Here is a 57671-nt window from a genome sequence, read left to right as displayed (position 1 = left end):
CAGGTGGTCCCTTTCATTTAGAAACAGGCGAATATATTTCTGCTGGCGGCAATCAAGTAACCTACAACAGCTTAACGACGGATTATTTATTAGAAAAAATGGCGACAGATCCTAAAGTCGTGGCAGTAAATGCTGGTACACCGATGCTGCTTTTTTCTCCAGAACAACGAGAAAAAGCAGGTAAACAATTTGTAGATGTGGGTATTGCAGAAGAACATGCGGTATCGATGGTTGCTGGGTTAGCAAAAAATGGAGCGAAACCTGTCTGGGCCGTTTTTTCTACCTTTATGCAACGTAGTTTTGATCAAATTTCCCATGATTTGGCCTTAAATCATCTGCCTGGAACGATTCTGGTATACGGTGCATCGATTCATGGAATGAATGACGAGAGCCATCTGGGAATTTTTGATATTCCATTTTTGGCACATATTCCCAACCTTGTTTATCTTGCGCCAACCTCTAAAGAAGAATATCTAGCAATGTTGGATTGGTCGCTGGAACAAACCAACGCTCCAGTTGCGATCCGAGTACCGGTTGGACCTGTCAACGAAACGGTAAGAGCAGCCTCTACTGACTACAGCGATCAAAAAAATGAGGTGACTCAAGCTGGCACGCAGGTAGCCATCGTCGGTGTCGGAAACTTTTATGCGCTAGCAGAAGAGATCGCAGAACAATTGGAAATGCAACATGGAATTACCCCAACGGTGATCAATCCTAAGTTTATTTCAGGGGTCGACAAAGAGTTGCTGGATGCTGTGGCACGAGCGCATAAACTCGTTGTCACGTTGGAAGACGGCATACGAGAGGGCGGCTATGGACAAATGATTGCCAGCTATCTTGGTGATCGTGAGATTGCCGTCAAAAACTATGGCTTAGAAAAGAAATTTTATGATAATTACCGAGCAGCGGACGTTTTATCCGAACTTGGTATCACTGCTGAGGCAATTACGAAAGATGTCATAGAACAGCTGCAGAAATAAGTTCTCTTAGGGTGTCTTGTGTAGCTGATAGGATTGTTAAAAAATGAATGATCGAAGAAAACCTTGCAGAAAAACAGACTGCAAGGTTTTTTCGCAGACTATCGGTGATGATCTCCAGCAAATGCAGAAGACCAATGCTTTTCAAGCATAAAGCCTCAGCGTAGGAAGCATTGGTCAAAAGCTGGCGATCCAGCAAATAATAAAGAGGTAGGAAAAGATTGCTTTGGTGTCTTATCCGGTTGAGCTCAGAGAAACAAAAAAAGTATTTTGTAAAAAGAAAAGGGGTAACTATGAAATTTTTTTCAATGAAGTTGCTGGCACTGTTGTCGGTGGCAATGGTCGTCTATTCGGCACCGGCGATTTCTGCCAATGTTCCAGCGATTGCGGCAAGCTTTCCAGAAGTAGATGCGGTCTACGTCGGGTTACTGACCACGATTCCGTCATTGTTTCTTTTGCTAGGGATTTTTACTACCAGCATGATCGAAAAAAGGATCGGCAAAAAATACACGATGGTCACCGGCTTGGTCATTGTGGCGATTTTTGGCACGCTGCCGGCATGGTATCAGGGGAGCTTTCCTGTCTTGTTTCTTTCGCGCGCGATTCTTGGCTTCGGGATCGGTTTATTCAATCGTTTGGCGATTCAAATGATTAGTTTGTTGTTTCAAAATGAGCCGCAAAAGAAAGCCAAGGCCCTTGGGTTAGAAAGTGCCGTCGGTGGTTTAGGCGGTATCTTTATGACTTTGCTGGTAGGGCAGCTAGTGAAGATCAGTTGGGAGATCTCTTTCTTCGTTTATGGCTTTGCCTTGATCAGTCTCTTTTTTGTTCAGGTGTTTATTCCCAATGAAACAAAAGCGACCACCGATGCGGCTCTGATAGCGAACGTCACGGTTTCAAAAGAACGGAAACAAAAGTCATTTGTTTTGGGGGTGCTCTTGTTTCTGATCGTTGTCTTGTTTATCAACTACAATCTGCAGATCACCCCGTTGTTGTTGGAAAAAGGAATTGGTGATGCGACCGATGGCAGTAACATGATCGCCGCCATTGCGACGGGGGCATTTATCGCAGGCAATGCCTTTGGCTTGATATATAGACGCCTACATCGCTGGTTGCTGCCCATTGCGGCATTGCTTGCAGGAAGCAGCATCTATTTGACCTATCCCTTGCAGACGGTGGGGCTGCTCTTGGGTTGTTCTCTACTACTAGGCTTTGCCTTTCGCAGCATCATGCCTTTTTTCACCCACTTGCTGACGACTGGTGGTGAAGCAGAAGCTAAGTTTGGCACGATCGTCTCGATCGTTGCTTACAATTTAGGGGTCACGTTAGCACCTTATGCATCACGCTTGCTGATACTAGTCAGCGGCAATGAAACAGCAGGGATGCAGATGATTCTATCTGGGGGCTTGTTGTGCTTGATTGGTGTCCTAGCTTTTTTGGGAAATAAATACTTTCTGTATTTTGAACGAGGATAGGCGAAAGCTAGCTTGATCCTCGTTTTCCGTCTTCATTTCATCCTTCTCATCGCTTATAATAAAAAGAAACAATGATGAGTTGAGCGTACTAGACAAACTGCAGGCGTCAATCAGAGGGGAGAACCAGATGTATCTTTTTCAAAAAATTGAAGAAGCAGCGTTTAAACAAAATGATGCGAGACGAACGATCGGTGACTTTTTATTAAGTAATCGAGAAAAAGTTAGTGAGTATAGCATGGAAGAAATCGCAAAACTGACCCATACTTCCAAGCCGACGCTGGTCCGTTTTGCAAAATATTTTGGCTTTTCTGGTTGGAAAGAATTTGTATATGCCTTCATGCACGAATTGGCTCATTTTGATGATGGGTCAGCAGCAATCGATGTGAACATTCCTTTTGATGAAGCTGCAGACACATTAGAAATCATTGAAAACTTGGCGAACTTGCGTATGCAAACGATTAAAGAAACAGCGGCACTTATGACCGTAAAAGACCTGAATCAAGCTGCGAGGCTCATCAATGGCGCTCAAACCATCGTCATCTATGGGCGTAGTCCAAATTCTTATTTCGGACAGCTGTTTAAACGCAACTTAAACACGATCCATAAAAAAGCCTTTCTTGCAGATGCGGATGAATCTGGCTTGATTTCTAATACGCTGACCCCACAGGATTGTGCCATTCTGATCTCTTATTCTGGTAATAATTCAGAAACGTATCCTATGAAAAATGTGAAAACATTGTTGAAAAATGGTGTGCCGATTATCAGTCTTACGAGTGGTGGGGACAACTATTTGCGGGACTATTCGACGATCGTCTTGACGATTGCTAGCCGAGAAAAACTGTATTCCAAAATTGGAAATTTTTCCACAGAAGAATCGATTCAGTTCCTTTTGACAGTTTTGTTTGCTAAGATTTTTTCCCTCGATTATCAGGAAAATATCCAGATGAAAATCACCAATGCTCGTTTTTTAGAGATGAGCCGAAAAACGACGTTTAAAGAGATGGCAGAAGAATAAAAGGACCGCACCGAATATGGTGTGGTCCTTTTTCCCTATTGTACATTGTTAGGAGTGATTGATTTCAGTTCGATTGGCTCACCGGCAGCGACAAGACGAATCCGCTTTGGATTGACGATCCGATCGTACAAAGCTTCAGGATCCCCATTAAAGGCATCGATATGCGGAGCATCCACTGTTCCCCAATGGGAGAGGATCAATTCAGCATGCGGATAGGTATTTGCCAGCTTGACGGCATTCTCAAAGCCGATGTGCCACGCGTTGTCGTTAAAGTCAAACAAGATCGCATCTGGCTGAGGCATCTCTAATTGCTCTAGTAAAAGACGAGAATCTCCAGGAATCCACAAGGAGCCATCAGGTGTATCGATCCAAAAGCCACAATAGTCCTCAATTTGGAAGACACGATCAAATTTTGTCGTTTCATTTTGCCAAAGGTGATACGCCTTTGTTAAAGAAATCGTCAAATTCTTCACGGTGAATGAATCATAGATATCGTGGCCTTGGGCAGCAACATGAAAGTGCTCTTGCATAAGTTCGGCAACATATTTGGGTCCATGGAAGCTATCGGTAACCGGGACTAATTTTTCAATCGTCGGAATGCCGTAGTGATCATTATCTGAATGGGTGATCAATACCGCATCTAAGTGAGGGACTGCCGCCGGTTTGATTGGCAGATCGATCAGTAACGGCAGGTCAAATCCTTCTAAGACCGGATCGACCATGATACATGTACCACGGCTGTTTAGAAGAATACCGGAGTTTCCTAACCAGCGAATGATCGTTTGATCTGTTTTTTGAAAAGCTTCTTCATGAAAGAAAATCGTTTTTGGGGGTATTGCTTGTTTCGCGTTTGTCATGTTTCTTCGTTCCCTTCGCCTGTTTTTTATAAATCCAACGCAGCATCGCCGTTCGTAACAGGCTATGCTGAATCGTTGTTCCATTATGAGGTGCTTCAACGGTTTGGGGGAAAGAAGCTGCAGTTCCAGTAATTTTAAGAGAGTATTGTGCCGCCTTTTTTTACATGATTATTCTATGGCGTGCGCTCATCGATTGTTTTTGATTGCCACAATTCAAAAGTGTCGCATTCATAGAGTAAATTATACCATTGTTTCTCCTGGCTTCGTCAAGGCAATGCGGGGGCTTTTCGTGGAATAAATTTCGGAAAAAGAGCGGTATTTAATGAAAAGGTGAAATCCATTTCGACTTTAGGAAAATGTATTGGAACCGCTCTCTAAAAATGGTACATTGCTGGCAGAAAGAACAGTATGTTTTACCGGTGAGCACATACAACATAGATTTTCTTTGAAATTTATCTAGGGGTGGAATGTATGAGTGAAAATTATCAATCATTAGCAAAAAAAATCGTCCAGTATCTGGGGGGACAAGAAAATATCACGGATGCCTATCATTGTCAAACACGATTACGCTTTAAAGTCAAAGATGAAAAGCGTATAGATCAAGGAGAACTAGAGGCACTCGATGGGGTTGCCAAATACATCAATAACGCAGGGGTACATCAAGTCGTGATTGGAACACATGTCAAAGATGTCTATGAAGAAGTCACAAAATTGGTTTCGCTTCAATCATCAGGGACGTCAGAGCCTGGGGAGAAAAAAGGACCGGCAGCTGCAGTGATCGATTTTGTGGCAGGAACGTTTCAACCAATTATTCCGGCATTGTCCGGTGCTGGAATGGTTAAGGCAGTTTTGGCTTTGTTGATCGTCTTTGATGTGATCACCGCTGATTCGCAAACCTATTACATGCTGAATCTTTTTGCAGATGGTATTTTCTTCTTCTTACCAATGATCCTGGCCTTCACTGTGGCACAAAAATTGCGATGCAATCCAATTTTAGCGGCTTCAGTGGCTGCTATGATGATGCATCCTAATTGGGGTGCCTTGGTCACAGCAGGCGAACCCGTTCACTTTTTTGGGGTTATTCCTTTTACATTAGCAAACTATACGGGATCAGTTATTCCGATCCTGATCGTGATTTTTTTCCAATCGTATGTCGAAAAGTTTTTGAACAAAGTGATTCCAAAATCAGTAGAACTGGTTTTTGTTCCAATGCTAACATTCTTGATAATGGGTACATTAGCCTTCTCGCTATTTGGACCGATCGGTAGTATCTTGGGGGGCTATTTGGCAACTTTCTTTACCTTCTTAAGTGTCCATGCTAGCTGGGTTCCAGCGGTTTTGATTGGGGGCTTTTTACCAATCATGGTGATGTTTGGTTTGCACAATGGGATTGCTCCTTTAGGGGTGATGCAAATGGCAGAACTTGGGTATGACAGTATTTTTGGTCCAGGGGCATTGGTCTCAAACATTGCTCAAGCAACCGCAGTAGCAGTTGTCGCATTGCGTACGAAAGAGAAAAAGACTAAGCAGTTGGCGGTATCAGGGGCGATCACTGCCTACATGGGGATTACTGAACCCGCTTTATATGGAATCAATTTGCCAAAAAAATATCCGTTAGTTGCGGCAATGATCGGTGGGGCTTCTGGTGGTTTGTATGCTGGCTTGACCAATACGCATCGCTTTGCGACCGGTTCGTCTGGTCTCCCAGCAGTCTTACTATATATCGGTGATGATACGATGCGCTATTTTTGGAATATCATTATCGCATTGGTGATTGCAGCTGTGGTGAGTGCGGTCGTTACCTATGTCTTAAGTTTCAAATATGAAACAAAAGTGACAATTGATGTTCCAGATATGAAAGCAGTAGTCTTAGAAGATACCCTATTGATCAATCCTGTACCAGGAACCGTGATGCCACTGAATCAAGTCAAAGATGACGCATTTGCTTCTGAAGCACTCGGAAAAGGATTTGCGGTCGATGAACCCATCGGTGAAGTCATTGCGCCTTTTGATGGAAAAGTCGCTGCTGTTTTTCCTACCAAACACGCGATTGGCTTGGTTTCAGACACGGGAATCGAATTGTTGATCCATGTCGGTTTAGACACAGTGGAACTAAATGGTCAGTATTTTGATGCGTTAGTAGAAGCAGAGCAAAAAGTTACAAAAGGACAGCGACTGCTGACGTTCGATGTACAGCAGATAAAAGCTGCAGGATATGTCACACAAGTACCGATCATCGTTACCAATACACCACAATATACCGCAGTCGAACTTGTGAAGGAAGGTTTGGTAGCTAAAGAAGAGGAAGTACTTGTAGTCAAAGTTTAGGAGGAAATAACATGGGATTATCAGATGATTTTTTATGGGGTGGTGCAACGGCTGCCAATCAAGCAGAAGGAGGCGTATTAGCAGGAGGACGTGGCTTATCAAATGTCGACCTCTTACCAACTGGTCCTGATCGCGCAAAGGTCGCTGCTGGTGAACTGGAAATGTTGGAATGGCAGGAAAATTCTTTTTATCCAGCCCAAACGGCCATTGATATGTACCACCATTATATGGAAGATATTGCCCTTTTTGCCGAAATGGGTTTTAACGTGTATCGGATGTCACTTTCTTGGTCACGGATTTTTCCGAATGGCAATGACGAAGCGCCCAACGAAGAAGGACTGCTTTTTTATGAGAAAATCTTCAAAGAATTGAGAAAACATCAAATCGAGCCATTAGTCACGATTGCTCACTTCGATGTTCCGCTGCATTTGATCAAGGAATTTGGTGGCTGGAAAAATCGCCGACTCATTGATTTCTATGTGACTTATGCGGAAACCGTCTTCCAACGCTATCGCGGGTTGGTCAAATATTGGCTGACGATCAATGAAATCAATATTTTGCTGCATCAGCCCTTTGTAGGTGGCGGGATCGTCTTTAAAGAAGGGGACAATCGTCAAGAAATCAAATACCAAGCAGCGCATCATCAGTTAGTCGCCAGTGCCTTAGCAACCAAAAAAGCTCATGAGATCGATCCGACCAATCAAGTCGGCTGTATGCTGGCTGGCGGCAGTCATTATCCTTATACTTGCCGACCTGAAGATTACCAAGAAGCAATCAATCGTGATCGCGAAGGCTATTTCTTTATCGATGTGCAAGCCCGAGGCAAATACCCCAATTATGCCTTGAAAAAATTTGAGCGAGAAGGCTTAACGATCAAAATGACACCTGAAGACGAGGCGATTTTAGCGGCTTCTCCTGTTGATTTTGTCAGTTTTTCTTATTACTGTTCGCGAACGGTCAGTGCCCATCCAGAAGACTATGCGCAAGCGACCGGGAATCTCTTTCCATCAATTAAAAATGAACATTTACCATCGACTGAGTGGGGGTGGCAGATTGATCCGTTAGGACTGAGAAATTCATTGAATCAATTGTATGATCGCTATCAAAAACCGTTGTTTATCGTAGAAAATGGGTTAGGGGCGATCGATACCCCTGATGAGAACGGGTTTGTCGCAGACGATTATCGGATCAACTATTTAAAAAAACATATTCAAGCTTTCAAAGATGCAGTGACGATCGATGGCGTGGAACTACTTGGTTATACTACTTGGGGTTGTATTGATCTTGTAGCAGCCAGCACCGGTCAAATGAGTAAACGCTATGGCTTTATCTATGTGGATCGAGATGATCAAGGCAACGGCACCTTGAAACGAACCAAGAAAAAATCCTTTGAGTGGTATAAAAAAGTGATCGCTTCAAATGGGGAAGTTTTATAGCATACAAAAAGAATGACACATTTCCTCGTGTCATTCTTTTTGTATTGTGTCATCTAACATCAGGAAAGGGAAGCAGCAACTCTTTTTTCACGAGCCAATGATTGGCGCTTTGCAACGGCTTGCTATTTTTTCCCTGCAAAATGCGTAAAACGGACAAACTGATTTTGGGCTTCTTCTTGTAAAAATTCTTTTGGTGTCAGCTGAAATTCTTGTTTAAAGCAGCGTAAAAAATGAGTATAGGAGTTGAAGCCGCAAGCTTCGAAGGTGGCGGTGGCGCTTCTGGTTTTACGTAAAATTTCTTTGCTCTTTAAGAGTCGTTTCTTGACGACATAAGCATGAAAGGCGACGCCAGTTTCTTTTTTAAAGGTCCGAGAAAGCGAGTATGGACTCATGAAAAGGGCCTTGGCGACGGTCTCTAAGGAGAGATCAGCGGTCAAATGCTGATTGACATAGGTAATGGCAGCCAAAATGTCTTTATTTTTATAGAGTGAGTCGGATAAAAACAGCGGTTCTTTTTCCTGATAGGCAATCGTATTGATGGAAATCAAAAACGCGATCAAATGATTTTGATAAAGTAAGTCGGTGCCATAATTGCTATCCGTTTTTTTGCGCAAAGGACGCAACAGCTGGTCTAGTTGGTCGGCATCGATCGATAAAATACGACTGTTGATGCCGCCGTTGCTATGAAAACAGGCAGTGAGATCTGTTTGGGTAGTGGAGAGGGCAGTGAGATAACTAGGATTGATATACAGGTAGGTTCGCTCGAAAAAATCAGAAGTTTGATGGACGATTCGATGCAAGACGTTTGGAGGAATCAAGATGATCGTACCAGGTTCTAGAGGGAATTCTCCGCCATCGATAAAGAAGACCGCTGATCCTTTTAAGGTACAGTGAATCTCATAAAAACTATGGTAATGATAAAGGGTATTGTTTTCTTCTACGATGTCTTTGATATGAAAGGCCTCAAAGCGATCGTTGATCATCGTGTCCGCACTTTGCTTCTCCATGATTGGCTCCTTTCGTGCTCGTTTGATTTTATCATACAAGAATAGATAGTAAAGTGTCAATAACTGCTATTTTTATGCAAATGTAAGCGTGTTACGATCAATCTATCAAAGAGAGATGAGAGGATGAACCCAATGGTGATTTTAGAACAGTTGTTTGTGGAAAAACGTGTCGTGGAAGAAAAAATTGATCGCATGATCGAAAATTTAACGACGATCAAGGATGATAATGGTGAATTTCTATTAGACTTTGACGGCTTGATCGTTGATGATAAAAGCTGGGGGATTTGGAACTGGCCGCAAGGTGTGGGACTATACGGCATTTATAAAAACTACCAAATCACCAAAAATCCCAAAGCGCTCCAAGTTGTGGAAGAATGGTTTGAGCAGCGAATGTTAGAAGGCGCGCCGCCTAAAAATGTCAACACGATGGCGCCGCTTTTGGCAATGGCGTATCTTTATGAAGACACCAAAGATTCTCGTTACTTGCCTTACCTTGAACAATGGGCGGAATGGGTCATGCATGATATGCCGCGAACCGATGAAAATGGTCTGCAGCATGCAACCTATGGACCAGAAAATCGCAATCAGCTTTGGGACGATACCTTGATGATGACCGCTTTGCCTTTGGCGAAAATTGGCATGTTGCTGAATCGTCCGGCTTATATCGAAGAAGCAAAACAACAATTTATGATCCATATCAAATACTTAGTGGATAAAAAAACTGGGCTTTGGTTCCACGGCTGGACCTTTGAAGAACGCCACAATTATGCACAAGCGCTTTGGGCAAGAGGCAACTGCTGGATCACCATTGCAATTCCTGAGATCATTGACATTCTCGACTTGCAAGAAGGAGATGCGTTACGGGGCTTCTTGATCAATACCCTCTTAGACCAACTAACTGCCTTGCAAGAAATGCAAGATGAAAGTGGCCTGTGGCACACCTTGTTAGATGATCCTAGCTCGTATGTGGAGGCTTCCGCGACGGCTGGTTTTGCCTATGGGATTTTAAAAGCCGTTCATAAGCGTTACATTGACAAAGCTTGGGAAGATGTTGCCTATAAAGCGTTAGCCGGTTTGATCGAACAAGTCGCAGAAGATGGAGAAGTCCAAAATGTTTCCATCGGTACTGGAATGGGAGAAGACTTGGCGTACTACAAAAACATCGCGATTACGGCGATGCCTTACGGGCAATCACTGACAGTCTTAGCATTTACTGAACTATTGGTTTCATTTTGTTAAGTAGAACACCTTACGCAATAAAGAGAGGAGCAGACAAAGATGATCAAAAAAGCGATTCGGATGAAGCTACATCCTGGATATGAAGCAGAATATGAAAAACGGCATCGCGAACTATGGCCAGAACTAAAAGAGCAGCTCATAGCACACGGGGCGAAAAGCTACCAGATTTTCTTAGATCCAGAAACCCTTGCGTTGTTTGGCTACCTTGAGATTGAAGATGAAACCCGCTGGCAGCAGTTAGCGGCAACCGAGATCAACCAAAAATGGTGGCATTACATGGCAGAACTCATGGAAACAAATCCTGATGATTCGCCAGTGACACAGGAGTTAAAGGAAGTCTTTACGCTGTAAGCTAGACAAAAATATGCATTTCTTAAAACGAACACGGTCGTATCAGTTGTTTGACATCAATCACTGGTTAGTCAAAGAGGTAGTTCGCTCACGAATGTGAGCGGACTACCTCTTTTGTTGAAATAGCAAAACAATCATTTCGGATAGAAGAACCGTTAAGAGAGAAGTGCTTTTTCTTGCTGCTTCAAGAATTTCTTTGGTGTCATACCGGTAATCTTTTTGAACGTTTGAACAAAATATTCGGGGGCATTACTAAAGCCCGTCATCGCTGCCACTTCGTAGACTTTGTAGTTTTTCTTCAGCAATTCTTGTGCTTTTTGGATGCGGTATTCGGCTAATTTTTGATTGAAGCGAATCCCGGTTTCTTTGTAATAGGTTTTTCCTAAGTATTCAGGATTTAAGTACAAAAGATGGGCGGCGATCCATTTCAATGACAATGCTTCATGGTCATAATATTCTTCGATGATCAGGTTGACTTTTTGGGACAACTGCATGTTCTCGCTATCGTCTAAGCTGCCCCGCATCAAATCGATACAGTGAAGCAGCATAAACTGGAGTTCGTGCCAATTATTCAAGAGCATGATCTTTGGGGAATAGTCATCGAAGTAGATGTCTTTTTTGATGCGATGATTTTCAAAAATTGCTGATAACAAATCGTTGACTTGCAGCCGCAATAGTTGGACAGGGTAAAGCTCCATGCGACAGGTAGAAAAAAAGTTTTCCGTAAGAACTTGGGCTAAAGTCAGTTCGCCTTTGTCGATCAATGCCAAAAGTTTTTCACGGTATTCCATGTAGAGACTATTTTCATAGACATTTTCTTGTGAGATTTGGGCTTCTTGGATGACTTCAAAGGTATCAAAATAAAACTCCTTATCCAAGTTTCGCTTACCTAAATGATAACTGAGTAAAAATTTTTCGGGAGTTTCGACCCAGCAATTGATGGCGATCCCTTTTCCTAGATGCGCAGCCTGTACCTTCGTTTTAAAAAAGAGATTAAAGGTATTTTCCGTACTGAAATTCAGGATATAGCCAACTTTGTTTTGATGACCGATCACCAACTCGTGATGGTTCTCATAGCTTTCGATCCGCTTAGCGATGGCGTGATAGAATTTCGAATCAAATAAGTACATACAAAATGGAAAAACGAATGATTCAGGCAGCGGTTCTTCTCCGCAGCTATTGATGTATTGTTCAATTTGTTGTTTTAAATAGAGGGTAGATTCCATTTGGCGACGTTCAGAGCGTTCGATCGTCTCAGCCAACGCTTCTGAAAGCTTGCTCGGAAAAACAGGTTTTTCAAGGAAAAATTTGACCCCTAAAGCCATCGCTTCTTTGGCAAAGGAGAAGCTGCCAAAGCCTGTCAAAATAATGATTTGAATCGCAGGATTGATGGCTTTTAATTTTTTGATCAAGGCAAGTCCATTGACTTTAGGCATATTGATGTCGGTAATCACGATGTCGATGGTGTTTTGCTGACAAAATGCCAAGGCTTCTTCACTGTCTGTGTAAATTCCTTTGACCACTAATGGGAAATCAAAAGAAGCAACGAGGTTAGCCACACCATTTGCTATCAAGGGTTCATCGTCAACAACGAGGATATTTTTCATGTTTCACTCACTCCTTTTAAGGGGATCACAAAGCGCACCGTCGTCTTTTTGAAGGGAATCGAGGAGACGATGGCTAACGACGCTTGATCACCATAATGCAGTTGCAATCGTTTTTGAATATTGGTCAATCCGATGCCGCCTTCTTTTTCAATCGAGAAGTTGGCTTTAAAACCAGGGCCATTGTCAGAGACACTGACTTGGAGAAAGGTTGCTTGTTGTTCAATCGTAAGGACGAGGCGACACGTCTCCTTCATATCATTGACGGCGTATTTAAAGACATTTTCAATCAATGGTTGAATCAGTAACTTAGGAACCTTAAAGGACAGGTCATTCACCAAAATTACTTCGATATACTCGATCCGTTTCCCGAAGCGAACGTTTTGAATATTGATATAGGCATGCACGATATCTAACTCATCTTGCAGCGTCGTGAAGTCAGACTTGGTATCGATTTTTTTACGAAACAAATAGGCAAGGGAGGTGACCATCTCTGAGATCTGCCACTGCTGATTTTCAATGGCGATCCAGTTGATCGAGTCTAACGTATTGTAGAGAAAATGTGGATCTAATTGCGCTTGCAATCCCTTAAATTCGATTTCTTGGGACAAAATACGCATTTCATAATTGTCCTTGATCAAGGCATTTAATTCATCGATCATCGTATTGTAGCTTTCGTAAAGGACCATGATCTCTTCTTGACTATTTTCTGGGACAGCGAGGGTCTTTAAAGAGGCCAGTTTTTTCGTTTTCCGCAGAACGGCCATTTGCGAAGCCAAGTCAGCTAAAGGACGGGTCAGCTGATTGCTTATTTTACGAATCACAACAATAATCAAACATAAAAAAGGCAAACTCACAGCGATGGAAAGGCCTTGTAGTTTATAAAGATCCGCTAAGACTTGGTTTTCAGGCAGTAAATAAATGAAGGTCATATTCGGCATCGTCTTCCGATCCATTGCATAGTAGTACTGGCGATTATCAAACGTCATGGAGCCGATCGATCGCTGGAAGGTTCCCATTTTTTGCTGCAAGGTATTTTGATCCGCAGCGAGGGTTTGCTCGTCATTTGCGGTACTATAAAATTGGTTCTGATACGCCATGAAAAATTGGTTTTGTTCAGAGACAATGGGAAGACTTTCGATCTCGTTACGAAAGAAGGACGTATTGACTAGAAATATCACCGTACCAATATAGGTTAAAGAAAGATCGGCTGTTGAATAGATTTTTCGCAGGTAGACACCTTGAGAAAGGTCCTTTGCAAAAAACCAACTCCCTTTGGCAGGCTTATCGGACAAAGTCTCGATCATATCTTTGATGGTTTGGCCATTAAAGATATGGTCGGTCTCGGCTAGAAAGTTGATCATGTTTTCGTTCGTTGGGGTAAAGAGATAGACGTTTTGAATCGTTGATTCATTGCGTACGAGGGCGTTGATTTCTGCACTTAAGGCATTCTTTTGGTCGATCGCCTCTAAGGATTGCAAGGAATCTTGTGCCAAGATCCTTTGTAGGCCATTTTGGATCGGTGCACTATCAATAATGCGAAAAGAGAGGGTTTCGACGGCAGTTAAACGTTTGGCGATATTTGTTGAAATGATCGAGACATCTTTATACGCGGCTTCTTTCAGCTGCGCCATGTAGACTTGTCGCCAAACTAAGGTCAGGAGAAGAGCCAATGAGACGATAATTGCCACCGTTGCAAAAAAGACAAAATGTAACTGTCGCTCAAAAGGCTGCTTTTTAAAGTGATTGATCAGCTTCTGGGACTTCATGGACACTGCCTCGCTTTGCTTGCAATTGTTTGGTTTTTTCAATCATCTGACCATGAAAAAATTCAGCGAAAAACAAGAAAATCACCAGTCCAAAGACGAGTAACAAGGAGGTTTTGGCAGTCAATAAGAGAAACAATAAATACCAGGTAAACAACAAGGCAAGGCCTTGCAGTGGGTAGCGAAAGACTAGAAAGATACTGACGTACAAGGTCTGTTTCCAAGCGTGTTGTTCGGCTTTGGCATAGGTCATAAAGCTGATGAATGCAGTGTAAAGGAGGAGAATCGTTAAAAGTAAATAGACAGGGCGCAGCCAAGCCATTTCAGTCGGGAAAAAATGAGTAATCCGTAAGTTAAACAACAACAGGAGTACTGTACTTAATAATCCGATGCCAAAAAGGGAAAAGGTGCGAAAGGCTTGCTTGTAGGCTTGCCAGAAGGCAACAGCTGAATAGTCATGACCAGTTTTACGAAAATCATGTAAACATTTGATCGTGACAGCGGTGGCAGGACCGAAGCCAAAAATCCCCAACCCTAAAAGGGTAAAGAAAAGCCATAAAAGGTTTAATTTAGCAAAATAAGCTGTTACCGTAAAAAGACGAAACAGTCCGGTTTGTATTTTTTTCATTGTTTCCACCTACCTTGTTTTTTGAAAAGTAAGCCTTTTCAACGCTAGTATAGCATAGTATATTGGAAAAAATAGAGCATGTCTGTTTTTTTACATTTTTCATCTGTTTTTCTATTTTTTTCTAGCTATTGCCGGTGAAGGCTTAGCCTTCAGCAAAAACGGCAGTCTAGTTTTTCACATATTTGCTCTTGTTTTTTCATTTTTATTAACGAGGATTTCCATTACAATCACCTTGTAAGCGCAAACAAAAAGGAGTGTAGAAGAATGAAGAAAACTTTTTTAAAAGCAGCGAGCTTGTTGTTTCTTGGTGCGACCTTAGCAGCTTGTGGCAACAACGGCAATAGTAGCGGAAGCTCAGAAGCTGATGCAGATGGGAAAACGACGATTTCCTTTACCTGGTGGGGCTCAGAAGTCAGACACGAGAAGTATATCGAATCGATCAAAGAATTTGAGAAACAAAATCCTGACATCAAAGTTGAATATGAATATGGTTCTTGGGATGACCATTGGAAAAAACTAGCAACAAAAGCGGCTTCTGGAGAATTACCTGATGTGATCCAGATGGATGTGCAGTACATTGCGCAATATGGAACGAAAAATCAATTAGCAGATATGTCGGAATTTATCGGCAATGAGATTCAAACCGATGATATCAAAGAATCGATTTTAGCAACTGGCGAGTTAGATGGAAAAGTTTTTGGCATACCAACTTCTGTCAATACGATGGCGATGCTCTACAATCCATCATTGGTAGAACAAGGGGGCACTGGGATCAACTTTAGCAATTATACCTTCGATGACCTTGTAGAAAGTACGGCAGCGATCGCTGAAGCAACCGGTGATTATGGTTGGAATGATAACAATGACAACAGTACGATTTTACAATACTTTTTACGTACTAAAGGCGAAGATCTATACCAATACGATGCAGACGGCAAACCAGAGATCGGTTTTTCCAAAGAAAACTGGGTTGAATTTATGGGGGCTATCGCGGACCTTACGGAAGCCAAAGCAATGCCAACCGCAGAAGTGACTAGCAACGCCAACAGTATGGATCAATATCCGTTTTCACAAGGAAAAGCAGCCTATATGATGACTTGGTCCAATCAATACTTGACCTATAAGGCCTCCGCCGCAGAAGATGTCGAAATCAACTTGGCTCGTCCATTCGACTCAGAAAACGGGGCGATGGCGTATCGACCAGGGTTCTTTTATTCGATCGCGAATGCTTCTGAATCAAAAGAAGCAGCTGCGAAGTTTGTTGACTTTTTAGTAAATAGTGAAGAAGCCAATAAGATCATCGGTACTGAGCGGGGGATTCCTTCCAATGATGCCATCAAAGAATTGCTTTATGCCGACATGACACCAGAAGAACAAGAGTCCTCTGATTTCTTAGATGATATTGCAGACATCGTTGGTGATCCATCCCCAATCCCACCAATTGGGTTTGCTGAAATCAACACGTACTTTAAAGAGCTGTACGCAGAGATCACTTATGGCACCATGACACCAGAAGAAACTTATGATGCCTTTACGCAACGCTGCGAAGAAATTTTTGTAGAAAACTATCAATAAACATAGCTGCGGCGCCTTTACTGACTTTTTCAGTAAAGGCGTTTTTTTAGGAGAAGCAATGGAGGAAAAAATATAGGTCCTCTAGTTTTTCACATTTCTGTGCTTTTTTTTCTATTCATTCTTAAGAAGCACTTCGTTAAAATCAACTTGTAAGCGTAATCAACTATAGGAGGTAGGAAGTGAAAATTATGGAACTACAATCAAAATCACCCACGGCAAAAGAGCCTGGGAAACTCAAAAGCTGGTTTAATCGATTACCAGAATCAAAACAGAATATGGTTACAGGCTACTTATTTATCTCACCCTTCATCATTGGCTTTTTTGCTTTTATTATCGTCCCGATGGGGATTTCTCTTTTTATGTCTTTTCATGACTATGATTTATTGACAGAGGCGCAATTTGTTGGCTGGAATAACTTTAAGACGATTTTTACGAATGATCCCAAGTTTGTTCAGTCACTGACTGTTACGCTGAAATATGTTGTGTTGGCAGTCCCTTTACGGCTGATCGTCGCATTAGCAGTGGCGATGCTGATCAACCGCCCATCGAAATTAAGCGGCGCTTATCGGGTATTATTTTATATCCCTTCGATTTTAGGTGGGAGCGTGGCGGTCTCGATCATGTGGCGGAATCTTTTTGGCGATTCAGGGTTGATCAATGGCGTGCTAGCGGCGATCGGCTTAGACCCGATCTACTTCTTTAAAAGTCCTGGCTTAGCGTTGATGACCTTGATTTTATTAGCAGCGTGGCAATTTGGCTCGTCGATGTTGATTTTCTTATCCGGTTTGAAAAATATTCCGAAAGATTATTACGAAGCGGCAGAAATTGATGGGGCAGGAAAAATCAGGCAGTTTTTCAATATCACGGTTCCAGTCCTGACGCCAATCATCTTTTTCAATCTGATCTATCAAACGATCATGGCCTTTTTGACGTTTACACCTGCGTTTATCATTTCGAATGGGACGGGTTCACCTCGTAACGGCACGTTAGTCTATTCCTTGTACATGTATCAACGAGCCTTTACCGATTTCAAAATGGGCTATGCTTCAGCCTTAGCGTGGATTTTACTGGTCATCGTTGGGTTGATTACGATTCTGTTGTTCGCAACATCGAAATTTTGGGTGTTTAAAGAAAACGAGGAGGTTTGATTGATGCGTGAACAAAAACAAAATTATTTCTTTGATGCCGTGATCTTAGTTGCTGCATTACTGATGCTTTATCCGATTTTCTGGCTGCTGTTTAGTGCCTTTAAACCTAGTAGTGACATTTTTCGAACGGCAACGGAGTTGATCCCCCGAAGCTGGACGTTAGAAAATTTTACCAAGGGGTTTGAAGGGATCGCAGGGATTCCCTTCATTCGCTATATTTTCAACTCATTGCAAATCGCGTTGATTTCAATGGTAGGGGCGGTCTGTTCTTCGGCTGTCATTTCTTATGGATTTGGTCGAATTCCTTTCAAAGGAAAAGGCTTTTGGTTTGCTTGTATCTTGGTCACGATGATGCTGCCGCAAGAGATCATCATGGTGCCTCAGTATCTTTGGTTTAATCAATTAGGCTGGCTTAACTCGATTCGTCCGGTAACCGTTCCTTCATACTTCGGACAAGCTTTCTTTATTTTCATGATGGTTCAATTCGTCTCTGCGATCCCGACAGATTTAGATGAAGCAGCAAAAATGGACGGCTGTGGACGGGTCGGTATTTTCTTCCGCGTGATTCTACCGTTGATGAAGCCTTCCTTGGCAAACGCTGCGATCTTCTCTTTCTATTGGAAATGGGAAGAACTGATCGGACCGATGCTGTACCTTACACGTCCGCAAAACTACACGGTATCGATTGCCTTAAAGCAGTTCCTAGATGCTAGCAGCACCTCCAATTGGGGAGCGATGTTCGCGATGTCTGTCGTCTCCTTGCTGCCTGTGTTGATCATCTTCTTTATTTTCCAAAAATACATTGTTGAAGGCATCAGCACGACTGGTCTTAAATAAGTGTGGAAAAAGATATTCGCTGTTTTGGAATATCTTTTTTCTATTGAATGAATTCGTTGAAGAAAGGACAAACCGATGGAACCATTTCAAGTAATTGATTTTCATGTCGTACCAAGCACGATCGGCGCTCATCAAGCGACCCTTATTTGGGAGAAGCCGCTGCACGCCCAAGCTATTTTTGGTTATCAATTGTTTTTAGACAACGATTTGATCCAAACCAGACCAACAAACAAGACGCATTGGACGTTGACAAACTTATCTGCCGATCAAACGTATCAAGTAACGATCATCTGCCTCGATCATCAGGGGTGCCTGCTTACAAATACCGCAGTCACGACGACCTTTCGTACAAAGAAAAAAAGTGTTTTGTTAGATGTTACGCAAGCACCCTACCATGCTGATAGCGCAGGCAAAGAAGATAGTACCGCCATTCTCCAGCAAGCGATCAACGATTGCCCTAGCAATGGCACTGTCTGGATCCCAACAGGGGCGGTGATCCTTTCTGGTGCTTTGGAGCTAAAAAGCAATATGATTTTTCAGGTAGATGGCACATTGCAAGCAAGCCTCGACATAGAAACATATCGGGTTGCCCCTCACGAGTATTTAGGAAGCGTGAATCAAGAGGGCTTACCATTAAGCCGTTATGAAGGCTGGGAATTGTTTTGCTTCCGTTCATTGATCAACATTGGGTATATCGATCGGGGCGATCGAGGGCGTATCGTTTGTGAAAATATCCGTCTTTGTGGCAAAGGAACGATCATTGGTGGCGGGAATCCATTAGGACTGGCGATGCGAAACTCTTATGCAGACCGTGAACAGTATCCAGAATATGTTTCTGATGGAAAACCTGGAAGACGAGTAAGGGGACGTTTGATCTGTATGATGCAGGCCAAAAACATCCATTTGACAGAGTTGACGTTGATTGACCCACCATGCTGGACTGTCCATATGATTTACTGTGACACCGTTGTGACCCATGGGGTGAATATTCAGTCCAAAGGCATTGACAATGGCGATGGATGGGATCCAGATTCTTCGCAAAACTTGCTGATTTTTGACACCGTTTTTGATACGGGTGATGATTGTATCGCAATCAAATCTGGCAAAAATCCAGAAGGAAATCAGATCAATAGACCAGCGAAAAATATTCGGCTGTTTGATTTGGCTATTCGTGGGGGACATGGCATCGCGATTGGTAGTGAGCAATCTGGTGGTGTCGAAAATATCTCCTTTCGAGATTGTCAACTGACCAATACGCTTTATGGGCTAGAATTGAAAGCGCAGAATGATCGTGGTGGCTATATTCGTCAAGTGACGATCACCGATTGCCTGTTGGATCGTTTCATGGCTCATCCTGTTGCTTACAATGCCGATGGTCAGGCAGCCCAACAGTTACCGATCATTTCGGATATTTTGGTCAAGAATACCCGTATCGTAGGGCAGAACCCTTTGGTCGAGCTAAAAGGGTTTGTCGATGAACAAGCACAGCAGGTTTCACCGATCCAACGCGTTGCTTTTGAGTCAGTTGCCTTTGAATCAGATAAAGGGCAAAAGAAAATGATTTTTGAACAGTGTCAGGAGGTCAGCTTTAAAGAGGCAGCGATCATTGATCGAGCGGCCATAAGTGACGCAATAAGTTGCCAAGAAACAGTCGAACTATCCATGGTGGGACAAAAGAAACTCACGTAGAACAAGCTTTTGAAAATGATCTGCGTTGGTTCTCCCAATGAGAAACAGTTAGTTAAGCACCTTATTTCCTCCCCTGACAGGTTGCGCCTTTTTGCTTTTGTAGACAAAAAGGCGCATTTTTCTAACAAGAAAGGACGATGCAAAAAAAGACGATCCCCAGAAATCAAAAAGGACTTTCTTTTCCCGCTAAGGGGACTATAGTAAAGAATGTAGGGAAAAGGACGCCAGAAAGCACATGGGAAAAGACAACGAGATGTGCCAAGAGGAACGCTTTACTTGATGGACAGCGCCAGTAAGAAGCACTCAGTTCTATCTAACGAAATGATAGATGAAAAAAGGTTGGCGATGCGCAATTTTTACAATCATTTGTATCGACAAACCTATCAAAAGCTTAAAACAAAAACGTAGGAGGCAAGCAAGAATGGAAGACATCACGCAATTATTGCAACGAGAAATTGACCAAGCATCAACTGTGCAGGGAACAGTGATTACACCACCCGGCGCCTATCAAATCGGCGCATTGTTTTTAAAAAGCAATGTGCACTTGATTGTCTCAGAGGATACGATTCTGTATGGTAGTCAAGAACTGGCCGATTATCCCGAAGTAGATAATCGGGTCGCAGGGATCAATATGAAGTGGCCTGCAGCGATGATCAATGTTTTTCACGCAGAAAATGTCATGATCTCTGGAAAAGGAAAACTTGATGGTCGTGGAGAAATATGGTGGCAAACGTTTTGGGGAACAGATGAAGCCAGCGGGATGATGGCGGATTACGCAAAGAAAGGCTTACGCTGGGCAGCAGATTATGATTGCAAGCGCCCACGAAATATCCTTGTTTATGAAAGTCAGCAAGTAACCATCAAAGGCATTTCGTCGGTACAGTCGGGTTTTTGGAATACCCAAATCACGTATTCTCACCACATATTGATCGACGGCATCACGATAGACAATGGAAAAGGGCCTAGTACTGATGGCATCGATATTGATTCCTGTAAAGAAGTCACGATTCAAAATGCCTACATTTCCTGCAACGATGACAATATCTCGATCAAGGCGGGACGTGGGGCAGAAGCCTTAGCCCAGCAAAGAAGCTGTCGGAAAATCACGATCAAAGACTGTCAGTTAGGGTATGGTTCAGGAATTGCCATTGGTAGTGAAACTTCGGGTGGGATCGAAGAGATCAAAATCCAAAAAGTCGTCTTTGAGCAAACTGGCGCAGGGTTTCGGATCAAATCCGCCAACAATCGAGGTGGATTTATACGCAAGGTCACTGCTTCGGATTTAACGATGAAGGATGTTGGCTTTCCTTTTCTCTTACAAACAAATTGGTACCCAGATTATAGTTATCCAGAACTGCCAGCTGATTATGAGGAAGAGATTCCCGACTATTGGCACAAATTGATGGTACAACCAGCTATTCCAGTAGGTCCAGCAAAGGTCTGCGACATTACTATTGAAAACGTGCAAGCTACCAAAACAGGACAACAAAGCGTGCGTGCTTTTTTCATCGAGGCCAGCCCAGCAGAACCGATCCGCAATCTAACATTAAAAAATCTTTCCATCCATGCCGACGAGTTCGGCAAGATTGCAGGGGTTGAGAACTTAAAGATGGTGGAAACGATCGTCACTGCGTTAGCGCCGACCTTGGATCAAAATGATGTGTATGAGCGGTAGTAGAGAGACAACGAGAACGTACATCGCTAAGTAGGAAAAGAGAGGGGCACAATGAGGGAAAATCTTATAAAGAAATATATTGATACATTTAATCACAATGATGAAGAACTTTATTCTCAATGTATATCAAATGCTGACGCAGAAACCTGGATGATGCAAAACGTCCCAGTATTTACATGTAATCAACCATTATTTGAAGAAGCATATTATTTTCGATGGTGGGTATTTCGGAAGCATCTGAAAGCCACACCAGAGGGAACGATCATAACTGAGTTTTTACCACCCGTTCGTTGGTCAGGACCATACAATTCCATCAATTGTGCTGTTGGACATCATCTTTCCGAAGCTCGTTGGTTAAAATGTGGTCGCGAACTCATTCACGAATATGTTGATTTTTGGTTTAAAGGCAGTGGAAATCAGTATGCCTATTCGTCTTGGATCATTGATGCGATCAAAAATTATGCGATTCTTTGGACAGATGCTGAGTATGGTGTTCAGTTACTCCCTCATTTGGTAACCTTTTATCAAGAGATCGAAACACATCATCTGACTCGTTATGGTTTGTTTTGGTCAAATGATGACCGGGATGCCATGGAGTGTTCTATTAGTGGTAGCGGATTGAGGCCAACATTAAATAGTTACATGTATGCCAATGCCTTAGGAATTGCCTATTTTGCCGAGCAAGCAGGTGATTCTTCACTTGCTAAGGACTATCGAAATAAAGCGTCACTTTTAAAACAAAATATAATAAAGTATTTATGGGATTCTGAAGAAGAATTTTTTAAAGTGATTCCCTTAGAGGATAAAGATGCGCAAATTGCAACATTTGATTTTAAACAAATACCAAAGCAACACAATGTAAAAGAATTGATTGGCTATCTCCCTTGGCTCTTTGGTATTGCCGAAGATACTCATACGAGGGCTTGGCACTATTTGAATGATCCTATGTGTTTTCACGGTGAATATGGTCTGACTACAGCAGCCAGAGATCATCTGTGTTATAACTTACCTAGTGAGAAAAATCATGAGTGCCTTTGGAATGGACCATCTTGGCCGTTTGCCACAACCCAAACAATCGATGCAATGATAGCCTCACGGCAAAACAAAAATAGTCCACTTAAAGCAACAGACATTTCACGAGAATTGCTGACCTATGCGAATAGTTTTTATCGAAACAAAGCAGATGGGACAAAAGTCAATTGGCTTGATGAAAATATTGATCCAGATACAGGAGAATGGCTTTCCAGAAAAATTTTAAAAGACCAGAACTGGCCCATAGGAAAAGGTGGTTATGAACGTGGAAAAGATTACAATCATTCTGCTTACAGTGATTTATTCATTCGTGGATATTGTGGTATTCATCTTTCTGATGAGGGACTACTGACGATCGATCCAATTAAAGATACGACGCTTGAGTATTTTTCTTTTGAGGATTTGCCGATGAAAGGTGATTTTATTTCTGTCTGGTATGATCGATCAGGAGAACATTTTGGCAAGGGCGAAGGCATTACGGTATTGATCGATGGCAAACACTATCAGAGTAAAAATAAGATTGAAATCAGTTTGTAAAGGACCAAGAAATTGGTCTTTTTTAATTTGAAAAATTTACAGCCTAAATGGTTTGGTCACAAGTAGCTTCTTAAGAGAATGTGCTACTTAAGTAAGAAAGACCTATCCATCTATTTAGAAGCATAGCATGAAATTAGAGACGGATAGAGAAAAGAGAGCGAAGATTTTAAGCCAAGAGCCAGTGCTTCAGATGTTCTTACTTTTTTTGGAAAGGGAAGACTCAGCAGATCGTTGTCAACAAACCCCTACCTAGCCATATATCATCGATTAACAAAAAATGTCAATTGCTGGAAATCCTGCTTTTCGTTATGCTTTTGGTATTGAAAGCGGTTTATTTAATCGGGCTCAACAACAAAATCTAAGGAGGAAAAGTAGTGAAAAAATTAAGTACGATTCTTGGTTTGGGGTTACTATCAGTCGCCTTTTTGACGGCATGTGGGAAGGAGGAAGCAGGTTCCACAACAGATTATGATACGATTTCGATTTTATCACCGTACATTGAAACAGAACCACCTACAAGTGACAACGAGATTTTAAAGCAATTAGAGGCTCACACCGGCAAAAATATTGATATTACCTGGGCACCCAATACATCCTATGAGGATAAAATGAATATTACGTTAGCTTCAGATGATATTCCAGAAGTGATGGTCATTCAAGGAAAATCAGGAGGATTTATCAAATCAGCAGAAAATGGCGCTTTTTGGGATTTGACCGACTATTTAGCTGATTATCCTAATCTCTCTCAATCTAACGAGGATGTTTTGCGTAATTCTTCTGTGAATGGCAAAGTGTACGGAATTTATCGGAAACGTGATGCGATGCGGACCGCGGTGATCATCCGAAAAGATTGGTTAGAAAACTTAAACTTAGATGTACCAGAAACGATCGATGATCTCTATGAGGTTGCCAAAGCATTTACTGAGAACGATCCCGATGGGAATGGTGAAAATGATACGTTTGGTTTGATTATTCCCCAATGGCCTGGCTCGATCAATTCAAATAGTCCTTACGATGTGTTAGCTACTTGGTTTGGGGCAGGAAATGCTTGGAAAGAAATAGACGGCACTTTAGAGCCATCCTTTATGCAACCAGAATACCTAGAATCAATGCAATTTGTTAAAGATATGGTGGAACAAGGCTATGTCAATCGTGATTTTGCAACCATGGCAGCAGATAAATGGGATGAGCCGTTTATCAATGGACGTGGTGGGATCATTATTGATACGTATTCACGAGCAGCACAAATCAGTAATAAATTATTGCAAGCTGGAGAAGAAGACCTCGTCGTCTTTACAGGGAATTTAAAAGATAATAGCGGTACGATGAATGCGTTACCGACAGATGGCTATTCTGGTTTCTTGGCGATTCCTAAGTCGAGTGTCCAGACAGAGGAACATCTAAAAGAGGTGTTGACGTTCCTTGATAAATTAAATGATAAAGAAGCACAGGTATTGCTGAACAACGGAATCGAAGGAATCAATTTTGAAGTAGTGGATGGAATGTCCGTCGCGCTAGAAGGATCAGAAGCTGAAGCGTTAGCCAATGCGGTCAAAGGGTACTCACAAATTGGGATGAATGTAACGGAAGATACCCTGTACTATATTGCTAAGCCTGATACAGAAGCGGCTACTGAAAGCTATGAAAAACGATTGTCATTGATGGAAGCTGATTTAGAGCACGCTGTCTTTAACCCAGCAGCCTCCTATAATACAGATACGTATGTAACAAAAGGGGCACAGCTTGATCAGATCATTAGTGATGCGCGGGTTCAATTTATTGCAGGACAAATCGATGAAGCGGGTTGGGAAGCTGCGAACGAACTTTGGAAGAATCAAGGAGGCACGCAGCTGATGGAAGAAACGAATGCCCTTCATCAAGCACAATAACGACAGTCGAAGAAGGTTGAGTGGATCTTGCTCTCAACCTTTTTCTTTTTCAATAATTTTATTCAGCTAATTATTCAGCTAATAAAATGGAGTACTATTTAGGTGAGACGAGACAGGTAGTAAGAAATCAGAAAAGAAAAAATGGAAAAAAACAAGTGGAAACCCTAATCTAACGCTTGATATCAAGGAATTCAAAAAAAGTCAATTGTTAGAAATGTAGGTCAAGTTTACTATGAAAAGAGAAAAGTAGCTCATATACGCATAAAAGGAGAAGAAGAAATGTTAGCGAAATTGATCTATGAAAATCCGCTGAATCAAGCAGCAGATATTCAACACTTTATTGCTGAAGGAGAGCCCAAAATTACTTTCCAAGACGGGATGATTCTGGCGAATACGTATTCTGAAGAATCAAACAAACAACCACATTTTGTTTTATGGATGCCTCAACAATTTCCAGCGGACCTACGAATCACCTGGCAGTTTCAACCACTGGCTGAACCAGGCTTATGTATGCTCTTTTTTGCAGCAACCAATCGCAAGGGTGGCTCGATCTTCGATTCTGGAGTACCCAAACGAACCGGGGCATATCCCGAGTATCATTCTGGAGGGATCAATGCTTACCACCTTTCTTATTTTCGAAGAAAGTATGAGGAGGAACGGGCGTTTGAAACGTGTAATTTGCGCAAAAGCCATGGGTTTCATCTGGTCGCCCAAGGCGCAGACCCACTTCCGAGTGTAGCAGATGCCCGAGGGTTTTATCACCTAAGAATCGATAAGGTAGGTGCAACGATTTCCTTTTGGATCAACGACTTATTGGTGTTAAGGTACCTTGATGAGGAACAGTTTGGTCCCGTATTAACTAAAGGAGCGATCGGATTTCGGCAAATGGCGCCAATGAAGGCCCGCTATAAAGACTTGAAGGTATATTCCTTAGAGGAGGAACGGTGATGAATTGGCAGAAAGCATATCAAGCAGCAGATTTTGTCTTTTATTGTTTGCTGATAAATGTAACCGTTATTATAGGTGCGCTAGTAGGTGGGATCATCTTTGGACTGGCGCCTAGCGTACAAGCAGGATTCCACGTAGCAAAGAAAACCCTTAAACAGGAATCGCCGCCTTTTTTTCAAACGTTCTTTGGGTATTACCGCAGGAACTTTTGGCGATCGAATCGCTTGGGCTTACCGATCATTCTCTTTTATTTGTGCCCCATGATGGTGATCCAGCAAGGATTTTTAGCGGCATTGACTCAAACAGGCTTGATCCTATTAATCGTTAGCCAATGCGTCGCGATCGCTGTGATCAATACATTGCTTAGCATGTACGAATATTATGTGCTCCCAACGAAGAAGTACCTAGGCGCTTCGCTACGCTTTCTTTTTTTTCAACCTATTGGCACCTTTTTAGGCGTCCTTTGGTTTGGGATTTGTAGTACGATCAGCTTTTTTCTCCCCGGTCTCCTTCCATTTTTAAGTATTGGGATGTGGATCATTGGCACAATGGGGATTTACTTGAAATTATTTGATGAAAATGAACAAAAGCTAAAGCAACAAAACGATGCAGTTCAACCTGCAGAGAGGGAAGAGGAGGAAATCGAACATGGCATTGAAATGGCTCAAAAATAAACCTAAGGGAAAACGTGGGCTGAGTTTTGGGTATCCATGGGAAAAAGGAGCTTTACAACCTGAGGTTTTAAGGGAGGAACTGTTTTTGCTGGGGGAGGAACCGCTGCAAACGAAAGTACTGGCTTACTGGCCAGATGGCAGTGTGAAATGGACAGGACACAGTGGTCTGGTGGCAGAAACGACGCAGTTACTTTTTCAAAGAAAACAGCATGTCCAGAAGAAACAGGCGATTGCTAGGGAAGCTTACAACGGTATTTATTTTGACAACGGTACGATCAAAGGCTTCTTCCCGAAACATGGGGAAGGGAAAAATGTATTGGACTGGGTAGCGGTCAAGGGGCAGAAAAAATTGCAAGATCTTCACGCAATCCTGCAATACCAAAACAAAAAGGTGCAGTCCAAAGTAACGGACTTGATGTTGGAAGAAAATGGTTCAGAAAAAGCCGTTATCAAAGTATCGGGCGTCATTGAGATCAATCAAGAAGTGGTGCAAGAGTTTATTTTACGGTTCCGCATCTTTCGCGAAATCAGCAAATTGGAAATCATTCATACGGTCATTATCATCAAACCACTTGCTTATGAAGGCATGGGGATAGCATTTGATTATGCGTTGACAGGTGAAAATTGGAATCGACAAGTCAAATTTATTGCAGATGCTGTGTATCATGAAGCGGCACAATTGTTACTTTCACGGCGACACTATCAGCAAAACATTCCCTATCAAGAACAAGCCAGTGGACAGCTCGTTTCATTGACCTCAGCGGACGAGCCGATGCTGTCTCATGCGGTGGAAAATGCTATTTGGGACAATTTTCGGGTCAATCAAATCAATCATCGGTCATTTGAATTAGAAAAACAGACCGAAGCTGGGTACTGTTGGTTGCCCATTGGGGATGGCGAGCATTATTCTGGTACCTTTTACGCTGGGGGAGAAACCGGCGGCGTTGCTTGCAGCATGGAGAAATTTTGGGAAAAAGCACCATCTGCGATCGAGGTGACAGGCATCACCCAAAAAGAAACCCAAATCTCGATGTGGCAGTGGTCACCGAATGCCAAGACAATGGATTTTCAGCACTATTCCAAACGTGATCATATGCTTAGTGGATACGAAGGAATGGAAGAGATTCGTTCGACGGCAGTTGGCGTAGCAAATACGACGCGTTGTTGGTTGGATCTATATGAAGAAGCCCCGTCAGAAGAAGTGTTGCTGGGCTTAGCTCAAGAAAACCAAGAACCTGCCCAGATCGTTTCATTGCCAGAGCGTTATCAAGAGACGAAGGTTTTTGGCAGGATCAGTTTACCAGATGAATCAACGAAAACGAAACAGTTGCTGGAGCAACAATTGGCTGAGATGCGTCAATTCTATTTAGCAGAAGTCCAACAAAGAAGTTGGTATGGCTATTGGAACTATGGTGATGTCATGCATACCTATGATCAGTTTCGACACCAATGGCGCTACGATCTTGGTGGGTACGCTTGGCAAAACACTGAACTGGTCCCAAACATGTGGCTTTGGCTAGATTTCTTACGGACTGGTGATCCAAGCGTCTACTATCTGGCTGAAAGCATGACGAGACATACTTCAGAAGTCGATCAGTATCATGCTGGTGAATACAAAGGATTAGGGTCACGGCATAATGTCGTTCATTGGGGCTGCCAAGCTAAAGAAGTTCGAATTTCAATGGCGGGTCTCCATCGCTACTACTACTATTTAACAGCGGATGAACGCATTGGGGAGATTATGGAACAAGTCAAAGACAATGAAACCTATGCTTTTGATGCGTTACCACCGATGCGCGAGTTTTATGAACGAGAAACGAAGCGGATACCGATTCGCATCGGACCAGATTGGGCTGCGCTAGTCTCGAACTGGTTTACCCAGTGGGAACGGACGAATGATCCTGTTTACCTTGAAAAAATTCGCACGGGCATCACCTGCATCAAAGCCATGCCCCAGCGCCTATTGTCTGGTCCCACAGTGTTATTTGATCCACAAGACAAAACCTTATCTTATATGGGAACTGGGAATTTTGGCGGCTATCACATGGTCATCTCCTTTGGGGCGCCGCAAGTTTGGTTAGAACTTGCTCAAGTGCTGGAAGACCCCGAGTGGACAGAGATGTTAGGGGAGTTTGGCTGGTTTTATAGCTTGAGTCCTGAGAGAAAAGCAGAAGAATCAAACGGGGTACTGACGGAACCTCATTTTGCCTGGCCAATGTTTGCGTCGACGATGATGGCCTTTGCTGGGCGAGTGCGTAACGATCAAGCAATCAGCCAAAGGGCTTGGCAGTTATTGCTTGATAATGACAAATCGGGTGTTCCATTGCCGATCGAAGCGACCATTGAAGCAGCGACAACGTGGAAAAAAATAAAAGAAATGCCGTGGGTATCGACCAATGTGCTGGCACAGTGGGGTCTAAATACGATTTGTTGTTTAGCACTGATCGGAGCGGAGTTAGAGGAGGAGAATGAATGGAAACAACAATAAAAAAAGTGCCGAAAACGAAAGAGCAATGGGGGAGTTTTCTCAACCATTTTAAACAAAATAAATGGCTCTATATTTTGACGATTCCCGGGATCATCTATTTTGCAGTATTTCGTTATGCACCGATGTATGGGTTGATCATTGCTTTCAAAGATTATGTGCCCTTTTTAGGAATCGCAGATAGTCCATGGGTCGGAACACAAAATTTTATGGATTTCTTCAATAATCCTGATTTCTTTCGGATCTTGTGGAACACGTTGATGATTGCCTTTTTAAACATCTTCTTTTCGTTTCCTGCACCCATCTTTTTGGCACTGTTACTGAATGAATTGCGCAACAAGCTGTTTCAGCGGACCATTCAAACCTTCGTCTATGTACCACATTTTCTTTCATGGACGATCGTCGTTAGTCTTTGGCATATCTTATTCAACATCGATCATGGAGCGATCACTCAATTTATCGCTTCGTTGACAGGCGTTGAAATCGACTTTCTCTCAGACCCGCAATGGTTCCGCCCCATGATCGTAATGCAATCGATTTGGAAAGAGATCGGTTGGGGGACCATTATTTATTTAGCTGCCTTATCAGGTGTGGATCAGGAACAATACGAAGCCGCGATCATGGATGGTGCAGGACGTTTTCGTCGTGTGTGGCACATCACTTTGCCTGCGATTCGTTCGACGATCATCATTATGCTGATCATGCGGATCGGGTCGATTTTGTCTACGGGGTTTGATCAGATTTTCTTGATGACCAATCAGTTGAACCGAACAGTAGCAGATGTTTTTGATACGTATGTGTATATGATGGGGATCACCAATGGCGCTTACAGTTACTCAACAGCCGTCGGATTATTTAAATCGATCGTTGGGATCATCCTCGTACTTTGTACCAATAAATTAGCGAAACGCTTTGGCGAAAGCGGCTTATACTAAGGAGGAAAAAGATGGATACTTTACACAATACGAAGGCAGGGAAAATATTTGACATTTTTAATGCGCTATTTTTGGCATTGATTGGGTTATTCATGGTGATTCCTTTTATTTATGTGATCGCAGGTTCATTTGCTACGGAGTTAGAATTGACCACACGTTCGTTTTTCTTATGGCCAAATGAGATCAGTCTCGACTCCTATCGCTTTATTTTTTCAACCAACACCTTTATCCGTAGTTTGCTTGTAACGGTCGGCGTTACCATCGTTGGCACGCTGGTGCAGCTTTTCTGTACCTTCACCTTTGCCTATCCTTTATCACGCAAGCACCTAAAAGGACGGAACACCTTGTTGAATCTCGTGATTTTTGCAATGCTCTTTTCAGGTGGGATGATCCCAACGTTTATCGTGGTGAAAAATTTAGGACTGATCAATTCTTATTGGGCATTGATTTTGCCAATCGCGATCAATCCGTTCAACTTAATGATCATCAAAAACTTTTTCCAAGAAATGCCGATCGAATTGGAAGAATCCGCCAAGATGGATGGCTGTACGGAACTAGGGATCTTATGGAAAATCATTTTGCCTTTATCAAAACCAGTGATCGCGACCTTCACCCTTTTTTACGCCGTTGGTATCTGGAACGACTTCATGAGTGGATTGCTCTATATCAACGATTCAGCAAAATGGCCGATTCAGTTATTGTTAAGACAGATCACGATGGCCTCCAGTGGTGCCAATGCGTTAGCAAGTATGGACCCCAACTATGTGCCGCCTGAACAAGGAATCAAATTTGCAGTCATCATTGTGGCGACTTTACCAATTTTGATCTTCTATCCGTTTTTGCAAAAACATTTTGCCAAAGGAATGCTGATTGGATCCGTCAAAGGATGATACACTTCAATAGTTGTGGATAGGTTGTCATGCGTTTTTTCGCATGACAATTTGTTACATAAAATCTATTACAAGGGTGTTTGGGAATGAAGTACTTTAAAACAGGCGGTTTTCATCGAAAACTGCAGCTAGCCAGTCTATGGATCGTCGTGCCGCTATTAGCCGTTGCAATCTTTTTGCATGCCTATTTGATCGGACCATTACAACGATCGTATCAAGAACTAAACAATCGCCAAGTCGAAGGAATCGTTAGTAACATCAACCAACAGTTCTCGCAGCTGGAAGTGACTTTAAGCGTTTGGGGGCAATCGTTTCAAAGGCGCTACCAAGAAGATTTATTGGAAACGACGAATTATCAGACGTTGATCCAGCTGTCGGAAGAATTGTTTTACTTAACCAATAGCTCCAATTATGTCAATCGAATCGGTATTTATTCGCTCGGAGAGGCGCCCTTTGGGATTGAAAGTGGCGGCACGTATGAATTAACGCTCGAGCAAACCAAAACAGCATTTGAACGCTATCGGATCGATAATGGTAGGCAGTATCAGTGGAAGATCATTGAAGAAGAGGATGAATTGATTTTTGTACAAAACATTGATAGCCAAGGTGAAGATCAGCCTAAAATTTTTTTAGTTGCAACGATCGACGAGCAATCATTGTTAAAGTATTTTTATGATACTCAAATTGAAAATGGTCTCGCAGCGATTTCCTTTAATCATGAGAGTTTTCGTTTTATTGGCGATCAGAACTTAGCGAATGTTATCCAACCGCTGAGTGAGGAGCATCAAGGAACCTGGGTCGAATCGATCAATGGCAATGATTATAGCATGATCGCCGTAAACAGTACGCGACTCAACCAAATATGGACATTTTATACCGTCGTTCCCTTAGCATTGATTACCGAGCCAGTCACTCATTTGGCTAGAGTGCTGATCGTCGTAAGTATTCTTTTTATTGCTTGTGTGGCAGTCATGAGTCTCTTTTTGGCAAAAAAACAATACCAACCTTTTGAAAAAACGATGGATCAGCTCTTTGGTAATACCCAATGGAAAAAAGAAAACGATCTGGAGTTTTTGGTGGACCGTTGGCAACAATTAAGTCGGGAAAAAGGATTGCTACAAAATCAGGCGGAACGCTTTCAAGATTCGCTGAAGCGGCAAGTGATCCAACATTTGATGGAAGGGTATTATGGCTATTTGTCAGAGGAAGAATCGCAACAATTACTGCAGCAAAAAAACTGGCGCTTAAGTGACCCAGGGTATCGCTTGTTTTATTTCCAACTCAATGATCTATTAAGCAATCAAGCAAATTCCCAAGATGAAACCCACATTTTGTTTGCGTTAGAAAACATAATAGCGGATGTCACAGCTATGTTTTTCCCAGAATCAACCATCGTTTCGTCAAATGAAGGACGGATTTTGGTTTTTGTGGTCAATCAAGAGCAGCAACTGACAGATTACTTCACGATGGTCACCAAGCAAATCAATTTGATCGTCTGCCGTTATGTCACCATCGTTAGTTCGCAACAAGAAACTGAGATTCGCAAGTTGCCTGAAGTTGCCCAACGTCTCAAAAAGCAAATCCATCTGCAACGGTTGATTCCCGAAAATCAAGTGCTTCAAGGAGAGAACATGCGCCCGCTGCCGAAGTATTCTCTTTCGCAAGAAAATTTGATTTTAACAGCGCTGAAAAGTGGCTATCATGAAGAATTGCAACGAAGTGTCCAGCGATTTTTGGAACAGGTCGTGGCAGAAAACAATCAACAGGCTGCGGTGATCTATGTGGTCAATCGACTGTATGATCAAGTCGATTACCTTTTAAATGAAAATGGTGTCTCACGAACGGATTATATATCGAAAACGGTTGTGTTAGAGCGAATCGAACGACTTTTAGACATCAATCAGATCCAAGCCTTTTTGTACCATCATTTCTTAAAGCCCGTCTCCATCCTCTGGCAAGAAAATGTCGCTAATTCTTATAGTGAAATGATCCAAAAAGTAGCGGAGTACATCCAATCTGATTTTCGCAATGAACAAATTTCCTTAGAATATGTTGCGGATCGTTTCGAAGTAGACCCAATCTTTTTGAGTAAGGAGTTCAAGCGTGCCAAGCAGGTCAACTTTATTGATTATTTAACCAATGTTCGCATCGTAGAAGCAAAACGGCAGTTGCTAGAAACCGATCATCAAATCAATGAAATCGCAGAAAACCTTGGGTATAATCCCAGTTACTTCAATCGTTTATTTAAAAAGTGCACGGGAATGACCCCAGGACAATATCGAAAAGGTCAGAGCTGATCACTGTTGGTTGCTGCGGAAAAGCTCGTATTTTCGCAGCTTTTGCTCTGATTTTTCCATGTTTTCGTCAGCCAATGTTTTGTATAATAGAAAAGAAAGCGATTTCTAATACAGCTTAAGTTTAGCAAGAAAACCAGCAGACTTGTCAAAGCTGTTGGAAATCGGATAGTAAATAGATGGAGGAAGAAAAGAAATGAAAATCGTTCTAGGCGGAGATTCAACCGTGGCGGATTATCCCCTTGATCAACAGCCAATGATGGGCTGGGGACAAGCCTTACCAAGCTATCTACCCCCAGAAGTAAACGTACACAATTTTGCAAAAAACGGCAGTACGACTCGTTCGTTTATCGAAGAAGGGTTGTTTGAGCAGCTCCTGCAAGAAGTCGAACCGAATACAGTCGTCCTACTGCAATTTGGACATAATGACCAAAAAGAGAAAAACCATGTCACGATGGAGGCGTACATTGCTCATTTGACAGACATGATCCGTCAAATCAAAGAAAAAGCAGGAATCCCGATTCTTTGTACACCTGTTGAACGACGTGTAGGAGAAGAGGGACGATTGGCGCATACGTTGTCAGCATTTTTACCTGTCTTAAGAGAACTTAGTCGAACGGAAGAAGTAGTTTTGTTTGATTTAAATCGCTATACCTATCATTATTATGACACATTAGGACTAGAAGCTTCCAAAGCACTCTTTGTTTGGTTAGCACCGAATGAGCACCCCAATTATCCTGCAGGTCTCGCAGATGATACCCACTTTTCAAAGCTCGGGGCGCATATGATCGCTCGCTATGTAGCGATTCGTCTACAGGCGTTTTTCCATGAGCAACCACTGTTTCCTGAAATTTATTACGGCGCCTGCATGTATCCAGAAGTCTGGTCGGAAGAAATCATGCAAAGTGATAGTCACACGATGAAAACGTTGGGCATGAATTTTGCTAGAATTGGGGAATTCATGTGGCGTGACTTGGAGCCTCAACCTGGAGAATATGATTTTTCGTTGTTGGAACGTGCGCTAGAACAGTACCAAGCAAATGGCATCGATGTTTGCTTATGTATTCCAACGCCGACCCCACCCCGCTGGTTTACAAAACAGTACCCAGAAGCATTGGTCACTAACCAAGATGGAACGAAGATGCATCACGGCTCAAGGCAGCATGTCTGTACAAACAACGAGGACTTTCGCCGTTATGCCTATCGTTTGACGAGAAAAATCGCTGAGATTGCCGAAAAACATGAAAATGTCGTTATGTTGCAATTGGACAATGAGTTTAAATGTCATGTCGATCTATGTTACTGTACGACGTGCCAAACGCGTTGGCATACGTATTTAAAAGACAGCTATCAATCCGTGACCAACCTCAATGAGTGTTGGGGAACGAAGGTGTGGAGTGAGTGGTATGACGCATTTGAGGATGTCGTCTTGCCGCTAACGACCCCATTTTTGCATAATTCTTCCTTGATGAATGCCTTTCGCCGTTTTACCACCGATACGTTGAATGAGTTTGCGCATGATCTTTGTCATTTTATCCGAATGGAGACCGCGTTACCCATTACCCATAACTCCGCTTTTGGGTTTAACTTGCAAAATGATGAGCTATTTGCTGATTTAGATATTGCTGGTTTTGATACGTATGCACCGGCAGACAACTATCCAGCGTATACCATGAACTTGGATCGTTGGCGGAATGTCAAACCGCGCAACAAGGAAATGTTATTGTTAGAAACTTGTACTGCCAATGCAGGTCATATTGAAAATTATGCGGCACCTCGTCCTCATGGGTTTGTCACAAGTGAAGCGTTCATTGGCTATGCTGGTAATTTGAAATCCTTCTGCTTTTGGCATTTTCGTGGACATCGCTATGGTGTGGAGCAACCCCATAGTGCCGTGTTAACTGCTTGGGGAGAGCCATATCGTGGGTATGAAGAGGTAGTTCGGATTGGCGAACTAAGACAACAGATCGCACCACTTTTAGCGGAAACGAAGTATGTATCGGCAAAAATAGCCATTATCTACTCGGATTACTCGAAACGTTTTTACACGATTGATCATGGGGGTGTTTATGATTATCGCAGCCTGTTTACCGAATTTTACGGCAGTCTGATTCGCCAAGGGATTCGTGTAGAAATCATTCAGGAAAATAGTCCGTTAGAAGAGTATGATGTTGTTCTTGCCCCATTTGTTCGTTGGATCAGTCCTACCTTGTTGAAAAAATTTGCCGCCTTTACTGAAGCAGGAGGCAAGCTGATTTTAGGCCCGATGACGGGGGATCGGACAAAAGAGCTGGCGTGGCCAGCGACGAATGGCTTAGATCGTTTAGGAGAATGGCTCGGGTTTGACGAAATCCAGCAGTTTACGGTGAAAGGACTGACTTATCAGCTAACCTATGACGGCCTAAAAGAACCTTTAGATCATTTGGTCACAGTTTTTCACTGCCCAGAAGATTGGGAAACGATCGGACGAGGGAATGACCAAACGCTACTAGCTAAGAAACAAGTGGCTCAAGGAGAGATCATCTATTTAGGTGCGCTACCTAGCAATTTACCAGACAGTTTGATATGGCAGTCATTTTGTCGCAAAGAACTTTTCCCTTATGAATCAGAGCGCCAGTTGATCAAATGTTCGGAAGGTGTGATGAAGTATCGCCGAGAGTCAGCGACCCATGTCCAACTCTGGATCAGTAACTTAGGGCTGACGACAGCTGATTTTACCTTACATCTACCCGGTTTCGAACGCTTATCAGGTGAAGCGCTGGCGCGGGGGAACCATAGGCTAGAACCTTATGAAAATTTGATTATTGAATGGGAAAAAATAGTAGAAAGCGAGGAGTCAGATGATTCATTTAGCCATCCGAGGGCATGACCTTTCAGGAGAATATACACCAAAGCAGTTAGCACAAGCGGTAGGTGCAAAGAAAATAAAAAACGTTCAGTTTGCCTTGAATGCGTCTTTTCCAGATCTAAGTGCTCCTGAAAAGATGAATCCAGGTATGGGGACCTTCTTCAAGAATGAATTCCAAGAACAAGGCGTTCAAATCGCTTTGTTAAGTTGTTATAGTAACTTGATTCATCCCGAACCAGAGGAACGAGAAAAAATCTTACAGAAATTTGAGCGCTATTTATTCCATGCCCGTTATTTTGGTGCCAGCATGGTGGCTTCAGAAACAGGCTCAGTCATTGCCGCACTGGGATATAGTGAAGAGAATTTTTCAGATGAGGTTTTTGAAGACTTGATCCATGTGATCCAGCGACTCGTTCGAGTGGGAGAAAAATATCAAATCATGGTAGGGATCGAAGCCGGACTGAATCATCCGCTGTATTCGAATCAGCGCATCGCCGAGCTGATTGAACGTGTTCCTTCTGATTATTTAGGGATCATTTACGATCCAACGAATTTGATCACCGCAAAAACGGCTGCTGATCAAGTCGCATTGGTAGAAGAAGCATTTACTCTTTTCGGAGAGAAAATCGTCTGCTTGCACCTAAAGGATTTTGAACTCTCGGGAGAAGAGGTGATCCCTGTCCCATTAGGCGAAGGACAAATACGGTATCCAGAAATTTTACAGCTTTTGATCAAACATAAGCCATACTGTTACGTGGTGCTAGAAGAAACAAAAGGTGCTGGGATCGATCGTGCGGTGGCGTTGATTGAAGGCTTAGATTTAAAAAATTAGCTGGGGGGTTGTGTAGATGATTGTGTAAGAGAACACGGGAGTAGTTTTCTTGTTTTCTTAAAAAACACTGGCATTGAATGCAAATTTTATCTAGCATAGAAAAGTTGTTTATGATGAGATTTCATCTAAATAACTTTTTTATTTTCATAAAAATAAAAAATACGATGTAAAATTTGTTATTATAGAATAAAAAGAAGTATTTTAGATTGTTGCATTCGGATAATGGATCAAATGGAAAAGGATTTAATATTTACGAGACATGTAAAAGAGCGAAAGGAGGAACCAATGGCAAACATGCAAGACGTGGCAAAACTTGCCAATGTATCTGTGACCACCGTCTCACGAGTGATCAATAACAGAAAATATGTCAATGAAGAAACAAAGCAGATTGTGCTAGAAGCAATTCAAGCACTTGATTATGTACCAAATGAATTAGCACGGTCCTTTTATTACAATTCCTCAAAGATGATAGGCTTGCTGATCTATGATTTGAAAAATGATTTTTATAATCAATTTATTACCCGAATCGAGTCGCAACTGATTGAGAAAGGCTATAGTTTGATGATTGGTACCACACAAGGGAATCCTGAAAGAGAAACCTATTTTTTGAACTTGTTTCTCGCAAATAATATTGATGGGGTAATTTTATGTACCAACCTTTGTACGCAAGGTCCGTTGTTGCAAAAGGTTCTCAAATTACCTCTAGTGAGTGTGGGTAGAGTCCTTAGCGATGAAGTATCCTCCGTTTCTGCGGATAATACCTCAGGTGGAAAGTTGGCAGCACAGATCTTAAGCCAAAATTGTTGTCGCGAGATCCTCTTCATTAATGGACCAAAGACATTACATTCCGTTCAAGAAAAATCAGCTGGTTTTTATCAAGTGATGGACCAATACCCAGAGATCCATGTTCACGAGGTCATACTCGATTTTGTAAATGTCACGCAAACATCCTTTGATCAACTTTTTCGTCAATGGCCTTCTATCGATGGCATTTTTGCGGCAAGCGATTTTTTGGCAGCCTGTGCTTTACGTTCCCTTCATTCACTGGATAAAAAGGTTGGTGAAGCGATTCAAGTGATTGGTTATGAAAACACCAATGTTTGTCTTTGTACTAGCCCTTTGCTTTCGTCCATCGCACGACCATTAGAGGAGATGGTGGATTGGACGACCCAGCTACTTTTTCAAGAGGTACAAGGAGACAAAACCGCACCAAGACACGTCCTCTTGAAAAATTCATTTGTCCCAAGAGAAACGACTCAATGGAAGTGATGGAAAAAGAAGCAACCGATTGCAGCTTTCTTTTGATTGTCTTGGGATAGCCGCAATTCTATAATGAAATGGACTGGAATAAATCCAGAATGAGGAAGTTGCTAAGTGATAGGTGTTGATAGCTAGTACTATTTTTCGAAAAAATGGTTCCGCTTACAAAAGATTCTGTAAAATAGCGAACGGCTTGAAGGATAGCGCCTCAAGAAGAGTGTACCTAAAATGCGATCACAAAAACAAATTAACCTAAATGCAATAAGAAGGAGTGAATAACCATGTGGAAAGCAAACTATCATACCCACACAACTCGATGCAAACATGCACGGGATTCTGATGAAGACTATGTGATCAAAGCCATCCAAGCTGGCTTTAAGGAAATTGGCTTCGCTGATCATTGTCCCTGGCCCTTTGAGGATGGGTATGTCTCGCCCATGCGGATGGATGTTGCGCAATTGGAAGATTACGTTTCATCGGTGAAAAGCTTACAGGAAAAGTACCAAGGACAAATCGATGTGAAATTAGGATTAGAGTGTGAATATTTTGAAACAATGATCCCTTGGCTAGTTGCAGAGAAAGAAAGGCTGTCGATCGACTATTTGATTTTTGGCAATCACTTTCCTGAAATCGAAAGCAATCACTATTACGACCATACACCTGGGGATTCGGTAAAAGCGATCAAAGATTATCTTCGAGTCTCCCTACAAGGGATCGAATCAGAGATCTTTGCTTATATGGCACATCCAGATGTGTTCATGCGGGGCTATAAAACCTTCGATTCTCATTGTGAAGAAGTTGCCTACCGCCTATGTGAAAAAGCCAAAGAGTATCAGCTGCCGTTGGAGTATAATTTGGCAGGCTATACGAACGGTGGCTATCCGCATCCTGAATTTTGGAAGATCGCCAAGGAAGTCGGCTGCTCTTGTATTATTGGGATCGATGCCCACGAGAGTGTGGCTTTAACGAATACAGAAATTTACGAAAGAGCTCTTTTAGAAATCGATGCCTTGGGGTTAACACGGATCGATCGGCTCTTCTTTGCGTGAAGGAAAGAGAGTTGATCGTTTTGGAAATAAACATGGACGCCAGTGGGGATCACTAGCGTCCATGTTTATTAGAATTGCCATTCTTGAATTTTTTTCAAGAGTACCGCTTTGTCGGAAGCTTCCGCAAAGGAATGCTGAGCGGCAGTTTCGTTTAAGAAGCGCATCTCTGATTCGGACATGTCGCAATGATGAGCCATTTGCAGGTATTCATTGGTCAATGTCGTGTTTGAGACCGTTCGGTTATCGGTGTTCAAACAAAAAGGGACCTTGGCCTCCAGCCATTCTCTTAATGGGTATGCCGAGTATGTGGGAATCGCACGCGTATGAACATTGCTGGTAGGACAGCCTTCGATACAGCGATTTTGTTCTCGAACAAACGCTTGGACAGTGTGATCTCCTTTTAAGGCGATGCCGTGGCCAATCCGTTGCGCACCGCTTTCGATGGCTTGATAAATGTTTTGCACACAGCCGCATTCGCCTGCATGTAAGGTCAGCTGGACACTTTGGTTCTTGAGGAACACTTGATAGCTGGCAGCTAAATCAGGGACGTACCCGTCTTCTTCTGGACCTGCCAGATCAATGCCGACGACTTTTTCATCGGTAAGAGCGATCGCTTCATCAAAAATCGCCGTAATAGCTGGTAGGTCTTCTTGACGCATCCCAATGATCAATACATTGCCTTTGATTGGGTAGCGTTCTTCTGCTCGTGCGATGCCTTCGATCACGGCTTGGATGGTCTGGCTGCAAGTGAGTCCTTTGTCCATCGATAAGCTGGGAGCAAAGCGGATCTCAATATAAGCGACCCCATCTTGAGCGGCTTGTTCCATCACATCATAGGCGGCAGCTGCTAACGCTTCTTGTGTTTGCAAATACGGCCGAACGAAATCAAAGCAGCGAAGATAATCCCTCAGGTCATGACAATCTTTGGGGGCTTGCATCTGTGCTTTCACAGCTTCTATGTCTTGCTCGATCGGTAGTTCTTGCTGATTGGCGATGGCGATCAATGTTTCTGGACGAATGGAACCGTCGAGGTGGCAGTGAAGTTCTACTTTGGGAAATGCTTGGATTTGTTGTTGAGTAAGCACAGTGTTCCTCCTGTCTAGGTCGAATTTTTTTAAGTATGAATATAGCATACTTCCAAAGCCCATGCTACCCAAAAAAGGAAATTCTCATAGAAAGCAAAACAGCAGCCGCGAATTACTTGTGCGGCTGCTGTTTTTATTGTGGGAGAGTGGCTCAAATCAATTCCGATAGATCGGTAAAAGGCAATGACAGATCGTGAGCGGCTTCTTTTGAAGTAAATGCGCCCTCATAGGCGATGACCCCTTTGGCAAGTGCCTGATTTTCTCGCAACGCTGCTAAAGGATCGTTCGCTAGCTGCTGGGCATACGGTAAGGTGGCAATGCTCAATGCGATGGTTGCCGTTTGTGGTACAGCACCTGGCATATTCGCCACTGCATAGTGAATAACTTCTTCCCGGATATAGGTTGGCTCGTCGTGGGTGGTGACTTTGTCTTCGGTCTCAAAAATTCCGCCTTGGTCAATGGCAATATCGACGATCACAGATTTTTCAGGCATCTGTTTCACCATGTCGCGGGTCACTAAGCACGGAGCTTTTTGTCCTGGCAATAAGACGGCTCCTACCACCAAGTCTGCGGATTGGATCGTTCGTTCGATATTCAAGCGATTGGAATACAAGGTTTGGACTTGACCAGAAAACTGTCGATCCAGCTCTTGTAAGCGTGGGATCGAAACGTCTAAAATCGTTACTTGTGCGCCCAGACCTACGGCGACTCTCGCGGCATTCTCACCGGCAACGCCACCACCAATGATCGTTACCCGACCTTGACGGACGCCGGGAACACCTGAAAGCAGGATCCCTTTTCCGCCATATATTTTTTCGAGAAATTGTGCGCCGATTTGAACAGACATTCTTCCAGCGATCTCACTCATAGGCGATAGCAGAGGCAGGGTGCCGTTCGCCAGCTGGACGTTTTCATAAGCAACAGCGATCACTTTGCTGTCGATCAATGCTTGAGCAAGCTGTTGATTGGCGGCTACGTGGAAATAGGTGAATAAAACCAGTCCCTCATGCAAAAAGGGGTATTCTTCTGGTAAAGGTTCTTTGACTTTCATAACCAATTCAGAGGCCCAAACCTCTTCAACGGTAGTAATCGTAGCGCCGACTTCCTGATACGCTTGATCAGAAAAGGTTGATCCTGCACCAGCGCCTTGTTCAACGAAGACTTCGTGTCCGTCTTGGACTAACTCATAGACTCCCGAGGGCGGCAATGCCACACGATTTTCATTGTTCTTGATTTCTTTTGGGATACCGATTTTCATAGACTTCACACCTTTCTTTCTTCCATTATAATAGAAAGCGGATTCCCAAGGGGAGAAAAAATGGTTTTTTTATTAAAAAAGTAAGATCCAGTTGCTGCCTACGCCACGACAAAGAAAAAAGCCCCGAAAGGGGACTTTTTTTGATCAATCAGCTGAAGGTCCAAAAGCGTAAGCTTTGATTAGCGATTTCATCTAGTGTGTAATAGATAGCGTAATGGGATTTTTCTGGATCATCATTGGGATCTAAGACAAACACTTGATCGTCCATCATTCCACCTAAGACCATAATATGGCCGCCATCTGTAAATTCCCCTGGAGTCACAGAAACGATGACGGGATGATTTTGTTGCAAGTAGGCTTCAACGCTGGCTAGATCTGTGCCGAGATCATAATAGTTGTAGCCGTTTGCATCGGCAAAGTCAGAAAAAATTCGCCAGTCCGTTCCTTGGCCGTCAACATAATAATGATCCCCTGCCCAATCAAGGACTTCCAGTGGCGAAATGGGATAGCCTTCAAGGTAGGATTGAACCATCGCAAGAGAAGCGATCGCACAGCCGTTTTCTGCTAAGGTTTGGCTGCCGTCATTGCCATAGGATCTATCGGCCCATTCTTCGTTCGTCTGCAAGAAAATCGGTGTCGTGATGTCCATTTCCCATAAATAAGCATTGATGTCATCACTAAAAATAGCTTGAGAGTAAATATATTCGTCGTCATAACTCTCATCATAGGCAACGGCGGTAGACACGTGTTCGGACAACTCTCCGTACAACACGTGATGAGAGATTCGATTGAACCCTATCCAAATCAACACCAATCCTGCTAAAACAATCATTGGCCGACGCTTTCGATAAACATCTGTCTGTTTTTGCATTTTTCCCTCCTTGTTTTACGAATCGTACGTATTCATCCTGTTCTTTAAGTAAAACAAAGGAGGGGGCGCTTGTCATCGGCCTACAGACCGATTCCACGATCAACTTTCAAATGCCTCTAGTTCTAAGCTAGTATTTTCCCATGCTTCTAATAGGGCTTCTTGTTCAGTGCGGGCTTGTTCTAACGCTTGATTCAACGCGGTCAATTTTACATGATCATTCAACGCTTCTGGTGCGGTCATGTCTTGTTCCAGTTGCTGGATCGTTTCTTCTATCGTGGCAAGCTCTTCTTCGATTTGGGTGACTTTTCGCTGTAAGGTTCTAACGGCTTTTTGCTGTTCCTTGCTTTGGACAAAGGTTTGCTTGCCCGCTGAGAGGGTGGTTTCGGTTGTTTTTGCTTCCAACATTGCTGCGATCTCAGCTTCTTCTTGTTTCTTTTCTAAATAATAATCGTAATCGCCGAGATAGAGCTTGCTGCCGTTTTCAGACAGTTCCACGACCTTGGTGGCGATTCGATTGATAAAGTAGCGGTCATGAGATACGAAGAACAAAGTGCCTTCATAATCGATCAGCGCATTTTCTAAGACTTCTTTGCTGTCGATGTCTAAATGGTTGGTTGGCTCATCCAAAATCAAGAAATTGTCATGGTCCATGGCTAATTTTGCCAAAGCGACACGGGCTTTTTCGCCACCGCTTAATAGCGTGATCGGCTTTTCAACATCTTCTCCAGAAAATAAGAAGCTGCCTAATATATTGCGAATCTCGACTTCAGGTGTGGTGCTGTGGTCATCCCAAAGCTCATGGAGGATCGTTTTGGTTGAATGCAGATCGGATTGAGTTTGGTCATAGTACCCGATTGAGACATTGGCGCCAAAATGCACCTTTCCTTGAATAAAGGGGATTTTATGAATCAACGATTTCAGTAAGGTTGATTTGCCGATCCCATTCGGTCCCACTAAAGCGATCGCATCTTTGCGCCGAACATCTAAGTCGATGGGCGCCGATAAAACTTCTTCTTCAGAATAACCGATAGCGGCATTTTCTACTTGCATTACAACATTTCCTGAAGGCTTTTCAATAGAAAAAAGGAAGTGGGCGGATTTTTCATCTCCTTGCGGGCGATCCAGCCGATCCATTTTCTCTAATTGCTTACGGCGACTTTGCGCGCGTTTGGTGGTAGACGCACGGACAAGGTTGCGGGCAACAAAGTCTTCCAGTTTATTGATTTCTTCTTGCTGCTTTTCAAAGGCTTTCCATTCACTTTGCAGCTGCTCCGCTTTCAGGGTCAAATAGCGGCTGTAATTGCCTTTGTAGTGGCGCATTTTTTGACGACTCAGTTCGTAGACTTCGTTGACGACTTTGTCTAGGAAGTAACGGTCATGGGAAACGATCAGCAACGCACCGGCATATCCTTGTAGATAGTTTTCCAACCAAGATAACGTTTCGATGTCTAAATGGTTGGTCGGTTCATCGAGGATCAAGATATCAGGTTTTTGCAGTAGCATTTTTGCTAATGCCAAGCGGGTTTTTTGACCACCAGAAAGGGTATTGATGGCTTGCGTGTAAAAAGAAGGATCAAACTGAAAACCGTGCAAGACGGAGCGAATTTCATTTTCATAGCCATAGCCGTTTTTTTCTGCAAATTCATGTTGCAATTGGTCGTATTCTTTCAGGAGATTGCCAGAGTCAGCAGCAGGATCTGCTTCGGAGATGGCGATCTCTAAGGTACGCATGCGCTGCTCCATCTGCCGAACCGTTGCAAAAGCTCCTAGCATTTCTTCCCATACGGTGGCCTGACTATCAAGTCCGGTATCTTGAGCTAAGTAGCCCATCGTAGCGGTCTTGTTTTTAGCGATCGTTCCTTTATCAGGACTTTCGAGTCCAGCAATAATTTTCAGTAGCGTTGATTTACCAGCACCGTTGCGCCCAACAAGCGCGATTCGGGAATTGCTGGCAATTTCTAATTGGATATTTTCAAATAAAACCTCGGCTCCGAAAAGACGGGCGATTTGGTTGGCTTGTAATAAAATCATGTGTATGTCATTCCTATCTTTAAGAAACTTGTCTGTATCAAGGTTACAATACTACAAGTCTATCATATTTTAAGGGAAACGGCGATTGGGAAAAAGTTTGATTTTACCATTATAAAATTTATATTTCAAATTATGAGCATTCAAATTGATTTTTGAACAATGTATTTGTTATGATAGCTTCATCACAAGTGAATTTTTCACAATGGGGGAGTATTCTTTGAAAGATCATCAAATTCCAAAGGCAACAGCGAAGCGATTGCCTTTATATTATCGTTACTTGCGTATTTTGCACCAAGCTGGCAAATTAAAAGTTTCTTCGACCGAACTAAGTGAAGCTGTTCAAGTTGATAGTGCGACGATCCGCCGCGACTTTTCCTACTTTGGTGAATTAGGAAAACGCGGCTATGGCTATGACGTTGAAAGCTTGATGCAGTTCTTTGCGAAGACATTGAACGAAGACCACATGACGAATGTAGCTTTAGTCGGTGTCGGAAACTTGGGGAGCGCCTTGTTGAAATACAAATTTCACCAAAGCAACAGCATTCGGATCAGTGCCGCATTTGATGTCAACGAAGATTTAGTTGGTCGAATCGTAGATGGTGTGCCGGTCTATCCAATGGATGACATGAAGGAACAAGTGAAGATCCAGCAGATCGATGTGGCTATTTTGACGGTTCCCGCACAACATTCACAAGATTTAGTGAACGAGCTTGTGAATGCTGGCATTAAAGGAATCTTGAACTTTACACCTGCACGGATCACTGCACCAAAAGGCGTGCTGATTCAAAACGTTGACTTAACCAATGAATTGCAAACGTTGATTTATTTCTTGCATTCAGGCAACGTCTTGTCCCATGAAGAACCAGTAGAAGAACCATCACTAAGCGAATAATCGCATCATATAAATAGGAACCAACAAAACAGCTGCCAGATCGTAGTATATACAACGATCTGACAGCTGTTTTTTGCTTTTTCACCACTGATCTTACTCGTCTAACTGGTCAAAAAGTGATTCGTAGGAATCTTGCTCTTCAACGCTTGTGAGCGCTTCTTGATACCGCAAGATTTGTTGAGTCAAACGTGTGAAATCGATGATGCGGGCTTCACGATGCACTTCTTTCCCATTCGCGAACAAGAGGACGACGGGAACCGTCAAGACCGAAAATAAACTGGCTGCTTCTGGCTCTGCCAGCGTGTTGATGGTAAATAGAGGGAGTTGCTGGGATTGTGCCAGTTTTTGGATGCGTGGTTTGTCCGCAACACAAATACTGCAATTCGGTTGAGAGAGATAGAGTAGTGCCAACGGTTGTTGGGCGAGCTGCTCTTGGATCGGTTGATTTTTTTGCATAAGTCATTCCTCCATGGAAAATGTACGCTGTTCTTGAGGAAAAGTCAAAATATCTGCTAGCAGCTGATCGCTTAGGTGAGTAAGAAGGATTCAAAGATAAGGGAAATCTAAAGCAACGATTAAAAAAATAGGCTGCTTTAAAAAAAACGTTGTATAAAAAAAGGAAAAAACGTATAGTAATTCCAGCGTTTCGAATTTATTGATAAAGAAGGTTAAAGTTATGTTTCAGGCATTACCGAATTCTGTCCTGCAAATGAGTGTTATTTTTTTATCTATCGTCATTGAAGCCTTGCCGTTTGTCCTATTGGGCTGCTTGATCTCAGGTGCCTTACAAGTCTTCTTGACGCCAGAAAGAGTCACGAGACTCTTACCAAAAAACAAATTGGCATCGATCACAGTTGGTTGTGGTCTGGGGGTCTTTTTTCCTTCCTGCGAATGTGGGATCGTACCGATCGTTAATCAGTTCGTAAAAAAAGAGGTGCCAGTGTATACGGCGTTTGCCTTTATGCTGACTGCACCGATCATCAATCCTATCGTGATTTTTTCTACATTCATTGCCTTTGGAAATTCCGCGAAGTTCGCCTTTTTGCGTGTACTGGGCAGCTTATTGGTCGCAATGGTCGTGGGGATCTGGCTGGCGTATTTTAACAAACAAGAGGTCTTAAAAACACGGCTTGCCAATCAATTAAGTGGCGGGAATGAGCAGGCAGCTCACCCACACCATCAGGGGCATGATCACGCCCACCATCAAACGGAAAAGAGCAGTCATCCGCTCCTTCGGCAGATTCGTCATTTGCTGCAGCATAGTTTGGATGAGTTTTTCGATACTGGGCGTTATTTGATCATTGGTGCGTTGATCGCCTCAGCGATGCAGACCTATCTGCCAACTGGCTTGATGCTGACATTAGGCTCCACGAAGCTGTTAGCGGTCTTCGTCATGCTGCTGTTAGCATTAACGTTATCCTTATGTTCCGAAGCAGATGCCTTTATCGGCTCTTCGTTGTTGAGTTTATTCGGCACTGGACCAGTCGTCGGTTTCCTGGTTTTTGGTCCAATGGTAGATATTAAAAACCTGTTGATGATGAAGCGGTACTTTTCGGGGCGTTTTATCGCTTCTTTAGTTGGTTTAGTCGCAATCGTCGTTTCAATTTATGCATGGGTGGTGTAAAGAATGGTTCGTTTTTTGATCTTATCAGGCTATTTTGAATTGATGATGTATTTGCAAGTGACGGGTAAACTCAATCAGTTTATCAACATTCATTATCGCTATCTCGCTATTTTATCCATGATCATTTCTTTATTATTGGCTTTGGTCCAGCTGTATTTTTGGGTCAAACAAGAGCCCGAGCATCATCATGACGATGAGCACCAGCATGGATTAGAGAAAAAACACCAACGAGTGATTGCGTATTTTCTATTAGCCTTACCGATCATCGTGGGTCTCTTTTTCCCCACCGTTAGCTTGGATACGACGATCGTTGAAGCAAAAGGGTTTAATTTCCCCCTAAGTGAAGAATCTGTGGGGGATCCAGAAATGACGACCCAATATCTGAAACCCGATACAAGTCTTTATTTTAACAAAGAAGATTATGACACTCAGATGGATGCAGCGTTGGCACGTTACGCCAAAGATGAGACGATTGCGGTAACGGAAGAAAATTACTTGGAAGTCATGGAGTTGATCTATACGTACCCGAGCGAATTTATTGGCAAGAAAATCACCTATGATGGATTTGTGTACCATGCAGATCAAGATGATGCCAATGAAATCTTTTTGTTTCGTTTTGGCATTATCCATTGTGTGGCTGATTCAGGCGTTTTTGGCTTGCGAGTGGAATTACCGCAACAAACAACGGCAGAAAATAACCAGTGGCTCCACGTGGAAGGGACGATCCAATCGAAGTACTATCAACCCTTCAAACGGGACTTGCCGATGGTGGTAGCAGACCAAGAGAAGACGATTGAAGCACCAGAAAACCAGTATGTCTATCGCGCTTTCTAGCTTTTTTTAAGAAAGTTCATAAAAACATCATAAACCTTTGTTATAATGGAGAAAATCTAAGCATATGTTTGTAGTTTTATCAAACGTTTAGTACAATATAGTAGGAACATATGCTAAAATCTATACAAAAGAGAGGTGTCGTGAAATGGGTTTTACAGATGAAACAGTTCGCTTTGATTTTGATGATAGCCGTAAAAAAGAAGTCAGCGAAACATTAGCTATCGTCTACCGAGCATTAGAGGAAAAAGGATACAATCCGATCAATCAAATCGTCGGTTATCTCCTTTCTGGCGACCCGGCTTACATTCCTCGTTATCGGGATGCCCGGAATTTGATTCGTCGTCACGAACGGGATGAGATCATGGAAGTTCTGATCCGTTATTATTTAGGCAATCACGGGATCAACCTATAATGAGAATCATGGGATTGGATGTTGGTTCGCGGACAGTCGGCGTGGCGGTCAGTGACCCAATGGGCTGGACAGCACAAGGGATCGAGATCATTCGCATCAATGAAGATGAAGGCAATTTCGGTTATGATCGACTTGCTGAATTGGTGAAAGAATATGAAGTCTCACGTTTTGTGGTAGGACTACCTAAAAATATGAATAATACGATCGGACCTAGAGCGGAAGCTTCTATGGCTTACGGCGCAGCGATCGAACAGCAATTCGGTTTGCCGGTCGTTTACCAAGACGAACGTCTGACGACCGTTCAAGCAGAACGAATGCTGGTAGAACAGGCGAATACATCGCGTGCCAAACGAAAAAAAGTGATTGATAAATTAGCAGCAGTCATGATTTTGCAGAATTATTTAGATGGTGCTGGGAAACAGCTGTTTTAATTTACAGAAAAGAGGAAAATAAATGTCAGAACATACACACGATCATAACCACGATCACGATCATGAAGGACATGAACACATTACTTTAATCGATGATCAAGGAAATGAAACCTTATACGAAATTCTATTAACGGTTGACGGTACGGAAGAATTCGGCCGCAACTACGTCTTGCTTTATCCAGCAGGCGTACCAGAAGAAGAAGACGTTGAATTACAAGCGTACGCTTATATTGAAAACGAAGACGGTTCTGAAGGTGAATTAGAACAGATCGAAACAGAAGCAGAATGGGATATGATTGAAGAAGTCTTCAACACATTCATGGCGGAAGAAGAAGAGTAATAAGTTGCAAGTGCTGACCTTTCCATAAGGGATCAGCACTTTTTTTGATTTAACGACTGTTTATTTTAGAAGCATGTCTGCTTTTTTGAAAGGAATGAGAAAAATGAGTAACGTAACGATATTCGAGCTTGAAAAGATCGCAGAAGAGCAGCTAGTTTTTGCCGTGATCATCAGCAAGTACCAAGAAAAGTTCGTCTATGTCAAACACAAAGAACGAGACACCTTGGAGATCCCTGGAGGCAAGCGAGAACTAGGAGAAAGCATCACAGAGTGTGCTGCCCGTGAATTAAAAGAAGAAACAGGCGCCAAGCACTTTACCCTAGAACCGTTATTTATCTATGGTGTAGAAAAAAACGGGGAGGCCGATTACGGCTTGGTGTTTGAAGCCCAGATCACGGACTTGCAGGATGAATTGACCTCAGAGATCGAAGCAATCTATGTAATGGCAGAGCCGCCTGCCAACTGGACATATCCAACGATTCAGCCGTTGTTGTTGGCAGAATATTTCGTACGAACATAAAAATAATTCAGCCCACTCAAATGGAGGGCTGTCTTGAGTGGGAAAGTAAAAGCAGCGTGTTGAGTAGGAGTGAGCGAATGAGTTGCGTGATCCTGCAATCAGGGGTAGGATGAAAATGTAAACGTTATCTTATTGGAGAGTAGGGAAAGGCATGGAAAAAATTTATCAAGCAAGTACCGCAGAAGGAGCAATCGATTTTATCAATATGCGCGATTTGGAGATCGCGGCAGAGGAAGTGATTCCTAAAGGTGGGTATGGCTATATCAGCAGTGGTGCGGGGGATATTTTTACCTATCAAGAAAATGAACGCGCCTTCAATCACAAATTGATCATTCCTCATGTCTTAAAGGACATTGAATTACCGGACACAACGTTGTCCTTTGGCGGTGATACGTTGTCAGCGCCAATCATTATGGCGCCTGTTGCCGCCCACGGCTTAGCAAATGTTGCGGCAGAACAAGCGTCAGCCAAAGGTGTGTCACGTTTTGGCACGATCTATACGGCGAGTTCGTATGCCTCTTGTACGTTGGAAGAAATCCGAGCAGCTGGTGGCCAAGAAGCGCCGCAGTGGTTCCAATTTTATATGAGTAAAGACGATGGCATCAATAAAGACATCTTGGCGATGGCAAAACGCAATGGCGCCAAAGCGATCGTTTTGACCGCAGATGCAACTGTTGGGGGCAATCGAGAAACGGATCGCCGCAATGGCTTCACCTTTCCGTTGGCAATGCCGATCGTTCAGGCCTATCAATCAGGGATCGGACAAACGATGGATGCCGTTTACGGCTCCTCAAAACAAAAATTAAGTCCCCAGGATGTCGCTTTTATCGCCAAAGAATCTGACTTGCCAGTTTATGTCAAAGGGGTGCAATCAGAAGAAGATGTGGAACGAGCTTTAGGGGCAGGTGCACAAGGGATTTGGGTCTCAAATCACGGGGGACGCCAATTGGATGGTGGTCCAGCTTCCTTTGATTCCTTACAGATCGTGGCTGAAGCAGTGGCAGGTCGGGCGCCGATCGTCTTTGATAGCGGGGTACGGCGTGGACAGCATGTCTTTAAAGCGATTGCTTGCGGAGCAGATCTAGTGGCGATCGGCCGCCCAGTGATCTATGGGTTGGCTCTAGGTGGTGCCACTGGTGTTCAACAAGTCTTTGATTTCTTCAAAAAAGAATTGGAGATGGTCATGCAGCTTGCGGGGACGCAAACGGTGGCAGACATCAAAAAAGCCGTTTTACGGGACAATCGCTATTTATAGGCAATCCCTCAAAAAGGCGCTAGGATCGCTGATTCTGGTGCTTTTTTTTATGGATTTTTCTGATCATGCCCAGGAGCTGGAACAACTGCTTTCACCGAAAAAAGTGTATATGATTTTGAAACAATTGCAAAATCAGCTACACTTAAAAGAGACCAATAAACTAAAGGAGAGAGATTGATGATTCCAAAAATTATTCATTATTGCTGGTTTGGCGGCAATCCATTAGGTGAACAAGAAAAGAAATACATGGATACCTGGAAAAAATATTGTCCGGATTATGAGATCAAACGTTGGGATGAATCAACGATCGACCTTTCAAAATTCGGTCCTTATCTAAAAGAGGCCTATGACCAAGAAGAATGGGCCTTTGTGTCAGATGTGGTTCGTTTGTATGCGTTAGTGACAGAAGGCGGTATTTATATGGATACCGATATCGAGGTGGTCAAACCTTTAGATGAGCTCTTGACACTGGAGGCATTTATGGGCTTTGAGATCGAAACCAAGATTTCTACTGGGATCATTGGAGCGGTGCCGCATCATCCCTTTATGGAAGAATGGTACCACGATTACGATGACCGAAAATTTGTCCGGGCAGAAAAAACGGAAGATGTCGTCACCAATGTGATCCGAGTGACGGAACTGTTGCAAAACCACGGATTAGAATTGAATAATCAACGACAAACGGTTAAGGGCGTAGAAATCTTCCCGCAAATGACGTTTTCACCAAAAAGCTATATCACTGGTGAGGTCGAGGAAGATCCGAGTACGATGGTGATCCATCAGTTTTCTGGCTCTTGGTTATAAAAGAGTAAGTCTATGAAAGGACGGACAGTGGGGAAAGCTGTCCGTCCTTTTTGCTTTTGCAAGGGATGATGGAGATGTGATAGAATAGCTTGAAAAAATGAGGAGGCGTTTTGATGGCTATCAAACGATGTACTTTGGCAGATTTAGAAGAATTGGGAGAAATCAGCGTATCCACCTATTACGATACATTTGCTCCTTTCAATACGGAGGAAAATACTCGTATCTATCTAGAAGAAGCCTACAATCTGCCGAAACTGACCCGAGAGTTAGAAAATCCGCAGTCGGCGTTTTATTTTTTACAAGAAAATGATCAAACCGTAGGATATATCAAACTTAACTGGGGTGAGGCGCAAACGGAAGCGATTGCCCCAGAGGGGTTGGAAATTGAACGAATCTATATCAAAAAAGAACATAAGCGCAGAGGCTATGGCAAAACACTGCTGCTGTTTGCTCAAGAGACCGCCAAAGAGCTGCAGAAAAAGTCGATCTGGTTAGGCGTTTGGGAATTTAACGACAATGCGTTGGCTTTTTATCATACGATGGGCTTTGAAAGAGTTGGCAGTCACTCCTTTTTTATGGGGGATGATGAGCAGACGGATTTCTTGATGCTGAAAGAACTTTGAAATCTGCCTTTGTATGAGGAATTAGAAATTACTTTCCATTTTTTTGGCAATCAAGTATAGTTAAAGGGATTGATGAAAAAAGAACGATTGGTGAAAACCATCGCTAAGGAGAGCAATTGTAAATGGAAAAACAGAGAAACGAAAGTATTTTGTCACGTTTTCTTAAAGGCGTGGTGATTGCCTTGGGCTTTATCTTGCCTGGTGTTTCAGGTGGCGTATTGGCAGCCATCTTAGGCATTTATGAGCGGATGCTGCGCTTTATGGCACATCTGACGAAGAATTTTAAAGAGAATCTCCTCTTTTTCCTGCCAGTAGGGATCGGGGGAATCGTAGGGATCGGGCTTTTATCAAAGCCATTAGAGTGGCTGCTGCAAAACTATCAAATCATCGTTTTGTGGGGCTTTGCGGGGGCAATTATCGGGACGTTACCGGCACTTGCTAAAGAATCGACCTTGAAAAGCAAACGGACAACCGGCGACCTGCTTTGGTTCTTCGGCAGTATGGTCATCGGCTTCTTGTTCCTCTATTTTATGGGCGATATCTTAGGAACGATCCCTGCCAATTTCATTGGTTTTGTGATCGCCGGCGGTCTGATCGCGTTAGGTGTTTTGGTTCCCGGCTTGAGTCCTTCAAACCTTTTGCTCGTTCTGGGCCTTTATGATCCGATGTTGAAAGGCTTTAAGAGCTTTGACATCATGGGGGTCTTTCTACCGATCGCCATTGGCGGCTTGGCAGTGATGCTGCTGTTTTCGAAATTGATGGAGTGGCTATTGAGCCATTATCATTCAAAAGTCTATCACTTCATTTTAGGGATCGTTATTGCCTCAACGATATTGATCGTGATTCCTCCGGTGGCAAACTATAGCGGCTTTACTTGGGTAACGGCTGTCATCGGAATTATCTTGTTTGTCTTGGGGGCTTGGTTAGGTCTTTGGATGAGCAAGCTGGAAGAAAAATACAAGTAAATCAAAACGGCACATCGTTTGGCGATGTGCCGTTTTTGTTAGGTAATGATGGGGACAGCTAAGAAGAAGCGTTGGTCGACAGCTGGTAGTAAAAAGATGGGAACGTTTGATAACGATATAATACAGGTTTAAAAACTGTTCTATTTTTGTTGAAAGATTTCCTAGTGTTTGGTATATTGTAGTCTATATAAAGAAGAATTTTTCGTGTGTTACAGTTTAGATAATTGTTTGAGGTTTTGAGGAAAAGGAGGGGCAAGCATGCAAGATGCGACCTATTGGGCGGAACAATTGCGGCAAGGAAAAATCAGTTTTGCAGAGCGGGTGGCGATGATCGAAGAAAAAGTCAATCAACAAAATCCGCTTTTGAATGCGCTTGTAACATTTGATCCGCAAGCAGCGATCCAGCATTACGAGCAGCATCTTCAAAAAACGGTTTTTGGGGGACAACCCATGCCGTTAAAAATACTCGGCCAAACCAAAGCAGGGTGGCCAGCAACGTCAGGAGCCAAACTATTTGCTAAAGCACGAGCCAGCCGCACGGCTCATTTTGTCTCTCGTTTAGAAGAGGCAGGCTTTGTGCCGTTAGGGCAAACCAATGCACCAGAATTTGGATTCAAAAATATCACTGATCCAACATTGTATGGGCCTACACGTAATCCGTGGAATCCTGCCTGTTCAGCTGGTGGTTCCAGTGGTGGTGCGGCAGCGGCAGTGGCTTCGGGGATGTTTCCGATTGCGGGTGCCAGTGATGGCGGCGGATCGATCCGCATTCCAGCATCCTTTAGCGGATTGATCGGTTTGAAGCCAACCCGTGGCACGATGCCAGTGGGTCCTAGTGAATGGCGCAGCTGGCAAGGCGCTTCTATCAACTTTGCGTTGACGCTTTCCATGCGTGATACGGAACAGCTGTTTTATGCGTTGCGGACGTCACAGCCGGCAGCCCCTTATCAGGCACCGCAAGTAGAATGGCATCATCAGCAAGCGAGTCAAAAACCGCGGTTGAAGGTTGCTTTTACTACCGCATCGCCGACCGGCGGCCAAGTGTCTGAAACTGCCATCCAAGCAGTCCGAAGTGCAGCCGCATTTTTAGAAAAGCAGGGGCATGAAGTCGTTGAAGTGGGCTATCCAGTGGATGGTCAGCAAATGATGACCACCTATTACGCCATGAATGGCGGCGAAACAGCTGCGATGTTTGCTGAGATCGATGCTGCTCGTCAAGTACCGGTCAGACGGGAAGAGATGGAATTGATGACCTGGGCACTTTACCAATATGGCAAAAAACTGCCTGCCGCCGATTACGTCCTTGCCTTGCAGTGGTGGGATCAGCTGGCAGAAAAAATGGAAGAAGTCTTTTCAACCTATGATCTCTTTTTGACCCCGACGACGGCTTATCCAGCCCCTTTGATTGAGGAAGACTTACAAAGCGATAGCATTCGCCAAAGACTGCATGAGATCGAATCGCTTGGAAAAAGTGCTGCGGGTGAGTTGATCGAAGAAATGTTTGCCAAGAGCTATGCTCTGACACCTTATACTCAATTAGCCAATTTAACGGGGCAGCCAGCCATCAGCTTGCCAACTGCTCTTAGCGAGGAAGGGTTGCCGCTAGGGGTCCAATTTATGGCGTCTAAAGGCAGAGAAGACCTACTTTTCCAAGTCGGCTATTTATTTGAAACACAGCAACGATTTCTGTTGCCAAAACAAGGAAACTAAGAGGAGGATATTATGAAACAAGTTAGAAAAGGGAAAATCGTTGCAATGGTTGGTTTTTTAGGTTTATTTGCGGGGGTCCTGTTAAGTGCCTGCAGCAAACCAACGGAAGAAGACACCAGTCTAAGTAAGGTAGAAGAAGCCAAAACATTGGTTGTTGCTACTTCGGGAACCTTGTATCCATCGTCTTACTATAACGATGAAAATGAATTAGTGGGCTATGATGTCGATGTGGCAAAAGAAGTCGCCAAACGATTAGGCGTAGAGATCACATTTAAAGAGTACAATGTCGATGGACAAGTTTCTTCTTTAACACGTGGAGAAGCCGATTTTGCTGCCAACGATTTTGGTTTGACAGATGAACGGGCGGAAAAATTCAGTCTCTCAACGCCTATTAAATACTCGTTCGATAGTATGATCGTGCGTAAAAGTGATGACTCTGGGATTGCTTCTTTAGAAGATTTGGATGGCAAAAAAGCTGCTGGTGAACCGAATACCAGCTACATGCGCTTAGCCGAATCCTATGGGGCAGAATTAGTGACTTACGACAACGCAACGAATGATCAGTATTTGACAGATGTTGCGAATGGTCGAACGGATGTGATCTTGAATGATTACTATTTGCAAAAAATGGCGGTTGCTGCTTTGCCAGATATCCCTGTTAAAATTTTAGAAGATGTCTACTTTAATCCGAATGAAACGGGCTTCTTATTTGTGAAGGATCATAAAGCATTGCAGGAAAAAGTGGATGCTGTTTTAGCAGAAATGAAAGAAGACGGCCGTTTAAAAGAACTTGCGGAAACGTATTTTCAAACCGATATTTCAGTAAAATCTGATCAAGCGATTCAAACGGTTGAAACAGACTAATGTATATTCCAACCCTTGATTTGCCGTTGATGTGGGAGTCATTGCCCTATTTGCTGTCGGGCTTGTCCTATACGGTCGGCATTGCTGTCGTTTCGTTTCTAGGTGGCAACGTATTAGGGATCATGCTCACCTTCTTAGGGATGTTGGAAAATCCATTCATTAGAGGGTTCGTGCGGGGCTACCTCTCATTTCTAAGAGGCGTCCCAGCGTTGGTCTTGTTGTTCCTACTGTATTTTGGCTTGCCTTATCAATTGTCGGCGCTTAGTGCTGCGATCATCTGTTTTACATTGACCAGCAGCGCATTTATCGGGGAAATCTACCGAGGATCAATTGCTGGTGTGGATCGTGGACAATTTGATGCTGCCTATGCGTTAGGGTTATCCTTTACGAAAACGATGCGTCTGATTATTTTGCCACAAGCCTTTCGTATTTCTGTACCGGCATTGAGTAATGTGGCAATGGATTTGCTGAAAGGAACCTCCTTGGCAGCAATGATCACGATTCCTGATATTTTTCAAAAAGCTAAGATCGTTGGCGGACGAACCTTTGATTACATGTCCATGTATGTGCTAGTTGCCATCATCTATTGGCTGTTGTGTATTTTGATTGAAGCCGGGCAAAAGCAATTAGAACAACATTTTTCAAAACGCTTTGCCGCTAATGAGGCTGTAAGACAATAAAAAAAGAGCCGAGGCTCTTCAGCTGCTGTCAATGTTTCCTTGTGAGACATTGACAGCAGTTTTTTCTTTAGGTAATGAAGCAGCACCACAAGTTAGCCAGAGAAAAAAGGCAGAATAGTACCGTTTACTCTGGGCGGTTTTTTATAAATTCGATAAAGGTAATGATTTCAGATAGTTGATATTCAGTAAAGTCCTCATTGATTCTTGAAGCCACACGAATCTGTTTCATAGAGAGGGCTTCCAAATCATTCGGACGTCCATGCAAATAATCGAGACTGACATTGAAGTAATCAGCAAGTTCTTTTTGGATCTCAATATCGGGCATCCGATTGCCTTGCTCATACGAAGCATAGGTTGTTTTGGCGATTCCTAAATATTTTGCCATTTTTGCTTGTGTTAAACCAGATCGCGTTTTCCGCAACTGTCTTAAACGATCTTTAAACATGAAATCCCCTCCACAAAATTATTCTACTATGACACGATAGAAGCAGAAAGAAATTAATGTTTTATATCACTAATAGAGTTTTATTGCATTTACAAAGTACTCGATATGTAATACTATTTATGTGAAGAAGGATTACTACCTGTAAGAATCAGCAGGTAGTGAATCGTTCTCAAGGATTTTTTATAGCATGAAGGAGGGTAGAAGAAAGGAATAGATACACCAAAATGGAAGCGTTTCATAGAAGGAGGAAGTGAAATGAAAAAAGTATTGATAATTTGTGCAGCAGGCATGTCTTCATCGTTGATCGCTAAAAAAGGAACAAGCTTTTTAACCACAGAAGGCTGGTCAGTGAGGATCGATGCCATCTCTGCTTCAGAGGGGATCGCTACGATCGCTAAGGATGAGTATGATTTATATTTAGTTAGCCCGCAAACGAAAATGCATTTTGCCAATTTAAAGAAAAGCGCCGATAAATACGGCAAACCAATCGTGAATATTCCCCCGCAAGCATATATTCCGATACCGATCGGGATCGAGAAATTAGCACAGCTAGTCAAAGAAAGCATTGCATTAGAAAAAAGTGCGAAATAAATGGAGGTAGGCTATGGATAGTGAAAAAATTCAAGAAATATCCTTTGAACTTATTTTAGCAAGCGGTGATGCCCGCACGATGATTCATCAAGCCTTTGAACAGATGCGAAACAGCAGTTGTCAAGAAGCGCAAGAGTTGTTGGACATAGCCAATGATTC

51 protein-coding genes (2 of these 51 cut by a window edge) are annotated in these 57671 nt (G+C 43.0%); 40 read left to right on the top strand and 11 right to left on the bottom strand.

All coding sequences use genetic code 11. The annotated features are described in order from the left end of the window. The 3 genes from IGI69_RS12675 to IGI69_RS12665 form a co-directional block, all read left to right on the top strand. On the top strand, window positions 1-980 hold the 3' portion of the coding sequence (locus tag IGI69_RS12675; RefSeq protein ID WP_438741045.1) for a 1-deoxy-D-xylulose-5-phosphate synthase. Its footprint begins 778 nt before the window's first position; the window shows 980 of its 1758 coding nt (coding positions 779-1758); its start codon lies beyond the left edge, outside the window; the stop codon is at window positions 978-980. Between the two features lie 290 nt (window positions 981-1270). After that, window positions 1271-2449 (top strand): MFS transporter, encoded by a 1179-nt coding sequence (locus tag IGI69_RS12670; RefSeq protein ID WP_438741043.1) that lies wholly within the window; start codon window positions 1271-1273, stop codon window positions 2447-2449. Window positions 2450-2576: 127 nt separating this feature from the next. Continuing rightward, window positions 2577-3464, top strand: a complete 888-nt coding sequence (locus IGI69_RS12665) for a MurR/RpiR family transcriptional regulator (protein ID WP_438741041.1) — start codon at window positions 2577-2579, stop codon at window positions 3462-3464. A 35-nt stretch (window positions 3465-3499) separates the two neighbouring features. On the opposite strand, the gene IGI69_RS12660 is transcribed toward IGI69_RS12665, so the two are convergent. Beyond that, the gene (locus IGI69_RS12660; protein WP_438741039.1) at window positions 3500-4321 is read right to left on the bottom strand and encodes an MBL fold metallo-hydrolase; all 822 of its coding nucleotides are present in this window, start codon (window positions 4319-4321) and stop codon (window positions 3500-3502) included. 471 nt (window positions 4322-4792) lie between these two features. Between IGI69_RS12660 and IGI69_RS12655 the strand changes: the two genes are divergently transcribed. Continuing rightward, a complete protein-coding gene (locus IGI69_RS12655) occupies window positions 4793-6649 on the top strand; it encodes a beta-glucoside-specific PTS transporter subunit IIABC (RefSeq protein WP_438741037.1) in 1857 nt (618 codons plus the stop codon). Between the two features lie 11 nt (window positions 6650-6660). Beyond that, complete coding sequence (locus IGI69_RS12650; RefSeq protein ID WP_438741035.1) at window positions 6661-8085, top strand: 6-phospho-beta-glucosidase; 1425 nt, start codon at window positions 6661-6663, stop codon at window positions 8083-8085. A 122-nt stretch (window positions 8086-8207) separates the two neighbouring features. Here the strand turns inward: IGI69_RS12650 and IGI69_RS12645 are convergent, their stop codons facing one another. Then, window positions 8208-9092, bottom strand: a complete 885-nt coding sequence (locus IGI69_RS12645; RefSeq protein WP_438741033.1) for a helix-turn-helix domain-containing protein — start codon at window positions 9090-9092, stop codon at window positions 8208-8210. Between the two features lie 132 nt (window positions 9093-9224). Here IGI69_RS12645 and bglB point away from each other — a divergent pair, with 132 nt between their 5' ends. Beyond that, entirely contained in the window at window positions 9225-10331 is a 1107-nt protein-coding gene (gene bglB / locus IGI69_RS12640) for a beta-galactosidase BglB (protein ID WP_034878380.1), read from the top strand. Between the two features lie 39 nt (window positions 10332-10370). Beyond that, window positions 10371-10682, top strand: coding sequence for an L-rhamnose mutarotase (gene rhaM / locus IGI69_RS12635; protein WP_060791390.1), 312 nt, complete (start codon window positions 10371-10373; stop codon window positions 10680-10682). A gap of 155 nt (window positions 10683-10837) precedes the next feature. On the opposite strand, the gene IGI69_RS12630 is transcribed toward rhaM, so the two are convergent. The 3 genes from IGI69_RS12630 to IGI69_RS12620 are packed head-to-tail and all read right to left on the bottom strand — an operon-like array spanning window position 10838 to window position 14680. Beyond that, window positions 10838-12289 carry a response regulator gene (locus tag IGI69_RS12630; RefSeq protein ID WP_005234181.1) on the bottom strand — a complete coding sequence of 484 codons (1452 nt, stop codon included), beginning with the start codon at window positions 12287-12289 and terminating at the stop codon, window positions 10838-10840. After that, window positions 12286-14055, bottom strand: a complete 1770-nt coding sequence (locus IGI69_RS12625; protein WP_438741030.1) for a sensor histidine kinase — start codon at window positions 14053-14055, stop codon at window positions 12286-12288. The genes IGI69_RS12630 and IGI69_RS12625 overlap by 4 nt, the downstream gene beginning before the upstream one ends. Continuing rightward, window positions 14024-14680, bottom strand: a complete 657-nt coding sequence (locus IGI69_RS12620; protein WP_010749870.1) for a DUF624 domain-containing protein — start codon at window positions 14678-14680, stop codon at window positions 14024-14026. Before IGI69_RS12620 ends, IGI69_RS12625 begins: the two co-directional genes overlap by 32 nt. A gap of 264 nt (window positions 14681-14944) precedes the next feature. Between IGI69_RS12620 and IGI69_RS12615 the strand changes: the two genes are divergently transcribed. The 17 genes from IGI69_RS12615 to IGI69_RS12535 all read left to right on the top strand — a co-directional run bounded on the left by IGI69_RS12615 (window position 14945) and on the right by IGI69_RS12535 (window position 39277). After that, window positions 14945-16255: an ABC transporter substrate-binding protein gene (locus IGI69_RS12615; RefSeq protein ID WP_438741027.1), complete on the top strand. Its 1311-nt coding sequence runs from the start codon at window positions 14945-14947 to the stop codon at window positions 16253-16255. Between the two features lie 188 nt (window positions 16256-16443). Next, window positions 16444-17403 carry a carbohydrate ABC transporter permease gene (locus IGI69_RS12610; RefSeq protein WP_016608843.1) on the top strand — a complete coding sequence of 320 codons (960 nt, stop codon included), beginning with the start codon at window positions 16444-16446 and terminating at the stop codon, window positions 17401-17403. Window positions 17404-17406: 3 nt separating this feature from the next. After that, window positions 17407-18240 carry a carbohydrate ABC transporter permease gene (locus IGI69_RS12605; protein WP_005234188.1) on the top strand — a complete coding sequence of 278 codons (834 nt, stop codon included), beginning with the start codon at window positions 17407-17409 and terminating at the stop codon, window positions 18238-18240. A 75-nt stretch (window positions 18241-18315) separates the two neighbouring features. Further along, window positions 18316-19929, top strand: a complete 1614-nt coding sequence (locus tag IGI69_RS12600) for a glycosyl hydrolase family 28 protein (protein ID WP_438741025.1) — start codon at window positions 18316-18318, stop codon at window positions 19927-19929. 421 nt (window positions 19930-20350) lie between these two features. Continuing rightward, a complete protein-coding gene (locus IGI69_RS12595; RefSeq protein WP_438741023.1) occupies window positions 20351-21604 on the top strand; it encodes a glycoside hydrolase family 28 protein in 1254 nt (417 codons plus the stop codon). A gap of 51 nt (window positions 21605-21655) precedes the next feature. Continuing rightward, window positions 21656-23173, top strand: a complete 1518-nt coding sequence (locus IGI69_RS12590) for an MGH1-like glycoside hydrolase domain-containing protein (RefSeq protein WP_438741021.1) — start codon at window positions 21656-21658, stop codon at window positions 23171-23173. A gap of 374 nt (window positions 23174-23547) precedes the next feature. Further along, complete coding sequence (locus IGI69_RS12585; RefSeq protein ID WP_438741019.1) at window positions 23548-25062, top strand: extracellular solute-binding protein; 1515 nt, start codon at window positions 23548-23550, stop codon at window positions 25060-25062. Window positions 25063-25341: 279 nt separating this feature from the next. Next, window positions 25342-26010 carry a DUF1961 family protein gene (locus IGI69_RS12580; protein ID WP_438741016.1) on the top strand — a complete coding sequence of 223 codons (669 nt, stop codon included), beginning with the start codon at window positions 25342-25344 and terminating at the stop codon, window positions 26008-26010. After that, a complete protein-coding gene (locus IGI69_RS12575) occupies window positions 26010-26684 on the top strand; it encodes a YesL family protein (RefSeq protein ID WP_010749862.1) in 675 nt (224 codons plus the stop codon). The genes IGI69_RS12580 and IGI69_RS12575 overlap by 1 nt, the downstream gene beginning before the upstream one ends. Beyond that, window positions 26659-29172 carry a hypothetical protein gene (locus tag IGI69_RS12570; RefSeq protein WP_438741014.1) on the top strand — a complete coding sequence of 838 codons (2514 nt, stop codon included), beginning with the start codon at window positions 26659-26661 and terminating at the stop codon, window positions 29170-29172. Before IGI69_RS12575 ends, IGI69_RS12570 begins: the two co-directional genes overlap by 26 nt. Next, window positions 29157-30104, top strand: a complete 948-nt coding sequence (locus IGI69_RS12565) for an ABC transporter permease (RefSeq protein WP_005234199.1) — start codon at window positions 29157-29159, stop codon at window positions 30102-30104. The genes IGI69_RS12570 and IGI69_RS12565 overlap by 16 nt, the downstream gene beginning before the upstream one ends. Before the next feature lie 11 nt (window positions 30105-30115). Further along, a complete protein-coding gene (locus tag IGI69_RS12560) occupies window positions 30116-30994 on the top strand; it encodes a carbohydrate ABC transporter permease (RefSeq protein WP_005234200.1) in 879 nt (292 codons plus the stop codon). An 86-nt stretch (window positions 30995-31080) separates the two neighbouring features. Next, the gene (locus IGI69_RS12555; RefSeq protein ID WP_438741012.1) at window positions 31081-33291 is read left to right on the top strand and encodes a helix-turn-helix transcriptional regulator; all 2211 of its coding nucleotides are present in this window, start codon (window positions 31081-31083) and stop codon (window positions 33289-33291) included. A 193-nt stretch (window positions 33292-33484) separates the two neighbouring features. Then, the gene (locus tag IGI69_RS12550) at window positions 33485-36157 is read left to right on the top strand and encodes a beta-galactosidase (protein ID WP_438741010.1); all 2673 of its coding nucleotides are present in this window, start codon (window positions 33485-33487) and stop codon (window positions 36155-36157) included. Next, the gene (locus IGI69_RS12545; protein WP_438741008.1) at window positions 36129-36968 is read left to right on the top strand and encodes a sugar phosphate isomerase/epimerase family protein; all 840 of its coding nucleotides are present in this window, start codon (window positions 36129-36131) and stop codon (window positions 36966-36968) included. Before IGI69_RS12550 ends, IGI69_RS12545 begins: the two co-directional genes overlap by 29 nt. A gap of 285 nt (window positions 36969-37253) precedes the next feature. Continuing rightward, window positions 37254-38237: a LacI family DNA-binding transcriptional regulator gene (locus IGI69_RS12540; RefSeq protein WP_438741006.1), complete on the top strand. Its 984-nt coding sequence runs from the start codon at window positions 37254-37256 to the stop codon at window positions 38235-38237. Window positions 38238-38509: 272 nt separating this feature from the next. Next, entirely contained in the window at window positions 38510-39277 is a 768-nt protein-coding gene (locus IGI69_RS12535; RefSeq protein ID WP_438741004.1) for a histidinol-phosphatase, read from the top strand. A gap of 68 nt (window positions 39278-39345) precedes the next feature. On the opposite strand, the gene add is transcribed toward IGI69_RS12535, so the two are convergent. The 4 genes from add to IGI69_RS12515 all read right to left on the bottom strand — a co-directional run bounded on the left by add (window position 39346) and on the right by IGI69_RS12515 (window position 44522). Beyond that, a complete protein-coding gene (add, locus tag IGI69_RS12530) occupies window positions 39346-40362 on the bottom strand; it encodes an adenosine deaminase (RefSeq protein WP_438741001.1) in 1017 nt (338 codons plus the stop codon). 151 nt (window positions 40363-40513) lie between these two features. Beyond that, window positions 40514-41620: an alanine dehydrogenase gene (gene ald, locus IGI69_RS12525; protein WP_081116086.1), complete on the bottom strand. Its 1107-nt coding sequence runs from the start codon at window positions 41618-41620 to the stop codon at window positions 40514-40516. Window positions 41621-41768: 148 nt separating this feature from the next. Next, window positions 41769-42491, bottom strand: coding sequence for a C39 family peptidase (locus tag IGI69_RS12520; RefSeq protein ID WP_438741000.1), 723 nt, complete (start codon window positions 42489-42491; stop codon window positions 41769-41771). Window positions 42492-42590: 99 nt separating this feature from the next. Beyond that, window positions 42591-44522: an ABC-F family ATP-binding cassette domain-containing protein gene (locus tag IGI69_RS12515; RefSeq protein WP_438740998.1), complete on the bottom strand. Its 1932-nt coding sequence runs from the start codon at window positions 44520-44522 to the stop codon at window positions 42591-42593. A 217-nt stretch (window positions 44523-44739) separates the two neighbouring features. Between IGI69_RS12515 and IGI69_RS12510 the strand changes: the two genes are divergently transcribed. Continuing rightward, entirely contained in the window at window positions 44740-45414 is a 675-nt protein-coding gene (locus IGI69_RS12510; RefSeq protein WP_438740996.1) for a redox-sensing transcriptional repressor Rex, read from the top strand. Window positions 45415-45507: 93 nt separating this feature from the next. Here the strand turns inward: IGI69_RS12510 and IGI69_RS12505 are convergent, their stop codons facing one another. Then, a complete protein-coding gene (locus IGI69_RS12505; RefSeq protein ID WP_438740994.1) occupies window positions 45508-45870 on the bottom strand; it encodes a thioredoxin family protein in 363 nt (120 codons plus the stop codon). Window positions 45871-46090: 220 nt separating this feature from the next. Between IGI69_RS12505 and IGI69_RS12500 the strand changes: the two genes are divergently transcribed. The 13 genes from IGI69_RS12500 to IGI69_RS12440 all read left to right on the top strand — a co-directional run bounded on the left by IGI69_RS12500 (window position 46091) and on the right by IGI69_RS12440 (window position 56476). Next, window positions 46091-47038: a permease gene (locus tag IGI69_RS12500; RefSeq protein ID WP_086295667.1), complete on the top strand. Its 948-nt coding sequence runs from the start codon at window positions 46091-46093 to the stop codon at window positions 47036-47038. A gap of 3 nt (window positions 47039-47041) precedes the next feature. Beyond that, a complete protein-coding gene (locus IGI69_RS12495; RefSeq protein ID WP_005228555.1) occupies window positions 47042-47872 on the top strand; it encodes a TIGR03943 family putative permease subunit in 831 nt (276 codons plus the stop codon). A gap of 145 nt (window positions 47873-48017) precedes the next feature. Further along, window positions 48018-48284, top strand: a complete 267-nt coding sequence (locus IGI69_RS12490) for an IreB family regulatory phosphoprotein (RefSeq protein WP_005228556.1) — start codon at window positions 48018-48020, stop codon at window positions 48282-48284. Further along, window positions 48284-48715, top strand: a complete 432-nt coding sequence (gene ruvX, locus IGI69_RS12485) for a Holliday junction resolvase RuvX (protein WP_005234242.1) — start codon at window positions 48284-48286, stop codon at window positions 48713-48715. Before IGI69_RS12490 ends, ruvX begins: the two co-directional genes overlap by 1 nt. A gap of 22 nt (window positions 48716-48737) precedes the next feature. Then, window positions 48738-49055 (top strand): DUF1292 domain-containing protein, encoded by a 318-nt coding sequence (locus IGI69_RS12480; protein WP_005228559.1) that lies wholly within the window; start codon window positions 48738-48740, stop codon window positions 49053-49055. Between the two features lie 103 nt (window positions 49056-49158). Further along, entirely contained in the window at window positions 49159-49575 is a 417-nt protein-coding gene (locus IGI69_RS12475) for an NUDIX hydrolase (RefSeq protein WP_438740991.1), read from the top strand. A gap of 151 nt (window positions 49576-49726) precedes the next feature. Further along, the gene (locus IGI69_RS12470) at window positions 49727-50830 is read left to right on the top strand and encodes an alpha-hydroxy-acid oxidizing protein (RefSeq protein WP_010749842.1); all 1104 of its coding nucleotides are present in this window, start codon (window positions 49727-49729) and stop codon (window positions 50828-50830) included. Between the two features lie 177 nt (window positions 50831-51007). After that, on the top strand, window positions 51008-51634 hold the full coding sequence (locus IGI69_RS12465; RefSeq protein WP_010749841.1) for a glycosyltransferase family 32 protein: 627 nt from the start codon (window positions 51008-51010) through the stop codon (window positions 51632-51634). 113 nt (window positions 51635-51747) lie between these two features. Then, window positions 51748-52257: a GNAT family N-acetyltransferase gene (locus IGI69_RS12460; RefSeq protein ID WP_015510214.1), complete on the top strand. Its 510-nt coding sequence runs from the start codon at window positions 51748-51750 to the stop codon at window positions 52255-52257. 122 nt (window positions 52258-52379) lie between these two features. Continuing rightward, window positions 52380-53222 (top strand): DUF368 domain-containing protein, encoded by an 843-nt coding sequence (locus tag IGI69_RS12455; protein WP_010749839.1) that lies wholly within the window; start codon window positions 52380-52382, stop codon window positions 53220-53222. A gap of 258 nt (window positions 53223-53480) precedes the next feature. After that, window positions 53481-54932, top strand: coding sequence for an amidase (locus IGI69_RS12450; protein ID WP_275854076.1), 1452 nt, complete (start codon window positions 53481-53483; stop codon window positions 54930-54932). 12 nt (window positions 54933-54944) lie between these two features. Further along, window positions 54945-55796, top strand: a complete 852-nt coding sequence (locus IGI69_RS12445) for a transporter substrate-binding domain-containing protein (protein ID WP_077451842.1) — start codon at window positions 54945-54947, stop codon at window positions 55794-55796. Further along, entirely contained in the window at window positions 55796-56476 is a 681-nt protein-coding gene (locus IGI69_RS12440; RefSeq protein WP_275854077.1) for an amino acid ABC transporter permease, read from the top strand. Before IGI69_RS12445 ends, IGI69_RS12440 begins: the two co-directional genes overlap by 1 nt. Window positions 56477-56600: 124 nt before the next feature. Here the strand turns inward: IGI69_RS12440 and IGI69_RS12435 are convergent, their stop codons facing one another. After that, complete coding sequence (locus IGI69_RS12435) at window positions 56601-56921, bottom strand: helix-turn-helix domain-containing protein (RefSeq protein WP_005228576.1); 321 nt, start codon at window positions 56919-56921, stop codon at window positions 56601-56603. A 255-nt stretch (window positions 56922-57176) separates the two neighbouring features. Here IGI69_RS12435 and IGI69_RS12430 point away from each other — a divergent pair, with 255 nt between their 5' ends. Then, window positions 57177-57512, top strand: a complete 336-nt coding sequence (locus tag IGI69_RS12430) for a PTS cellobiose transporter subunit IIB (RefSeq protein WP_010749837.1) — start codon at window positions 57177-57179, stop codon at window positions 57510-57512. A gap of 13 nt (window positions 57513-57525) precedes the next feature. Further along, window positions 57526-57671, top strand: the beginning of a protein-coding gene (locus IGI69_RS12425; RefSeq protein WP_275854078.1) for a PTS lactose/cellobiose transporter subunit IIA. Its footprint extends 208 nt past the window's final position; only the first 146 of its 354 coding nucleotides appear in the window; it begins with the start codon at window positions 57526-57528; the stop codon falls past the right edge of the window.

Source organism: Enterococcus sp. DIV1083b, from assembly GCF_051713705.1.
Classification (GTDB): domain Bacteria; phylum Bacillota; class Bacilli; order Lactobacillales; family Enterococcaceae; genus Enterococcus_D; species Enterococcus_D casseliflavus.
The sequence above is the reverse complement of the archived record's forward strand: the minus strand, read 5'-3'. Positions and strand labels throughout refer to the sequence as shown.

Excerpts from the sequence above, each read along its gene's own strand:
- IGI69_RS12670 (WP_438741043.1), top strand. The coding sequence starts at position 1,271 with ATGAAATTTTTTTCAATGAAGTTGCTGGCACTGTTGTCGGTGGCAATG.
- IGI69_RS12665 (WP_438741041.1), top strand. The coding sequence starts at position 2,577 with ATGTATCTTTTTCAAAAAATTGAAGAAGCAGCGTTTAAACAAAATGAT.
- IGI69_RS12660 (WP_438741039.1), bottom strand. The coding sequence starts at position 4,321 with ATGACAAACGCGAAACAAGCAATACCCCCAAAAACGATTTTCTTTCAT.
- IGI69_RS12655 (WP_438741037.1), top strand. The coding sequence starts at position 4,793 with ATGAGTGAAAATTATCAATCATTAGCAAAAAAAATCGTCCAGTATCTG.
- IGI69_RS12650 (WP_438741035.1), top strand. The coding sequence starts at position 6,661 with ATGGGATTATCAGATGATTTTTTATGGGGTGGTGCAACGGCTGCCAAT.
- IGI69_RS12645 (WP_438741033.1), bottom strand. The coding sequence starts at position 9,092 with ATGGAGAAGCAAAGTGCGGACACGATGATCAACGATCGCTTTGAGGCC.
- bglB (WP_034878380.1), top strand. The coding sequence starts at position 9,225 with ATGGTGATTTTAGAACAGTTGTTTGTGGAAAAACGTGTCGTGGAAGAA.
- rhaM (WP_060791390.1), top strand. The coding sequence starts at position 10,371 with ATGATCAAAAAAGCGATTCGGATGAAGCTACATCCTGGATATGAAGCA.
- IGI69_RS12630 (WP_005234181.1), bottom strand. The coding sequence starts at position 12,289 with ATGAAAAATATCCTCGTTGTTGACGATGAACCCTTGATAGCAAATGGT.
- IGI69_RS12625 (WP_438741030.1), bottom strand. The coding sequence starts at position 14,055 with ATGAAGTCCCAGAAGCTGATCAATCACTTTAAAAAGCAGCCTTTTGAG.
- IGI69_RS12620 (WP_010749870.1), bottom strand. The coding sequence starts at position 14,680 with ATGAAAAAAATACAAACCGGACTGTTTCGTCTTTTTACGGTAACAGCT.
- IGI69_RS12615 (WP_438741027.1), top strand. The coding sequence starts at position 14,945 with ATGAAGAAAACTTTTTTAAAAGCAGCGAGCTTGTTGTTTCTTGGTGCG.
- IGI69_RS12610 (WP_016608843.1), top strand. The coding sequence starts at position 16,444 with ATGGAACTACAATCAAAATCACCCACGGCAAAAGAGCCTGGGAAACTC.
- IGI69_RS12605 (WP_005234188.1), top strand. The coding sequence starts at position 17,407 with ATGCGTGAACAAAAACAAAATTATTTCTTTGATGCCGTGATCTTAGTT.
- IGI69_RS12600 (WP_438741025.1), top strand. The coding sequence starts at position 18,316 with ATGGAACCATTTCAAGTAATTGATTTTCATGTCGTACCAAGCACGATC.
- IGI69_RS12595 (WP_438741023.1), top strand. The coding sequence starts at position 20,351 with ATGGAAGACATCACGCAATTATTGCAACGAGAAATTGACCAAGCATCA.
- IGI69_RS12590 (WP_438741021.1), top strand. The coding sequence starts at position 21,656 with ATGAGGGAAAATCTTATAAAGAAATATATTGATACATTTAATCACAAT.
- IGI69_RS12580 (WP_438741016.1), top strand. The coding sequence starts at position 25,342 with ATGTTAGCGAAATTGATCTATGAAAATCCGCTGAATCAAGCAGCAGAT.
- IGI69_RS12575 (WP_010749862.1), top strand. The coding sequence starts at position 26,010 with ATGAATTGGCAGAAAGCATATCAAGCAGCAGATTTTGTCTTTTATTGT.
- IGI69_RS12570 (WP_438741014.1), top strand. The coding sequence starts at position 26,659 with ATGGCATTGAAATGGCTCAAAAATAAACCTAAGGGAAAACGTGGGCTG.
- IGI69_RS12565 (WP_005234199.1), top strand. The coding sequence starts at position 29,157 with ATGGAAACAACAATAAAAAAAGTGCCGAAAACGAAAGAGCAATGGGGG.
- IGI69_RS12560 (WP_005234200.1), top strand. The coding sequence starts at position 30,116 with ATGGATACTTTACACAATACGAAGGCAGGGAAAATATTTGACATTTTT.
- IGI69_RS12555 (WP_438741012.1), top strand. The coding sequence starts at position 31,081 with ATGAAGTACTTTAAAACAGGCGGTTTTCATCGAAAACTGCAGCTAGCC.
- IGI69_RS12550 (WP_438741010.1), top strand. The coding sequence starts at position 33,485 with ATGAAAATCGTTCTAGGCGGAGATTCAACCGTGGCGGATTATCCCCTT.
- IGI69_RS12545 (WP_438741008.1), top strand. The coding sequence starts at position 36,129 with ATGATTCATTTAGCCATCCGAGGGCATGACCTTTCAGGAGAATATACA.
- IGI69_RS12540 (WP_438741006.1), top strand. The coding sequence starts at position 37,254 with ATGGCAAACATGCAAGACGTGGCAAAACTTGCCAATGTATCTGTGACC.
- IGI69_RS12535 (WP_438741004.1), top strand. The coding sequence starts at position 38,510 with ATGTGGAAAGCAAACTATCATACCCACACAACTCGATGCAAACATGCA.
- ald (WP_081116086.1), bottom strand. The coding sequence starts at position 41,620 with ATGAAAATCGGTATCCCAAAAGAAATCAAGAACAATGAAAATCGTGTG.
- IGI69_RS12520 (WP_438741000.1), bottom strand. The coding sequence starts at position 42,491 with ATGCAAAAACAGACAGATGTTTATCGAAAGCGTCGGCCAATGATTGTT.
- IGI69_RS12515 (WP_438740998.1), bottom strand. The coding sequence starts at position 44,522 with ATGATTTTATTACAAGCCAACCAAATCGCCCGTCTTTTCGGAGCCGAG.
- IGI69_RS12505 (WP_438740994.1), bottom strand. The coding sequence starts at position 45,870 with ATGCAAAAAAATCAACCGATCCAAGAGCAGCTCGCCCAACAACCGTTG.
- IGI69_RS12500 (WP_086295667.1), top strand. The coding sequence starts at position 46,091 with ATGTTTCAGGCATTACCGAATTCTGTCCTGCAAATGAGTGTTATTTTT.
- IGI69_RS12495 (WP_005228555.1), top strand. The coding sequence starts at position 47,042 with ATGGTTCGTTTTTTGATCTTATCAGGCTATTTTGAATTGATGATGTAT.
- IGI69_RS12490 (WP_005228556.1), top strand. The coding sequence starts at position 48,018 with ATGGGTTTTACAGATGAAACAGTTCGCTTTGATTTTGATGATAGCCGT.
- ruvX (WP_005234242.1), top strand. The coding sequence starts at position 48,284 with ATGAGAATCATGGGATTGGATGTTGGTTCGCGGACAGTCGGCGTGGCG.
- IGI69_RS12480 (WP_005228559.1), top strand. The coding sequence starts at position 48,738 with ATGTCAGAACATACACACGATCATAACCACGATCACGATCATGAAGGA.
- IGI69_RS12475 (WP_438740991.1), top strand. The coding sequence starts at position 49,159 with ATGAGTAACGTAACGATATTCGAGCTTGAAAAGATCGCAGAAGAGCAG.
- IGI69_RS12470 (WP_010749842.1), top strand. The coding sequence starts at position 49,727 with ATGGAAAAAATTTATCAAGCAAGTACCGCAGAAGGAGCAATCGATTTT.
- IGI69_RS12465 (WP_010749841.1), top strand. The coding sequence starts at position 51,008 with ATGATTCCAAAAATTATTCATTATTGCTGGTTTGGCGGCAATCCATTA.
- IGI69_RS12460 (WP_015510214.1), top strand. The coding sequence starts at position 51,748 with ATGGCTATCAAACGATGTACTTTGGCAGATTTAGAAGAATTGGGAGAA.
- IGI69_RS12455 (WP_010749839.1), top strand. The coding sequence starts at position 52,380 with ATGGAAAAACAGAGAAACGAAAGTATTTTGTCACGTTTTCTTAAAGGC.
- IGI69_RS12450 (WP_275854076.1), top strand. The coding sequence starts at position 53,481 with ATGCAAGATGCGACCTATTGGGCGGAACAATTGCGGCAAGGAAAAATC.
- IGI69_RS12445 (WP_077451842.1), top strand. The coding sequence starts at position 54,945 with ATGAAACAAGTTAGAAAAGGGAAAATCGTTGCAATGGTTGGTTTTTTA.
- IGI69_RS12440 (WP_275854077.1), top strand. The coding sequence starts at position 55,796 with ATGTATATTCCAACCCTTGATTTGCCGTTGATGTGGGAGTCATTGCCC.
- IGI69_RS12435 (WP_005228576.1), bottom strand. The coding sequence starts at position 56,921 with ATGTTTAAAGATCGTTTAAGACAGTTGCGGAAAACGCGATCTGGTTTA.
- IGI69_RS12430 (WP_010749837.1), top strand. The coding sequence starts at position 57,177 with ATGAAAAAAGTATTGATAATTTGTGCAGCAGGCATGTCTTCATCGTTG.